This window comes from Deinococcus carri (assembly GCF_039545055.1).
Taxonomy (GTDB): domain Bacteria; phylum Deinococcota; class Deinococci; order Deinococcales; family Deinococcaceae; genus Deinococcus; species Deinococcus carri.
Map to the genome: position 1 here is coordinate 122501 of NZ_BAABRP010000006.1, position 53259 is coordinate 175759.

At 70.2% G+C, this 53259-nt stretch carries 54 protein-coding genes and 4 tRNA genes (2 of these 58 only partly in view); 28 read left to right on the plus strand and 30 right to left on the minus strand.

What is annotated here, in order from left to right; genetic code table 11:
- The 3 genes from ABEA67_RS09960 to mqnC form a co-directional block, all read left to right on the plus strand.
- Nucleotides 1–64, plus strand: partial view of a hypothetical protein gene (locus ABEA67_RS09960; RefSeq protein WP_345464635.1) — the final stretch only. The gene continues 257 nt to the left of window position 1, outside the view; 64 of the gene's 321 nt are visible here — the last part of the coding sequence; its start codon lies beyond the left edge, outside the window; its stop codon occupies nt 62–64.
- A 58-nt stretch (nt 65–122) separates the two neighbouring features.
- Nucleotides 123–3983, plus strand: a complete 3861-nt coding sequence (locus ABEA67_RS09965) for an HD domain-containing phosphohydrolase (protein WP_345464638.1) — start codon at nt 123–125, stop codon at nt 3981–3983.
- A gap of 219 nt (nt 3984–4202) precedes the next feature.
- Entirely contained in the window at nt 4203–5384 is a 1182-nt protein-coding gene (mqnC, locus tag ABEA67_RS09970) for a cyclic dehypoxanthinyl futalosine synthase (protein WP_345464641.1), read from the plus strand.
- Between the two features lie 99 nt (nt 5385–5483).
- On the opposite strand, the gene ABEA67_RS09975 is transcribed toward mqnC, so the two are convergent.
- Nucleotides 5484–5723 (minus strand): hypothetical protein, encoded by a 240-nt coding sequence (locus ABEA67_RS09975; RefSeq protein ID WP_345464644.1) that lies wholly within the window; start codon nt 5721–5723, stop codon nt 5484–5486.
- Between the two features lie 83 nt (nt 5724–5806).
- Between ABEA67_RS09975 and ABEA67_RS09980 the strand changes: the two genes are divergently transcribed.
- Entirely contained in the window at nt 5807–6340 is a 534-nt protein-coding gene (locus ABEA67_RS09980) for a GNAT family N-acetyltransferase (RefSeq protein WP_345464647.1), read from the plus strand.
- Here ABEA67_RS09980 and ABEA67_RS09985 read toward each other — a convergent pair.
- The gene (locus tag ABEA67_RS09985; RefSeq protein ID WP_345464650.1) at nt 6325–7077 is read right to left on the minus strand and encodes an NUDIX hydrolase; all 753 of its coding nucleotides are present in this window, start codon (nt 7075–7077) and stop codon (nt 6325–6327) included. The genes ABEA67_RS09980 and ABEA67_RS09985 overlap by 16 nt on opposite strands.
- 93 nt (nt 7078–7170) lie before the next feature.
- Between ABEA67_RS09985 and ABEA67_RS09990 the strand changes: the two genes are divergently transcribed.
- Complete coding sequence (locus tag ABEA67_RS09990; protein WP_345464652.1) at nt 7171–8427, plus strand: glucose-1-phosphate adenylyltransferase family protein; 1257 nt, start codon at nt 7171–7173, stop codon at nt 8425–8427.
- Nucleotides 8428–8543: 116 nt separating this feature from the next.
- Nucleotides 8544–9569 (plus strand): tRNA dihydrouridine(20/20a) synthase DusA, encoded by a 1026-nt coding sequence (dusA, locus tag ABEA67_RS09995; protein ID WP_345464654.1) that lies wholly within the window; start codon nt 8544–8546, stop codon nt 9567–9569.
- Here the strand turns inward: dusA and ABEA67_RS10000 are convergent.
- Together ABEA67_RS10000 and ABEA67_RS10005 are read right to left on the minus strand one after the other, a co-directional pair.
- Nucleotides 9557–10384, minus strand: coding sequence for a DUF2785 domain-containing protein (locus ABEA67_RS10000; RefSeq protein WP_345464657.1), 828 nt, complete (start codon nt 10382–10384; stop codon nt 9557–9559). The two genes, dusA and ABEA67_RS10000, sit on opposite strands and share 13 nt — an antisense overlap.
- A gap of 35 nt (nt 10385–10419) precedes the next feature.
- The gene (locus ABEA67_RS10005) at nt 10420–11484 is read right to left on the minus strand and encodes a M42 family metallopeptidase (RefSeq protein WP_345464660.1); all 1065 of its coding nucleotides are present in this window, start codon (nt 11482–11484) and stop codon (nt 10420–10422) included.
- Between the two features lie 36 nt (nt 11485–11520).
- On the opposite strand from ABEA67_RS10005, the gene apaG reads away from it, so the two are divergent.
- Nucleotides 11521–11922: a Co2+/Mg2+ efflux protein ApaG gene (gene apaG, locus ABEA67_RS10010; protein ID WP_345464663.1), complete on the plus strand. Its 402-nt coding sequence runs from the start codon at nt 11521–11523 to the stop codon at nt 11920–11922.
- A gap of 72 nt (nt 11923–11994) precedes the next feature.
- On the opposite strand, the gene ABEA67_RS10015 is transcribed toward apaG, so the two are convergent.
- Nucleotides 11995–13722 carry a GAF domain-containing sensor histidine kinase gene (locus tag ABEA67_RS10015; RefSeq protein WP_345464666.1) on the minus strand — a complete coding sequence of 576 codons (1728 nt, stop codon included), beginning with the start codon at nt 13720–13722 and terminating at the stop codon, nt 11995–11997.
- Between the two features lie 86 nt (nt 13723–13808).
- Here ABEA67_RS10015 and ABEA67_RS10020 point away from each other — a divergent pair, with 86 nt between their 5' ends.
- From ABEA67_RS10020 to ABEA67_RS10030, 3 genes are all read left to right on the plus strand, one after another.
- Nucleotides 13809–14090, plus strand: coding sequence for a type II toxin-antitoxin system Phd/YefM family antitoxin (locus tag ABEA67_RS10020; RefSeq protein WP_345464668.1), 282 nt, complete (start codon nt 13809–13811; stop codon nt 14088–14090).
- The gene (locus ABEA67_RS10025) at nt 14080–14349 is read left to right on the plus strand and encodes a Txe/YoeB family addiction module toxin (RefSeq protein WP_345464671.1); all 270 of its coding nucleotides are present in this window, start codon (nt 14080–14082) and stop codon (nt 14347–14349) included. Before ABEA67_RS10020 ends, ABEA67_RS10025 begins: the two co-directional genes overlap by 11 nt.
- Nucleotides 14350–14426: 77 nt before the next feature.
- On the plus strand, nt 14427–14633 hold the full coding sequence (locus ABEA67_RS10030) for a hypothetical protein (protein ID WP_345464673.1): 207 nt from the start codon (nt 14427–14429) through the stop codon (nt 14631–14633).
- Nucleotides 14634–14636: 3 nt separating this feature from the next.
- Here the strand turns inward: ABEA67_RS10030 and ABEA67_RS10035 are convergent, their stop codons facing one another.
- A complete protein-coding gene (locus ABEA67_RS10035; RefSeq protein WP_345464676.1) occupies nt 14637–15386 on the minus strand; it encodes an RNA methyltransferase in 750 nt (249 codons plus the stop codon).
- Between the two features lie 127 nt (nt 15387–15513).
- Here ABEA67_RS10035 and ABEA67_RS10040 point away from each other — a divergent pair, with 127 nt between their 5' ends.
- Nucleotides 15514–16221 (plus strand): alpha/beta fold hydrolase, encoded by a 708-nt coding sequence (locus tag ABEA67_RS10040; protein ID WP_345464679.1) that lies wholly within the window; start codon nt 15514–15516, stop codon nt 16219–16221.
- 3 nt (nt 16222–16224) lie between these two features.
- Here the strand turns inward: ABEA67_RS10040 and ABEA67_RS10045 are convergent, their stop codons facing one another.
- Complete coding sequence (locus tag ABEA67_RS10045; RefSeq protein WP_345464681.1) at nt 16225–17556, minus strand: glycogen synthase; 1332 nt, start codon at nt 17554–17556, stop codon at nt 16225–16227.
- Between the two features lie 85 nt (nt 17557–17641).
- Between ABEA67_RS10045 and ABEA67_RS10050 the strand changes: the two genes are divergently transcribed.
- The 3 genes from ABEA67_RS10050 (at nt 17642) to ABEA67_RS10060 (ending at nt 19752) form a co-directional block, all read left to right on the plus strand.
- Nucleotides 17642–17717: transfer RNA gene (locus tag ABEA67_RS10050), tRNA-Ile, on the plus strand.
- 21 nt (nt 17718–17738) lie between these two features.
- Nucleotides 17739–17813 (plus strand) — tRNA-Val (locus ABEA67_RS10055).
- Nucleotides 17814–18120: 307 nt separating this feature from the next.
- Nucleotides 18121–19752 (plus strand): DEAD/DEAH box helicase, encoded by a 1632-nt coding sequence (locus tag ABEA67_RS10060; protein WP_345464684.1) that lies wholly within the window; start codon nt 18121–18123, stop codon nt 19750–19752.
- 85 nt (nt 19753–19837) lie between these two features.
- On the opposite strand, the gene ABEA67_RS10065 is transcribed toward ABEA67_RS10060, so the two are convergent.
- Complete coding sequence (locus ABEA67_RS10065; protein WP_345464686.1) at nt 19838–20509, minus strand: amino acid ABC transporter permease; 672 nt, start codon at nt 20507–20509, stop codon at nt 19838–19840.
- Nucleotides 20510–20605: 96 nt separating this feature from the next.
- The gene (locus ABEA67_RS10070) at nt 20606–21376 is read right to left on the minus strand and encodes a transporter substrate-binding domain-containing protein (RefSeq protein WP_345464688.1); all 771 of its coding nucleotides are present in this window, start codon (nt 21374–21376) and stop codon (nt 20606–20608) included.
- Nucleotides 21377–21590: 214 nt separating this feature from the next.
- On the opposite strand from ABEA67_RS10070, the gene ABEA67_RS10075 reads away from it, so the two are divergent.
- From ABEA67_RS10075 to ABEA67_RS10085, 3 genes are all read left to right on the plus strand, one after another.
- Complete coding sequence (locus ABEA67_RS10075) at nt 21591–22265, plus strand: TrmB family transcriptional regulator (RefSeq protein WP_345464690.1); 675 nt, start codon at nt 21591–21593, stop codon at nt 22263–22265.
- Nucleotides 22266–22302: 37 nt separating this feature from the next.
- Nucleotides 22303–22378, plus strand: a tRNA-Ala gene (locus ABEA67_RS10080).
- Between the two features lie 32 nt (nt 22379–22410).
- A tRNA-Met gene (locus ABEA67_RS10085) sits at nt 22411–22487 on the plus strand.
- A gap of 57 nt (nt 22488–22544) precedes the next feature.
- Here the strand turns inward: ABEA67_RS10085 and ABEA67_RS10090 are convergent.
- Nucleotides 22545–23081 (minus strand): hypothetical protein, encoded by a 537-nt coding sequence (locus ABEA67_RS10090; protein WP_345464692.1) that lies wholly within the window; start codon nt 23079–23081, stop codon nt 22545–22547.
- Between the two features lie 141 nt (nt 23082–23222).
- Between ABEA67_RS10090 and ABEA67_RS10095 the strand changes: the two genes are divergently transcribed.
- The 3 genes from ABEA67_RS10095 to tmk all read left to right on the plus strand — a co-directional run bounded on the left by ABEA67_RS10095 (nt 23223) and on the right by tmk (nt 25145).
- Nucleotides 23223–23621, plus strand: a complete 399-nt coding sequence (locus ABEA67_RS10095) for a VOC family protein (protein ID WP_345464695.1) — start codon at nt 23223–23225, stop codon at nt 23619–23621.
- Nucleotides 23622–23635: 14 nt separating this feature from the next.
- Nucleotides 23636–24448: a Nif3-like dinuclear metal center hexameric protein gene (locus ABEA67_RS10100; protein ID WP_425557177.1), complete on the plus strand. Its 813-nt coding sequence runs from the start codon at nt 23636–23638 to the stop codon at nt 24446–24448.
- A gap of 76 nt (nt 24449–24524) precedes the next feature.
- Nucleotides 24525–25145 (plus strand): dTMP kinase, encoded by a 621-nt coding sequence (gene tmk, locus ABEA67_RS10105; protein WP_345464700.1) that lies wholly within the window; start codon nt 24525–24527, stop codon nt 25143–25145.
- 9 nt (nt 25146–25154) lie between these two features.
- Here the strand turns inward: tmk and ABEA67_RS10110 are convergent, their stop codons facing one another.
- The 13 genes from ABEA67_RS10110 to ABEA67_RS10170 all read right to left on the minus strand — a co-directional run bounded on the left by ABEA67_RS10110 (nt 25155) and on the right by ABEA67_RS10170 (nt 39670).
- Entirely contained in the window at nt 25155–26000 is an 846-nt protein-coding gene (locus ABEA67_RS10110; RefSeq protein ID WP_345464703.1) for a glutaminyl-peptide cyclotransferase, read from the minus strand.
- A gap of 70 nt (nt 26001–26070) precedes the next feature.
- The gene (locus tag ABEA67_RS10115; RefSeq protein ID WP_345464706.1) at nt 26071–26457 is read right to left on the minus strand and encodes a nuclear transport factor 2 family protein; all 387 of its coding nucleotides are present in this window, start codon (nt 26455–26457) and stop codon (nt 26071–26073) included.
- 58 nt (nt 26458–26515) lie between these two features.
- A complete protein-coding gene (queG, locus tag ABEA67_RS10120; protein ID WP_345464709.1) occupies nt 26516–27619 on the minus strand; it encodes a tRNA epoxyqueuosine(34) reductase QueG in 1104 nt (367 codons plus the stop codon).
- Between the two features lie 563 nt (nt 27620–28182).
- Nucleotides 28183–30954 (minus strand): M16 family metallopeptidase, encoded by a 2772-nt coding sequence (locus tag ABEA67_RS10125; RefSeq protein ID WP_345464712.1) that lies wholly within the window; start codon nt 30952–30954, stop codon nt 28183–28185.
- Nucleotides 30955–31124: 170 nt separating this feature from the next.
- Nucleotides 31125–31802 (minus strand): 6-phosphogluconolactonase, encoded by a 678-nt coding sequence (gene pgl / locus ABEA67_RS10130; RefSeq protein ID WP_345464715.1) that lies wholly within the window; start codon nt 31800–31802, stop codon nt 31125–31127.
- A gap of 130 nt (nt 31803–31932) precedes the next feature.
- A complete protein-coding gene (locus ABEA67_RS10135) occupies nt 31933–32883 on the minus strand; it encodes a glucose-6-phosphate dehydrogenase assembly protein OpcA (protein ID WP_345464718.1) in 951 nt (316 codons plus the stop codon).
- A gap of 118 nt (nt 32884–33001) precedes the next feature.
- Complete coding sequence (gene zwf / locus ABEA67_RS10140) at nt 33002–34606, minus strand: glucose-6-phosphate dehydrogenase (protein ID WP_345464775.1); 1605 nt, start codon at nt 34604–34606, stop codon at nt 33002–33004.
- Nucleotides 34607–34701: 95 nt separating this feature from the next.
- Complete coding sequence (gnd, locus tag ABEA67_RS10145; protein WP_425557178.1) at nt 34702–35802, minus strand: phosphogluconate dehydrogenase (NAD(+)-dependent, decarboxylating); 1101 nt, start codon at nt 35800–35802, stop codon at nt 34702–34704.
- A 133-nt stretch (nt 35803–35935) separates the two neighbouring features.
- On the minus strand, nt 35936–37378 hold the full coding sequence (locus ABEA67_RS10150; RefSeq protein WP_345464720.1) for a YwqG family protein: 1443 nt from the start codon (nt 37376–37378) through the stop codon (nt 35936–35938).
- Between the two features lie 39 nt (nt 37379–37417).
- Nucleotides 37418–37672 (minus strand): hypothetical protein, encoded by a 255-nt coding sequence (locus ABEA67_RS10155; protein ID WP_345464722.1) that lies wholly within the window; start codon nt 37670–37672, stop codon nt 37418–37420.
- A gap of 20 nt (nt 37673–37692) precedes the next feature.
- Nucleotides 37693–38244 (minus strand): SRPBCC family protein, encoded by a 552-nt coding sequence (locus tag ABEA67_RS10160; RefSeq protein ID WP_345464724.1) that lies wholly within the window; start codon nt 38242–38244, stop codon nt 37693–37695.
- Nucleotides 38245–38340: 96 nt separating this feature from the next.
- A complete protein-coding gene (locus ABEA67_RS10165; protein ID WP_345464726.1) occupies nt 38341–39096 on the minus strand; it encodes a PIG-L deacetylase family protein in 756 nt (251 codons plus the stop codon).
- An 88-nt stretch (nt 39097–39184) separates the two neighbouring features.
- Nucleotides 39185–39670 carry a DUF4870 domain-containing protein gene (locus tag ABEA67_RS10170; protein WP_345464728.1) on the minus strand — a complete coding sequence of 162 codons (486 nt, stop codon included), beginning with the start codon at nt 39668–39670 and terminating at the stop codon, nt 39185–39187.
- 177 nt (nt 39671–39847) lie between these two features.
- On the opposite strand from ABEA67_RS10170, the gene rnhA reads away from it, so the two are divergent.
- Nucleotides 39848–40408 (plus strand): ribonuclease HI, encoded by a 561-nt coding sequence (gene rnhA, locus ABEA67_RS10175; RefSeq protein ID WP_345464729.1) that lies wholly within the window; start codon nt 39848–39850, stop codon nt 40406–40408.
- Between the two features lie 110 nt (nt 40409–40518).
- Complete coding sequence (locus tag ABEA67_RS10180) at nt 40519–41148, plus strand: class I SAM-dependent methyltransferase (protein WP_345464731.1); 630 nt, start codon at nt 40519–40521, stop codon at nt 41146–41148.
- A 5-nt stretch (nt 41149–41153) separates the two neighbouring features.
- Here the strand turns inward: ABEA67_RS10180 and ABEA67_RS10185 are convergent, their stop codons facing one another.
- Complete coding sequence (locus tag ABEA67_RS10185; protein ID WP_345464733.1) at nt 41154–41573, minus strand: GNAT family N-acetyltransferase; 420 nt, start codon at nt 41571–41573, stop codon at nt 41154–41156.
- An 82-nt stretch (nt 41574–41655) separates the two neighbouring features.
- Between ABEA67_RS10185 and ABEA67_RS10190 the strand changes: the two genes are divergently transcribed.
- Together ABEA67_RS10190 and ABEA67_RS10195 are read left to right on the plus strand one after the other, a co-directional pair.
- On the plus strand, nt 41656–43047 hold the full coding sequence (locus tag ABEA67_RS10190; RefSeq protein WP_345464735.1) for an MFS transporter: 1392 nt from the start codon (nt 41656–41658) through the stop codon (nt 43045–43047).
- A gap of 108 nt (nt 43048–43155) precedes the next feature.
- Nucleotides 43156–44532, plus strand: a complete 1377-nt coding sequence (locus tag ABEA67_RS10195) for an MFS transporter (RefSeq protein ID WP_345464737.1) — start codon at nt 43156–43158, stop codon at nt 44530–44532.
- A 79-nt stretch (nt 44533–44611) separates the two neighbouring features.
- Here ABEA67_RS10195 and glmU read toward each other — a convergent pair whose 3' ends face one another.
- From glmU to ABEA67_RS10220, 5 genes are all read right to left on the minus strand, one after another.
- A complete protein-coding gene (glmU, locus tag ABEA67_RS10200; protein ID WP_345464740.1) occupies nt 44612–46060 on the minus strand; it encodes a bifunctional UDP-N-acetylglucosamine diphosphorylase/glucosamine-1-phosphate N-acetyltransferase GlmU in 1449 nt (482 codons plus the stop codon).
- Between the two features lie 112 nt (nt 46061–46172).
- Entirely contained in the window at nt 46173–47087 is a 915-nt protein-coding gene (gene lgt, locus ABEA67_RS10205) for a prolipoprotein diacylglyceryl transferase (RefSeq protein WP_345464742.1), read from the minus strand.
- Between the two features lie 93 nt (nt 47088–47180).
- Entirely contained in the window at nt 47181–47951 is a 771-nt protein-coding gene (tatC, locus tag ABEA67_RS10210) for a twin-arginine translocase subunit TatC (RefSeq protein ID WP_345464744.1), read from the minus strand.
- Nucleotides 47952–47964: 13 nt separating this feature from the next.
- Complete coding sequence (locus ABEA67_RS10215; protein ID WP_345464799.1) at nt 47965–48243, minus strand: twin-arginine translocase TatA/TatE family subunit; 279 nt, start codon at nt 48241–48243, stop codon at nt 47965–47967.
- Nucleotides 48244–48549: 306 nt separating this feature from the next.
- On the minus strand, nt 48550–49287 hold the full coding sequence (locus tag ABEA67_RS10220; protein WP_345464746.1) for an SDR family oxidoreductase: 738 nt from the start codon (nt 49285–49287) through the stop codon (nt 48550–48552).
- Nucleotides 49288–49525: 238 nt separating this feature from the next.
- On the opposite strand from ABEA67_RS10220, the gene ABEA67_RS10225 reads away from it, so the two are divergent.
- Together ABEA67_RS10225 and ABEA67_RS10230 are read left to right on the plus strand one after the other, a co-directional pair.
- Nucleotides 49526–50014, plus strand: a complete 489-nt coding sequence (locus ABEA67_RS10225) for a flavin reductase family protein (protein ID WP_345464748.1) — start codon at nt 49526–49528, stop codon at nt 50012–50014.
- Nucleotides 50015–50098: 84 nt separating this feature from the next.
- Nucleotides 50099–50368 (plus strand): hypothetical protein, encoded by a 270-nt coding sequence (locus ABEA67_RS10230; protein ID WP_345464750.1) that lies wholly within the window; start codon nt 50099–50101, stop codon nt 50366–50368.
- Here the strand turns inward: ABEA67_RS10230 and ABEA67_RS10235 are convergent.
- Entirely contained in the window at nt 50331–52142 is a 1812-nt protein-coding gene (locus ABEA67_RS10235) for an ABC transporter ATP-binding protein (RefSeq protein ID WP_345464751.1), read from the minus strand. The genes ABEA67_RS10230 and ABEA67_RS10235 overlap by 38 nt on opposite strands.
- A gap of 60 nt (nt 52143–52202) precedes the next feature.
- On the opposite strand from ABEA67_RS10235, the gene ABEA67_RS10240 reads away from it, so the two are divergent.
- A complete protein-coding gene (locus ABEA67_RS10240; protein WP_345464753.1) occupies nt 52203–53174 on the plus strand; it encodes a CobW family GTP-binding protein in 972 nt (323 codons plus the stop codon).
- Between the two features lie 22 nt (nt 53175–53196).
- Nucleotides 53197–53259, plus strand: the beginning of a protein-coding gene (locus tag ABEA67_RS10245; RefSeq protein WP_345464755.1) for a PaaI family thioesterase. Its footprint extends 405 nt past the window's final position; 63 of the gene's 468 nt are visible here — the first part of the coding sequence; the start codon lies at nt 53197–53199; the stop codon falls past the right edge of the window.

The window sequence follows — 53259 nt, forward strand, 5'->3', positions numbered from 1 at the left end:
GGAGGCCCTGCCGGTCCGGGCCGGCACCGTGCTGCTGCTGGTGCCTGAAGCCGCAGAAATGTGACCCGGAGAGGAGTGGGGAATTGTAAGAGCCGGGCTGGCAGACTCGGGGTGAACTGCTGATGCGAACGCCTGCGCCCGTCTCCCTGCCGACACTGGTCGTCCTGCTCGACCTGGTGGCGGGCAGCCTGCATCTGCTGCCGGGGGCCTGGCCGTGCGCGAACAGCTTCGCTGAGCAGCCGGTGCCGCTGTCCGTCTGGTTGCGGCTGGTCGAGCCGGAGGACCGTCGGGTGCTGGAGCGCGAGCTGACGTGCCTTCAGCGGCTGGAGGGCGAGGCGACCCGGCAGATCGCCTTTCACCTGCGGCCTCCCGCCGGCTGCACCCTCCCCGGGGTGATCCGGGTCAGCGCCGAGTGTCAGGTGGTCAGCCGCGTCCCCACCGGCCACGCCTCCTGGCTCCGGGCCACCCTGCGGCTGGCCGTGCCGGAGCAGGGTGAACCCGGCGGCCCGGCGACGACCGCCGCGCCCGTCCCCCTCGGGCTGCCGCTCTCCGGTGCCCGGCCGGGGGGCGTGAGCGACACGGCCACCTTCACCTGGACCCAGGGCGCACCGGAGCTGCCCGCGTTCCAGGGCTGCCCGGTCCTGCACGACTGGCTGGGGCAGACCCCCACCGCACAGGCCCCCGCCACACAGGTCCCCGTCACACTGGCGACGCTGCTGGCCCGCCTCGACCCGCTGAGCGCGGCGGCGTTGCGCGCCTACCTGGAGGAGCCGGAGCCGGCAGGACCGCTGGAGCGGCTGGGCGAACTGCGCGGTGGGGCCGGGCCGGTGCGGCCGGTGCTGCTCAGCATGCAGCCGCCGCTGCGGGTGGGCGGCGCACGGGTGGCACACGGGATGCTGCGCGACCTGGGCGAACCCGTCCGGCTGCACGAGACGTTGGCCGAGCGCGAGGAGCTGCTGGCCGAGGCGCAGGCGCTGGCGCGGCTGGGGTCCTGGCGCTATGACCTGCGCCGCCGCACGCTGCTCTGGACCGACGGCATCTTTCACCTGCTGGGCCTTCCGGTGGGCACCGCCAGGATAGAAACCTGGCTCCACTCCGTCCACCCGGAGGACCGGGACCGGGTGCGGGCGGCGCTGTCGGGCGACTGGCCGGAGGGCCGCCTGTGCCTGCGCCACCGCATCCGGCACGCGAACGGCGAGGAGCGGGTGGTCGAGACGCGGGGCCGCCGCGAGCTGGGGCCGGACGGTCAGCCCGCGCTGCTGTACGGCACCACCCAGGACGTCACGGGGCAGATCCAGGCCGAGAACCAGGACCGCGAGGCCCGCCGCCTGCAAGCCGCCCTGCTGGACGCCGCCGCGACGGTGACGGCCACCCTCGACCGCGACGAGGTGCTGGCGCGGCTGGTCGGCAGCGTGGGGCGCATCGTGCCCTTTGACGCGGCCAGCGTGATGTTGCTTGGCCCTGACAGCGATACGCTGCATGTCCTGCTGCGCCGCCTGGGACCGGACGCCCCGGCTGCGGCGGGGCAGATGCCGGTGCAGACGGCGCTGAGCGCCTATCCTTCGCTGGCCCCCACGATCCTGCGCGGCACCCCCTGCGTGCTGGAGGACGTGCGCACGTCCCCGGCATGGGTGGACCATCCGGGGTGGGAGTGGATCCGCAGCCTGCTGCTGCACCCCATCCTGCTGGAGGGGCAGCTGCTGGGCCTCCTGGCTCTGACGAGTGCGGTGCCGGGCACCTTCACCGCCGAGCAGGCCGAGACGGTCCGGCTGTTCATGGGGTACGTGCGGGCCGCGCTGCACAACAGCCAGCTCTACGAGCAGGCCCGCCACGAGGCCCACCGCGCCGGCGTGCTGGCCGACCTGGCCGCGCAGCTCAACCGCCCGCTGGACCTGACGGGCCTGGCCGAGGTGGTCGCGCAGGGCACCCGTGCGGCGCTGGGGCGGGGCTGCGTGAGCGTGGCCCGCCGCGACCCCAGGCGGCAGGTGCTGTACCGCGCGGCTGCGGCGGGCCTGGAGGAGCATCCTCACCCGGTCCCGCTGGAAGACGGCATACCGCTGGCACGGTACGAGGCGAACCGCGCGGCCACCCAGCCGCTGCCGGGGCAACCTGACCTCAGCACCCAGGTGCGGGTCTTTACCTGTGACGACCACCCGGAGGAACTGGCTCACCTGGGCTACCGGGAGGCGCTGATGATTCGCATGTCCCACGGCGGGCAGTTCCTGGCGAGCCTGAATGTCGGGCTGCTGGACGATGCGCCCTTCACGCCCGAGGAGCGGTCCCTGCTGGCGAGCATCGCGGAGCAGGCGGCGCTGGCCTTTTTGAATGCCGAGCTGCGGGCCGAGAATACCGACCGGGTGCGGGACCTGACGGTGCTGAACCTCACCGCGCAGCGCTTTGCCCAGCTTCTTGACGAGACGGCCCTGGCCGACGCGCTGGCCGACGCCGCCATCGAGCACTTCGACTCGGCCTGTGCCTGGGTGGTCGCCGGCACGCCGGAGGGCCGCCTGATGCCCCTGTCACCGCGCCCCCAGCCCCTGGCCGAACTCGGCCCCGACTGGCCCGGCCCCCACCCCGCGCTGGCGGCCCTGTCCGGCGGCCCGGTGGTCCTGCAATCGGCAGGCAACCGGGCGTGGTGGGACGCCGCGCGCGCCCGCGGCATCCAGGGGGCCGCCGTGATTCCCGTGCCGCGGCTGGGCCGCGAAGCCCACGAGCACCCCCGGCTGCTGCTGCTGCTCAGCCGGGCACCCGGCCTCTACACCCCGCAGCGGCTGCATGTGCTGTCCACCCTGGTGCACCACTTCGGCACCGCGCTGCAAACCGCCCGCCTCTTCGGGGACACCCGTCAGCGCCTCGCGCGGCTGGAGGCCCTGCACGACCTCGACACGGTGATCAGCAGCGCCCCCGACCTGGGGCAGGTGCTGCGCCGGGTGGCGGAGGTGGCCGCCGCGCAGCCGGGCGTGGACGCCGTGACCATCTGCCTGCACAGTCCGGAGCTGTCCAGGCCGGAGGCCCCCAGGCTGGAGCCGAGGCTGGAGTACGTCGCCGCGCGGGGCCTGGGCGAGCTGTGGCCCGGCCCCACGGCCCTCGGCGGCGAGGGACCCCCGGCGGTGGTGGCGCGGGAAGGACATCCGCTGCGGGTGCCCGACGTGGCCGCCTCCTCGCTGCTGGGGCCGGAGGCGTGGCCGCGCCGGGTGGGCGCGCGGGGCTACCAGGCGCTGCCCCTCAGCGCCAAGGGGCAGATTCTGGGCGTGATCGAGTACACCTGGCACGGCGAGGAACCCGACCCGCAGACCCAGGTGTTCCTGCGGGTCCTGGCCGACCAGGCCGCCATCGCTAGCGAGAGCGCCCGGCTCTATCAGGACCTGCAACGCCAGAGCGCCCACCTGGCACGCGCCTACGACGAGACGCTGGAGGGCTGGTCGCGGGCGCTGGACCTGCGCGACCGGGAAACCGAGGGCCACACCCGCCGCGTCACCGACCTGACGATGCGGCTGGCCCAGGCGTTCGGCATGGACGCCGAGAACCTCGCGCAGGTGCGCCGGGGTGCCCTCCTGCACGACATCGGCAAGATGGGCATTCCCGACGCGATCCTGCACAAGCCCGGCCCCCTCGACCCGGAGGAGTGGCAGGTGATGCGCCGCCACCCCGACCTCGCGCGCGAGCTGCTGTCGCCCATCGGGTTCCTGCGCCCGGCCCTCGACATCCCCGCCGCCCACCACGAGAAGTGGGACGGCAGCGGCTATCCCCACGGCCTCGCCGGTGAGGCCATTCCCCTCTCTGCCCGCCTCTTTGCCGTCGTGGACGTGTGGGACGCCCTCACCAACGACCGCCCCTACCGCCCCGCCTGGACCCCCGAGCGTGCCCTGGCCCATATCCGCGCCGAGAGCGGCACCCACTTCGACCCGGCGGTCGTCCAGGCCTTTACCGCCCTGATCCTGGAGAGCTACCCGGAACTCGCGTTCGTGCTGGAGGAGAGCTGATACGGTTTCCGGCCCCCGCCGTTCTCCTACTCTCCTACGGGAAAGCGCCGAAGGTTCACTCCATTCTGGAAGCCGTATTTTTCCTTCTCCTTCCCGTCGGGTTTCGCCGGGGGAGCAGCACTGCTCAACCGGAAGCCGTATCAACGGCCTGCCCCCACCGCCGCCCTGCTTGCTGCGTCCGGGACAATTCCCGCTTCCCGGCGGTGCTAGCCTGCACCCATGACTGCGCCTATGCACGTGGCGGGTGCCCAGCTTCTTGAAAAGGCCGCGAGTGGCGAGCGCCTGAACGCCTCCGAGATCGAGGCGCTGTACCACCTGCCGTTGCCGGAGGTGGCGGCGGTGGCCCACGACCTGCGGCTCAGGCGCACCGACCCGGACGTGGTGACGTTCCTGATCGACCGCAACATCAACTACACCAACATCTGCAACGTGGGCTGCAACTTCTGCGCCTTTTACCGCACGCGGCGGCAGCCGGACGGCTACACGCTGGATTATGACCAGATCAGTGCCAAGATCACCGAGCTGGAGGCGGTGGGCGGCACCCGCATCCTGCTGCAGGGCGGCGTGAATCCGGAACTGCCGCTGGAGTACTACACCGGGCTATTGCGGCATATCAAGGCGCACCACCCCGGCATCAAGATTGACGCCTTCTCGCCCGAGGAGGTGCTGTTCATGGAAAGGGCCTTCGGCCTGAGCCTGGACGAACTGCTGGACACCCTGATCGCGGCGGGTCTGGACGGCCTCCCCGGCGCGGGCGGCGAAATCCTGGAAGACGAGGTGCGCAAAAAGGCCGCCCCCGCCCGCATCCGCAGCGAGGACTGGTTCCGCATCATCGACGCGGCGCAGCGGAGGGGCCTCTACACCATCAGCACGATGGTGATCGGCTTCGGCGAGAGCTACGCGCAGCGCACCCGCCACCTGCTGCGGCTGCGCGAGCAGCAGGATCGGGCGAACGCCCTCTACGGCGGCAACGGCTTTTCGGGCTTCGCCCTGTGGACCCTCCAGACCGAACACACCCGCCTACATGGCAAGGCTCCCGGCGCGAGCGCCCACGAGTACCTCCAGCAACTCGCCATCGCCCGCATCGCGCTCGACAACCTGCCCAACCTCCAGGCGTCGTGGCCGGGGCAGGGGTTCAAGGTCGCGCAGGCGTCGCTGTACTACGGGGCCAACGACCTCGGCTCCACCATGATGGAGGAGAACGTGGTCAGCGCGGCGGGCGGCCACGGGCGGCACCGGGCCACGGTGCGCGAACTAATTCGTATCGCCGTGGACGCCGGATTTACCCCCGCCATCCGCAACAGCCGCTTTCAGATCATCGAGTGGCCCGACGTGGCCGCCTATCTGGACCGCGCCGAAACGAACCCGGAAGCCGAGCGCGCGGTGGGGGCGGCAGACTGAGACTGGGAAAGCTCAGAAGCACTGAGCTATGGGCTATGAAAAAGAAGGCTGACACCAGAAGCGCAAACCTGTAGAGGCAGGTTCAAAGCTCATGGCCCCTCACGCCGCCCCGCCCCACTGCGTCTGCCGTTCCAGGTCGTCCAGCGCCTGCTCATAGAGCATCTGGGGCAGGCCCGGCACCACCGCCAGAAAGGTCGCGGCGTCTTCCAGGGTGGCGTGGGTGCTGTCGTGCTGCCAGCCCGGCCCCTCCGCCACCAGCCGCACGCGCCCGGCATGGATGAGAAACCGGACGCGGCCCTCTCCGGTTCGGGTGTCGCTGAAGTGACGTGTCACGTTCATGCCTCCAGCGTAGCGGGGTGGGGTGAGCGGTGCATCCACCAAAATGATTACGCCTTGAGGTTGTGGCGGGATAGGCTGCCCGCATGCCCCCCTCTGTGCCGCCCCTGACCGTGCAGCCCGTGACGCCGGATGCCCGCCCGGCCGCCCTGGCGCTGCGCGTGCACCCCGAGCAGGTCCGCTTTTCCGGCGAGATGCCCGGCCTGCTGGAGGACGCGGGGGCCGACCCCCACAGCCTCCCGATGCTGGTGAGGCTGGGCGAGGAGGGGGTGGGCTACTTCCGGCTGGACTTCACGCCGGGCGCGGTGGCGGGGCGCGACTTCGGGCAGCCCAGCGTGGGCCTGCGCGCCTTTTTCATAGACCGGGAGCGGCAGGGGCAGGGTCTGGGGACACGCGCCATGTCTGCGCTGTCGGCCTGGCTGCGCGAACACCGCCCAGGGGTGCGCCTGCTGGCCCTGAGTGTGAACCAGCGCAATTCCGCCGCCCGCCGGGCCTATGAGAAGGCCGGATTCCGGGTGGAGGGGAGTCTCTATCTGGGCGGCAGCGCGGGACCGCAGGACGTGATGGTGCTGAACCTGAGCCGGGCGGAGATGGGGATGGAGCCTCAGGGGCGGGGCTGAGGGGCCGCGGGACGTTCCCCGCGCAGCAAGGCCCAGCCTCCTGCCCGGACCAGCAGCCGCACCAGCCGGACGCCCAGCGTCTGCCGTGGGCTGGCCCCTCCAGCCCGGTGCGCCTGTGGGTGGAGTGGCCGCGGGGGTTCCGGGTCGAAGTGGGGGAGGCCGGAGTCCAGCGCCGCCCGCGCGACCCGCAGCGTGGCCGCGTGGCCGGGATGCAGCTCCGGCAGGGCGTTCCAGGCGTGCCAGCCGACCTCCCGCGCCTCCAGGGTGGGCCGGGCCTCGCCCGCCGCCTCCACCTGAAAGAGGGCCGTGACGATATGCAGCCCGTGCCGACTACCCGAGAGCCGCGAGTCGAGCAGACCCAGCAGCCGGGTGGCCTGGCCCCTCAACCCCACCTCCTCGAACAGTTCGCGTTCGGCGGCCCCGGCCAGCGTTTCCCCGACCTCCGCCAGCCCACCGGGAACGGCCCACAGGGCGCTGTCGGCGCGGCGCATCAGCAGCACGCCCCGCGGCCCGGTCACGACGGCTTCCACGCCCAGCAGCGGCGACACGTGGGCGAGGTTGTGCAGGTAGGCGCGTTTGATTTCCGGGGTGGAGGCCGGTCCGTCCCCCGCGGCCAGTTCGGCGCTCAGATGCAGCACCCGGCGATACCGTTCCAGGTCGTAGGCGTCCCGCACGTGGGCGAGGCCCGCGAGGGCCAGCGCGCGCAGCTCGTCCGCAATCAGAGGCACAGGGGTCACGTCCCGACTGTAGCCTGCCCGCCGCGCCACTCATGAAGCGGCCCCCAGCCTGTGCTCACGCGGCCTGTCCCCCGGGCCGCCACACTCGCAGGCGTGGCACCTCGTATCGCTGGAAAGAAGGTCCTGGCTATCGTGCTGGCGGGCGGCAAGGGCAGCCGCCTCACGCCGCTGACCCTGACGCGCGCCAAGCCTGCCGTGCCGTTTCTGGGGACCTACCGCCTGATCGACTTCACGCTGTCCAACCTCGTGAACAGCGGCCTTCAGGACGTGTGGGTGGTCGAGCAGTACCTGCCCCACGGCCTGAACGATCACCTCTCGGGCGGGCGGCCCTGGGACCTCGACCGCACGCGCGGCGGGTTGGTGGTCATGCCGCCCTTCTCCAGTCCTGAAAACGAGGAGGGCGAGTTCGCGCAGGGCAACGCCCACGCCCTCGCGCAGCACGCGGACCTGATCCGCGAGTTCGGCGCGGACGTGGTGCTGGTCTTGAGCGCCGACCACATCTACCGCTTCGACTATGCCGACCTGATTCGCACCCATGTGCGGCGGGGGGCCAGCGTCACGATGGTCACGACCGAGGTGGAGGAGGCGCAGGCGACCCGCTTCGGCAACGTGCGCGCCGACGAGGAAGGCCGGGTGCGCGAGTTTGCCTACAAGCCGGAGCAGCCCCTGGGCCGCACCGTGACCGCCGAGATCTTCGCCTACGACGCCGGGGTGCTGCTCCCCACCCTGGCCGAGCTGGAAGGGCAGGGCGAGTTGGGCGACTACGGCGAGGAGTTGTTGCCCGCCCTGGTGGCGCGGGGCGACGCCCACGCCTACCTGCTAGACGGGTACTGGCAGGACGTGGGCACGCTGGACGCCTACCTGGGGGCACATCAGGACTTTCTGGACGGCCGGGGCTTTCCGCTGGACAGCGAGGACTGGCCCTTTATCACCAGCAGCATCTCGCGCCCGCCCGCGCGGATCGAGCACACGGCCCGCCTTGACGCGGCCCTGGTCTGCGGCGGCGCGGTGGTCGCGGGCGAGGTCAGCCGCAGCGTGATCGGCCCGAATGCGCGCGTGGAGGCGGGAGCCGTGGTGCGCGGCAGCATCGTGCAGCCGGGCGCGGTCGTGAAGGCGGGGGCAAGGGTCACACGCGCCATCGTGGACAACGGCGCGACCGTGGGAGAGGGGGCCGAGGTCGGCGGCGAGGACGAAGGCCGCACGCCCGCCGTGGTCGGTGCCGACGCCACCGTCGAGGCCGGGGCCAGGGTGGGCGGCGGCCTGCAAGTGCCGCCCCGGCAGACCGTCCGCGCAGGCGAGGAGGCGCGGGTGGTGCAGGAGCCGGCAGGGGACGGCCAGGCCGGAAAGTAGGGGGAGGGCTGCAGGAGGCGGGACGCAGTGCGCGGGAGAGACTCCTCCTCTGCCTCCCGCGCACCGCGTCCTGCCTTCCCTTTTCCCCCGTCCCCTTCCCGTACACTGACGGGCTGATGACGGCCTCTGCCCCCCCGCCCCACACACTCTCGGTCGCGCCCATGATGGACTGGACCGACCGGCACTGCCGCGCGTTTCACCGCACGCTGACCCGGCGCACGCTGCTCTACACCGAGATGGTCACGACCGGGGCCATCCTGCACGGCGACCGTGAGCGGCATCTGGGCTTCGGGTCGGCTGAGCACCCCGTCGCCCTGCAACTGGGCGGCAGCGACCCGGCGGCGCTGGCCGAATGCGCCCGCATCGCCCAGGACTGGGGCTACGACGAGGTGAACCTCAACTGCGGCTGCCCCAGCGACCGCGTGCAGAGTGGCGCGTTCGGGGCCTGTCTGATGGGTACGCCGGACGTGGTCGCCCGCGCGGTGGAGGCGATGCGTGGCGCGACCACCCTGCCCGTGACGGTGAAGCACCGCATCGGCATCGACGACCTCGACAGCTACGACCACCTCACCCGCTTCGTGGGGACGGTGGCGGAGGCGGGGTGCGGCACGTTCATCGTCCACGCGCGCAAGGCGTGGCTCTCGGGCCTCTCGCCCAGGGAGAACCGGGAGATTCCGCCCCTGCGCTACGAGGTGGTGCGGCAACTGAAGGCCGACTTCCCGCACCTGACGGTCGTGCTGAACGGCGGCGTGCCCACCCTGGAGGCCGCGCGGGAGCATCTGGCCTGGGCCGCCGGCGTGATGATCGGCCGGGCGGCCTATGGGGACCCCTTCATCCTGGCGGCCGCCGACCGCGACGTGTTCGGGGAAAAGGCGACCCCGTCTACCCGCCGCGAGGCCGTCGAGGCCTTTCTGCCCTACGTCGCCGCGCAGCTCGAACAGGGCCAGCCGCTGAACCGCATGATGAAACACACCCTGGGCCTTTTCACGGGCCAGCCCGGCGCGCGCCACTGGAAACGCACGCTGAGCGAGCGCGGCCACCTGCCCGGCGCGGGGCTGGACGTGGTGCGGGAGGCGCTGGCGGGTGTGCCGGACAGCGTGCTGGATGCGCGACCGGGGGTGGGGGAGAGTCAGGCAGTCTGACCGAGGTACGGAGTGACATCGCGCAGCGTGTCCTGGATAGCCTTTAGGGTTTCGGCGGGATAGGCCGGCCGCAGGATCGCGCCGTCCAATGTCGCGCCGAGGTGCAGGAGCGTATGCAGGCTGTGGAGCGTGCGGATGCCCAGGGCCACACCCGGCGAGAGCGGGAACGTGAGAGGAGTCCAGAGGCTCCGGTACTCGCTCAGCCACGCCCGTATGCCTTCCGGTGGCACCTCGGTGCGTGAGAGGACGGCGAGCAGGGCGAGCGCGATCCGGTCCTCCTCGGTCTGGTAGAGGGGCATGGGCAGCGAACTCAGGCGCTCAGTGACTGTCCTCAGAATGACGTTCAGCTCGGCCGGAGTTGTGATGGGGTGGAGGGCGAATTCACGCGCCGTATCTGCACCGTGCGCGACCGCGTGAATCCAGCCGAGGTCAGGGTCGTAGGAGCGCACATCCTGCTCAGAGGGGTAGTAAAACTGCCAGTGTTCCATCCACAGATGCCGGACAGCAGGACCGACGACCCGCTGTTGTGCATCTCTCCTCACGACCTCGCCCAGAACCAGGGCGCTAAACGAGCGTACCAGGACCTGATCGTTTCCGAGACCAGACCCGGCCCGGTCCCCCAGCTCCCGCAGCACCCCGTCAAAATGCCCCGCCCGCGTCCATAGCGCCAGCGTGCTGTAAGCCTGGGCGTCCCGCACTGCCGGGTCAGGCGAGGCGAGCATCCCCAGCAGTTCATGGAGTGCGTCCGGTGGGTTCAGCCCTTTCGGCACCACGTAGTCGGATGCGGCGACCGCCGCCCAGTTCACCCCGGTCATGCTTCAGGGTAATGGGCGGCGGCCAGGTTCAACCCTCAGCGCGTGAAGTCCGGCTCTGCCTCCAGTTCCTTCACCCACGCGGCGATGATGTCGATGCAGGCCTTCACGTCGCGGGAGTCCACCATCTCGCTGGGGGAGTGCATGTAGCGGTTGGGAATGCTGACGACGGCGCTGGGTACGCCCGCCCGCACCAGGCTGAGGGCGTCGGCGTCGGTGCCGGTGTAGCGGCCGCTGGCGCTGAGGGTGTAGGGGATGCCGCTGGCCTGCGCGGCGGCCGTCATCTGGCGCAGGATCACCGGGCTGGTCATCGGGCCGACCGAGAGGTTCGCCCCCGAGCCGAAGGGCACCACGCCGTACTTCTTTTCATTGACGCCGGGCTGTTTGGTTTCATGCGTCACGTCCACGGCCACGCCCGCCACCGGGTCGAGCTTGTAGCCACTGATCTGTGCCCCGAAGACGCCGATCTCCTCCTGGCTGGTGCCCACGGCGACGATGCGGTGCTTCAGCTCCGTGCCTTGCAACGCCCGCAGCGCCTCCAGCACGATAAAGGCCCCCACCCGGTTGTCCAGCGCGCGGCTGACGATCTTGTCGCCCACCATGATCGGACCCTGCTCGATCACGCCGTAGGTCCCGACCGGGATGCGGGCCTGCGCGTCCTCCTTGCTCAGGCCCACGTCGATCCAGAGGTCCTCCAGCTTGCTGGCGTTCTTGCGCTCCTCGGCTTCCATCACGTGGATGGCCTTTTTGCCGATGACGCCCACGATGTCGCCGCCGGGGGCCAGCAGGCGGATGCGCTGGCCGACCAGCACCTGTGGGTCCCAGCCGCCGACGCCCAGCACGCTCAGGAACCCCTCTTCCCCGATGTGGCTGACAATCAGGCCGATCTCGTCCAGGTGGCCCATCAGGGCGACTGCGGGCGCGCCTTCCGGCCCCAGTTCGGCGTACACGTTGCCGTAGTGGTCCTCGCTGACACGGGCAAAGGAGGCCGCCTCCTGCTTCCACACGTCGGCGGCACGTCGCTCGCTGCCGCTGGGGGCGGCCTGGCTCAGCAGGTCGAAAAGGAACTCCTGGTTGATGCTCTGATCGGGTTGTTGGCTCACGAGGGCGAGTCTACGCCCCCCAGCTATGCTGCCAGCATGAGCCATTCCGCCTATCCCGCCCCGCCGGACACCCCGGATGTGCGCGTCCGTGTGGACGTGTCCTACCTCCCCACCCACTCTGGCCCCGAACGCCGCCTGTTTGCCTACGTCATCCGCATCGAGAACCACAGCGGCGAGACGTGGCAACTGCTGAGCCGCCACTGGGACATCCTCGACGCCGGGGGCCGCGAGACGGTCGTGGACGGCGAGGGCGTAGTGGGCGAGCAGCCTGTCATCCCACCCGGCGGAGCCTATGTCTACGACTCCTTCGTGACCGTGCAGGACACACCCGGACGGATGAGCGGCCACTACGTGATGCAGGACGCCTGGGGCAAGCAGGCACAGGTGCCAATTCCGCCGTTCGTGCTGGAGGTGCCGGGGGAGAGGATGTTGAATTAGCTCTCAGCGGTCAGCCGCCAGCCGCCAGCTTGAGCTGTGCTGGTCGCTGGAAGCTGGCGGCTGGTCGCTCCCTTACGCCTGCGGCATCTCTGCCTCCACCAGCGTGCCGTGGCCGGGGCTGCTCAGGACGCGGTACTGGCCGCCGCGGCTTTCCACGCGCTCGCGCATCTGCATCAGGCCCAGGCCCCCGGCGCTGCTGACGCGGCCGGAAACCTGCCCCAGGTCGAAGCCCGCGCCGTCGTCCTGCACGCGCAGCGTGACCTGCTGGCCGCCGTGGAGGGTCACCGTGACCTCGCGGGCGCGGGCGTGCTTGGCGACGTTGTTCAGGCTTTCTTGCAGGATGCGGAACACCACTGCCTCGTCGCCCGGCGCGAGGTGAATGTCACCGGACACGTTCAGCACGGTGCGGACGCTGTTCTGCTGGCCGAAGTCCTCCACGTAGCGGCGCACCGTTTCGAGCAGGCCGTAGCGTTCGAGGTCGATGGGCCGCAGCGCAAAGATAGAGCGCCGGACCTCCTTGATCTGCTCGCGCAGCAGCCCCGTCGCGGCCCGGACCTCGGCCTCGGCCTTGTCGGGGTCGCTGTGGAGCTGGCGGGCCACCAGGTCGAGCTTCAGGGCGCAAAAGGCCAGCGACTGCGCCACGCCGTCGTGAATCTCGCGCGCGATGCGGGCGCGCTCGTCGCTGATGGCGAGTTCTTCGGAGTACAGGTAGGCGCGGGCGTTGCGCACGGCCAGGGTGGCTTGTCCGGCCAGCAGGGCCAGCAGCGGCAGGCGGCCGTCGTCGAAGGCGTTCTCGCGGGCGTCGCCCAGCACCAGCACGCCCAGCAGGCCCTCCTCGTCGCGCATGGGGAAGCCCAGGGCGCTGCGGGCCTCGGGAAACATCTCCGCCGCCTCCTGCGGGCTGGCGATCAGCGGCGTGCCCGCCTGCGCCACCCTCCCCACAAAGGCCGGGGCCAGCGTACCGCTGCTGCTGCTCTCGCCTCCCCCGTGCTGGGCGTATTCCAGCCGCAGCGTGCCGTCCTGATCGCTGAGGTACGCGGCGCGCGCCCCCGCCTGCACCCGCTCGGCCATGTTGCGCGTTACGCGGGCCAGCAGGCGGCGCATGTTGCGCTCGGCGCGGATGGACTGGTCCACGCTGTAGAGCGTCATCAGGTCGAGGGTCCGCTGCCGCGCGGCCTCCACCCCGGTCGCCACCTCGGCCGCTAGGGCCTGCGCGAGGGCCTGCGTTTCCGGCGTGGGCGGCGTGTCGAAATGCAGTGCGAGCGCCCCACCCCCCGGAATGGCGACCCGCAGCGGGTAGCGTTCCGCGCCCGCCTCGCCCCCGGTTCCCCCGCTGGAGGACCCGCTCAGGCCGCCCGGCACGGTCAGGGTCGCGTGGGTGGCCCCAGTTGCGCGCACCGCGCCGCGCGCCGCGACTTCCACCACCGCGCCCATGTCGGGGGCGTCGGTCAGGTCGCGCATCAGCTCCTGCACGGCCTGGAGCCGTCCGTGCGAGGCGCTCAGCCGCGCATAGGTCACGCGCAGTTCCTGCTCGGCGCGCTCGCGGGCGCGGGTGCCCTCCGCGATCCATTCCACCGTGAAGAACGTCACCGCCGGGCCGACCAGCCCATAGAACAGCAGGTGCGCCCAGACCTCCGCCGCGGGCGTGCGAAGCTGCGCGATGGCGAATTCCACCACCGCCACCACCAGCACGATCAGGGGCGGCAGCAGATTCCGCACCAGCCGCACCCGGTCCGACAGCGGTACCCCCTGCGGCGCGGGCGGCGGCGGCGAGGGCAGGGCGGCGGGCGAGGAGGTCATGGGGAACAGTGTAGGGACACGGCGCGGGGGAACCGTGGAAAGGGTTTGAAACCCCCTTCTGTACAGGGAATGTGTACAATAAAGCCATGATTGAGCGGAGCTATACCCAGGCCCGTGCGGAACTCGCCTCCCTGATGGACCGCGCCGTGAATGACCGCGAGACGGTGATCATCGAACGCCGGGGGCAGGCCAGCGTCGCCCTGATTGCCGCCGACGAACTCCGGAGCCTTCAGGAAACCGCCCATCTGCTGCGCTCGCCCGCCAATGCCCGCCGCCTCCTGTCTGCCCTCGGGCGCGCGCTGGAGGGCGAGGGGGAGAGCCTCACCCCGGCAGAACTGGCCCGGAGAGCAGGGCTGGATGCCGAATGACCGGGCAGCCGTCTTCCAGCGCGAGTTCATCAAGGACCTGACCTTCTGGGTGCAGACGGACCGCAAGACCGCCCTGCGCCTCCTGCGGCTGGTGGAACTCATCCTGCGTGGTCCCTTCGGTGGGATGGGCAAGCCCGAACCGCTCAAATACCTCGGCCCGAACATCTGGTCTCGCCGCCTGACGGAAGAACATCGCCTGGTCTATCTCGTCCGGGATACGCGGATTGACTTTCTGCAAGGCCGCTACCACTACGGCTGAAGGAGAGGGCGGCGCGAAGTGGAGTGGCCGCCCAAGATACGCGGCAACGGCTGGGGTGCGCTGCCCTAGGATGGGGCATGGAAACCCCCTCCCGGCTCTGGAGCCGCGCGCTGCGGTATGTGGCCCTGATCCTGCTGGGCTTCGGCGGGGTGTTCTGGCTGCTGGACCGGACCCTCTTCAACTGGGCTGACAACCGGTTCGTTCTGCTCGTTCCCGTGGGCCTCGCGCTGTTGCTGGGGCTGGCGTCGTGGTGGCTGGGACGGCGGGCGCGGCGGCAGAACTGACCTTCAGTCTGCTGTCTCCGCCGCGTCCCCGCCCTGCCCCGCCACGGTTCCCTTTTTCGCGGCGTCCTCCACCTTCCAGCGCACCTGCCGCAGAAAACCCCGGAAGAGGCGGCTCTCGGCGCTGCTCATCAGCGCCCGGTCGAGCATCGCGCGCCACAGCCGCAGCGTGTGGCGGGCGCGCACGGCGTCGGTGTAGCCGATCAGCTCCATCGTCTCGTGCAGGTGGCCGTACATCGCCTCCATCTCCTCGCGGGTGGCGGTTTTGCGGTCGTAGGCCGGGGGTTCGTCCTGCGCCTGGAGGAACTCGTAGCACACCAGCAGCACCGCCTGGGCGAGGTTGAGGCTGGCGTACTCGGCGGTGGGCACGCGCACCGTCACCTGGCACTGCTCCAGGTCGGAGTTGATCAGCCCCGTCTCCTCCGGCCCGAAGACCAGCGCGGGAGCCGAGGCCGCACGCACCAGCGGGCGCACCTGCGCCGGGTGGCGGGGCGCGGGCAGGTCGGCGCGCAGGCGGGCGGAGGTGCCCACGCTCACGTCGCGGTCGGCCAGGGCATCGCGCAGGGTGGGATAGATGCGCGCGCCGCGCAGCAGGTCAGCCGCATGGACGGCCATCGCCACCGCCTGCGAGTCCAGGTAGTCGCAGCGCGGCGCGACGATCCGCAGGTCCGAGGCCCCCATGTTCAGCATCGCGCGGGCCGCTGCCCCGATGTTGCCGGGCGTTTTGGGAGAGACGAGGACGACCGCGAGATTCACGCCCCCGATGGTAGCGCGGAAGGGCGGTGAGCCGTGGGCTATGAAAAAGATGGCTGTCGCCAAAGCTAAAGCTTCTCGGGTGCAGGTTCATAGCTCAAAGCTCATAGCCCACAGCCACCCTGTCCCCATGACCGAACCGCGCCCCCGCACCGTGCTGCTCCTCCACGCCTACCCCCTCTCCGCCGCGATGTGGGCTGAGCAGAAGGCCGCGCTGGAGGCGGCGGGCCTGACCGTGCTGGCCCCCAACCTGCCGGGCTTCGGCGGGGAGGAGGGGGCCATGACCTCGCTGGCCGACGCCGCCCGCGACCTGCTGGGGCTGCTGCCGCCCGAACCCGTCTCGCTGGTGGGCCTCAGCATGGGGGGCTACCTCGCGCTGGAACTGCTCGCGCAGGCCCCACAGCGGTTTGCCCGCGTGGTCCTGGCCGACACCTCCGCCCGCGCCGACAGCCCCGAGGAACAGGAAAAACGCTACAGCCAGGCGGGCCGCGTGCTGGAGGAGGGCCAGGGCTTCATCATCGAGGCGGCGCGTGAGGAACACCGTCCGGACACCTTCGCCCGCATACGCCCGATGATCGAGGCCGCCACGCCGCAGGGTATCGCCGGGGCACTGCGCGCGATGGCCGCGCGGGCCGACCACCGGGAAACCCTGGGAACGCTGCGGCTGCCGCTGCTGGCCCTGGTGGGCGAGCAGGACGACCTCACACCCCCCGAGCGCGCGCAGGAAATCGCGGACCTGGGGCATGGCGAGCGGCAGATCATCCCCGGCGCGATGCACCTCGCCAACCTCGACGCGCCGGACGCCTTCAACGCGGCGCTGCTGGCCTTTCTGGGCTGAGCGTCACAGCTTCCCGTACAGGTCGAGGTATTGCCGGGCGGGACCGTCCCAACTGAAATCCAGGGTCATGCCGCGTTCCAGCCTGGCCCGCCACTCGACCGTGTCCCCGAAGGTGGTCCGCGCCTCGCGGCAGGCGGCGGCCAGCGCGCCCGCCGTGGCCTCCGCGAACTGGAACCCCACGTCGTGGGGCACGGTGTCCACCAGGCCGCCCGTCTCGCGCACCACCGGCAGGGTGCCGTAGCGCATGGCGATCATCTGCGAGAGGCCGCACGGCTCGAAGCGGCTGGGCATGGCAAAGGCGTCGGCCCCCGCGTAGACCCGGTGCGCCAGCCCTTCGTTCAGCCCGGACACGAAGGCCACGCGCGGGTGATACGCCCACCCGGTCAGGGCCGCCGTCAGCAGGGGGTCGCCGCCGCCCAGCACGACCACGTTCCAGTGGTCCACGAGTTCCGGCAGCGCCTCGATCAGCAGGTCCATCCCCTTCTGGTCCGCCAGGCGGCTCACCACGCCCAGCAGCGGTGCCCCGTCCAGCCCGAACTCGGCGCGCAGGGCGGCCCCGTTCGCGGCCTTGCCCGCGGCGTCGGCGTAGGGGAGGACATCGGGGTCGGTGCGGGGGTCCCAGCGGTCCTGGTCCAGCCCATTGAGAATCCCGCTCAGGCGGCCTTCCAGCGTCAGGCGCACCAGCAGGCCCTCCAGCCCCTCGCCGTAGCGCGGGGTGGTGATCTCGCGGGCGTAGGTGGGGCTGACCGTCGTGACCTGCCCCGCGAACACCAGCCCGGCCTTCATCAGGTTCAGGTCGCCGTGGAACTCCACCCCCTCGGGGGAAAAGGCCCAGTCGGGAAGGCCGGTCCAGCCGCGCGCCTCGGCCAGATTCCAGCGGCCCTGGTACTGGAGGTTGTGGATAGTAAAGGCCGTGCGCCAGCCCGCCAGATGCGCGTGGGCCACCACCAGCCCCGCCTGCCAGTCGTGGCCGTGCAGCACGTCGGGCCGCAGGTCCAGCGCCTGCAAGACCGGCAGCACCGCCCGCCCGAAGGCGCAGAAGCGCTCCACGTCGTCGGGGTGGTACAGGCCCGGCCGCTCGAACTCGGGCAGGCCCACGAACAGGAAGCGCACGCCACCTTCCCGCACCTCGCCTGCCCAGACCAGGCCCACGCCGGGCACCTCGCCGCGCCAGACCTCCTCGGGGGTGCCCGAGAGGGCTGCGTACCAGGGAGACACCACCGTCACCTCGGCCCCCAGCCGGGCCTGCGTCACGGGCAGCGCGGCCAGCACGTCGCCCAGGCCCCCCGACCGCGAGAAGGGAAACACTTCCGACGCCACATGGAGGACCCGCATGCCCCGCACTCTACCCCGGCTGGCCCGGCTGTGGGGTTTGACAACCCCCGCCCGCGCTGGTACACTTCCCCTCGCTCATCGGCCCGGGCTCTTAGCTCAACGGTCAGAGCAGTCGGCTCATAACCGATTGGTTGCCGGTTCAAATCCGGCAGGGCCCACCACAGCAGTCACGCAGGACCTGGGGGCGGTTAGCTCAGTGGTAGAGCATTCGCTTCACACGCGAAGGGTCGTAGGTTCAAATCCTATACCGCCCACCAACAGAACCTCGGCCTCGCCGGGGTTTTTTCGTTTTCCGGCGCGCCTCCGGGCGGCAGGGCAGCCTGGGTTACGGCCTGCCGGGCCGCCTTCGGCTAGAGTGCGGGGCGTGACAGCCCTCAGGAGCGGGGCGTGCCTGCCCCGGCCGGCCCGGCCTCCGGCTCCTGAACCTGGTTCTTTTCCCGTCGCCCGGCTGTGCTCAGCGGGGCGTGCCACTCCCGGACAGCCCCTCCCTGGCCGCACCCGGGGCCGCTTCCCCGAGCCATCTTTCCAGGACCCGCCCCACCGGGCGCTCCAGACAGGAACTCCATGACCCAGAGCCAAGACAACCCTCAGCCCCGCCCTGCCGAGAAGGCCAGCTCCCAGCCCGAGAACGAGCTGACCTCCAACGCCCAGACCGCCAGCACCCGACGCCGTGGAGGCCGGACCAGCCAGGGCGGAACGCGGGGAGAGCCGACGGCGGCCCCGGCCCCGGAGACGCCCGCGCCTGCCCAGCCGGGCCGCCCGGCGCAGCGGGGGCCTGACTGGGCAGGCGTGCCCGCCTGGGAACATCTGCTGGGGGGGCGCACGCCGACGCCCGTGCAGGTGGGGGCCATCCCGGCCCTGCTCGCCGGGCGCGACGTGATCACCACCGCGCGGACCGGCAGCGGCAAGACGCTGGCCTTTCTGATTCCCGCCGCCGCACGCGGGATCGGGATGGCCGCCGTGCGCGGCATCCGCCCGGAGGTGCTGGTGATCACGCCGACCCGCGAACTCGCGGTGCAGATCCGCGACGTGGCCCGCGAACTCGGCATGACCGCCGGGCGCATCACGGGCGGCATCACGCCTGCCCAGACCCGCAGCGAGGCCAGCGGCAAGGGCGTCATCGCGGGCACGCCGGGCCGCCTCAAGGACCTGATCACGCGCGGCGAACTGGGCCTGGCGGGCCTGAAATACGTCGTTCTGGACGAGGCCGACGAGCTGCTCTCGCTGGGCTTCCTGAAGGACGTGGGCGACATTCTGCGCGCCGCGCAGCTCGCGGCGGGAAGCCGCCCGCTTCAGATCGCCATGGCCTCGGCCACCTTCCCGGCGGCGATTCGCGGCGTGGCCGAGCGGTTCATGCACCACCCCGAGCGCATCGACATCGCCCCGGCCCGCAGCGCCGAGGCCGCTCAGGACAGTGAGGACGTGCTGGGCGGGGCGACTGGAGCCACGCACCTGCTGATCAACACCACCCGCGAGGACCTGCTGGACGTGGCCGCCGAGCAGACGCGGGAGGCGCTGCGCCAGCCCGGCGGCTGCGTGGTGATCTTCTGCCGCACCAAGTCGCTGGTCAAGCGCCGCGCCGAGCGGCTGGAGGCAATGCTGCCCGGCGAGATCGTCAGCCCGCTGCAGGGCAACATGGACCAGAAGAAGCGCGAGCGCACCATGGCCCTGCTGCGCGAGGGCAAGTCGCGGGTGCTGGTCGCCACCGACATCGCCGGGCGCGGCATCGACCTGCCCGAGGTGCGCCTGGTGATCCACATGGACGTGGCCTCCACCGCCGAGGACCACGTCCACCGTTCGGGCCGCACCGCCCGCGCGGGCCGCCCCGGCGTCAACCTGGTGTTGCTGATTCCCGAGCAGCGCGGCCTGTGGCAGACGGTGCGCCGCGCCCTGCCCGCCGTGCTGCACCCGCCCCTCAGCCGCGACGAGGCCCAGATCGACCGCGCGATTCAGGAAAAGCAGGGCCGCGGCTCCGGCAACGGCACGGGCGGCCCCGGCCAGGGTCAGGGCCGCAGCGGCGGGCAGGGCCAGGGGGGGCGTGCCGCGGGGCAGGGCACCCAGGCGCGCAGCACGGAGCGGGGGCGCGGCGGGTCCGAGTCGGGCCGCACGCCGCGTCAGGCCCCACAGGCCGCCGGGGTGGGCGAAGGCCGGGTCGGTCCCCAGCGCGCCCGGAGCCGGGGTGGCCGCCGCCGCTGAGCCTGCGCCCGGAATGCAGCAAGGGTGCCAGTTTTCAGCACCCTTGCTGCATTTGTTCTGATTTGTTCTGTCCGGCACCGGCGGCCTACCCCTGCCGCGCCAGCCGCGCCTCCAGGCGGCGCTGCACCCAGGCCAGCGCGCTGCTGATGACCCAGTAGATCAGGGCGGCGGCCAGGTAGGGGCCGAACGGCTCGAAGGTCCGCGCGATCACGAGCTGGGCGCTGCGCAGCAGCTCGACCACCGTGATCACCGAGACGAGCGACGTGTCCTTGACCAGCCCGATCAGGGTGTTGCCCAGGCTGGGCAGGGCCACCCGCGCGGCCTGGGGCAGCACCACCAGCCGCAGCGTCTGCCGCCGGGTTAGGCCCAGGCTCAGGGCCGCTTCCCACTGGCCGCGCGGCACGCTGAGAATCGCGGCGCGCATCGTCTCGGAAAGGTAGGCGGCGGCATTGAGCGTCAGCGCCAGCACGCCTCCCACCAGCGGGCTGAGGGTGAGGCCGAACGACGGCAGCCCGTAATACACCACGAAAATCTGCACCAGCAGCGGCGTGCCGCGAATAAAGGACACGTACACGCCGCTGATCCAGCGCAGGAACGGGACGCCCGAGAGCCGCGCCAGGGCGACCAGCAGGGCCAGCGGCAGCCCCAGCAGCATGGCCGCCAGCGCGTAGCCCAGCGTGACGGGTGCGGCGGCGAGCAGGGTGGGCAGGGCCGCCCAGGCACTCTGGAAGATCAGTTGAAGCTGCTCGGCGGTCATGGGGGCCATTCTCTCAGGAGGGGCGTGGGTCAACCCGGGCGGGGGAAGCAGGAGACCTTTATCCTCCTGCTTCCCCCGCGCCCGTTCCGGTCAGAATCAGGGCTTGCTGACGTCCTGCCCGAACCACTGGCGGCTGATTTTCGCGTAGGTGCCGTCGGCCTTGATCTGGGCCAGGGCGCGGTTGATGGCGCTGCCCAGCGCCGTGTTCGTCTTCTTGTAGGCCACGCCCACCGGCTCGGGCTGCCCGATCACGCCGGCCCCGCGAATCGGGAGGTTGTTCTTGGTGATCAGGTAGCCCACCAGCAGCCGGTCGTTGTACGCGGCGTCGAGGCGGCCCGCCGCCAGGTCGGCCAGGTACTCGGGCGCGCCGGGGTACGTGACCACGTTGATGCCGCCCGCATTCCGGAGCTGCTTCTCGAAGTTGCTGCCCAGGCCCACGCCCACGCGCTTGCCCTTCAGGTCCGCGAGCGTTTTCGGGCTGAAGGTGCCACTTTTCCGCACGATGATCTGCGGGCGGCTGTAGGCGTAGGGCTGACTCAGGCCGATGGTCTTCTGCCGCTCGGGCGTGATGCCCACCTGGTTGACGATCACGTCGTACTTGTTGGCCTGGAGGCCGCCCAGGATGCCGCTCCACTCGGTCAGCACGAACTCCGGGCGCAGGCCCAGCTTGGCGGCGACCGCCCTGGCGACGTCCACGTCGAAGCCGGTGAGGTTCCCCTGCGCGTCCTTGAAGGTAAAGGGCGGGTAGGTGCCCTCCATGGCGATTTTGAGTACGCCCTTCATCAGGGTCGGTGGGGTGGTCTGCGCGCTGGCCTGCTGGGCGGTCAGGCCGAGGGCCAGGGCGGTCAGGAGAATCTTGGAACGCATAGTGCCTCGTTTCTGCCGCGGGGCGCGGCGGGGAGAAGTCGAACACCCTCTCAGGATTAAAATATAAAGCGCTTTACTCTTTTGAAATGTGAGGCGGTCGGTTCTGCGGCGCTGGGGAGGGGAGGGGTCCGCGCCCCACGACCTCCCCGGTATTGTGCGCGCTCGGCGGGGGCCGGGGCAGCCGGGAGAGGCTTTTCCCGTATGCTGGATAGACATGAGTGCTGTGATTCACCTGCAAGCGCTGGGCCTGACCGAATACGAGGCACGCGCTTACACTGCCCTGCTGGCCCTGGGCCGGGCCGTCCCGGCCCGCGTGGCCCGGCAGGCGGGCATCCCCCGGCCCAAGATCTATGAGACGCTCGAACGGCTGGAGGGCCGGGGCCTGGCCGCCCGTGTCGGGCAAAATCCCCTGGAATATGCCCCGCTGAGCGCCCGCGAGTACCTGGCCCGCGCCCGCCGCTCCTTCGATGACCGCCTGGGTGCCCTGGACCGCGACCTCTCGCGCCTGGCCCCTGACCCGGCCCCCGAGGCCGTTTACCACCTGTACGGCGAGGCGGCCATCCGCAGTCTCTGCGAGGACCTCACCCTGAACGCGCGCCGCAGCGTGTACATGGCGGGCGAGACGGCGCTGGCCGAACGGCTGGAGCGCCTGACCCCGCGCGGCGTGGACCTGTACCGCGCCTCGCTGGTCGACCTGCCCGCGGTCGCCGCCGAGGGCCAGCGCGCCTTTCTGCTCGCCCGCGACGGCGAGGCCGCCGTGATTGCCCACTTTATCGAGGAGGGCGGCAGCGGCGAGGCGCATGGCGTCCACACACACAACCCGGTCGTCATCCACCTGATCGAGGGGTACGTGCAGCTCGCGGCCCAGCGTGCCGCCGGGGGGCGTTGACAAGTCGGGAGGTCGTTGGTAATCTAACCGGGCCTTCGGGGCTGTGGCGCAGTTGGGAGCGCGTCTGAATGGCATTCAGAAGGTCAGGGGTTCGAATCCCCTCAGCTCCACCAAAAGGCCCCGCCATGTGCGGGGCACTTTTCAAGGCGATGTAGCTCAGCTGGTTAGAGCGAACGACTCATAATCGTTAGGTCCCCGGTTCAAGTCCGGGCATCGCCACCAAGAGAAAAAACCCTCGTCCTGGGACGGGGGTTTTTCTTTTTGCTCTTTCCCTGTGCCTCACCCCACCTCGCGCTCTGCCAGTGCCTGGTAGGTCGCGGCGGCGGCGAGGCCCCCGGCCAGATACCAGCCCATGGTCAGAAGCTGGGTCAGCGGGGCCTGTTCGCCCGGCTGACGCCCCAGCCCGAGGGGACGTGGCAGCAGCGCCCCACCCACCCCGGCAGCCAGCCCGAGCGCGCCGCCCCGCTGCCAGGCCTTCCGGGACGACCCGGCCCCCACCAGGCTGTAATACAGGCTGTTGGAGAAGACATCCGCCAGCAGGGTCCAGCGGTAGAGGGCCTCACCGCGCGGCGGCTGCACGTCCGCGGCCCGCAGGGAGCGGCTGAGGGCACGTTCCCCAATCACCTCCATGCGGGGGGCGTGGGGCAACACCCGCCTTGCGCCCTCGTTCAGCAGCGTCACGGTGACGGCCCCCGCCAGGCCAGCCGCCACCACGGGTACCCAGCGGCTGGAGCGGCCCTGGCCTTCCTCACGCGGCTGAAGGTCCTGGTGCTCGTGTGTCTGGTCCTGGTGTGTGCGGGCATGGTTCTCGTTCATCGCGTTCCCCTTTCGGCGTTTCCTTCCTGTGTACCGCATGGCCGGTGCGGCGGGCGGTTTTCTGAAGAACGGCTCTGGACTGGGGTGCTGTTCCCGCCCCAGGCACGCGGCCCCCCGGGCGCGAGGGGCTACGCTCGGCCCATGACGACCCTGATTTCCGGGCTGGACCACGTGCAGGTCGAGGCCCCCGCGGGCTGCGAGACGGACGCGCAGGCCTTTTTCGGGGCCTTCCTGGGCCTGCCGGAACTGCTCAAGCCGGAGGCACTCCGGGCGCGGGGCGGGGCCTGGTTTGCCCTCCCCGACGGGCGGCAACTGCACGTGGGCGTGACGCCTGGCTTCATGCCGCGCGAGAAGGGACACCCGGCCCTGCGCTGCCGTGACCTCGCCGCGTTTCGGGCACACTGTGAGGCGCATGGCGTGCCGTACCGCGCGGACGCCGAGGCGGGCGTGCCCCGCGTGTTCCTGCGCGACCCCTTCGGCAACCGGCTGGAGGTGGTGGAGGGGGCACACGAAAGCGTGCTGCTGACCCCTGCGCCCTGAGCCGCCCGCCTACAATGCACCCCATGACCGATCCCACCCCCACCCCCCCGCATGGCCCTGCCCGCCGAGGAGAGGTCGACCGCGACACGCTGGTGCGCTGGCTGAACAACTACCTGAACATCGACGCCTATCCCGACCTCAGCCTCAACGGCCTTCAGATCGCCGGGACGGACACCATCCGGCGGGTCGCGGCCAGTGTGGACACCAGCCTCAAGACACTTCAGGACGCCGCCGACAGCGGCGCGGACCTGCTGCTGGTGCATCACGGGCTGTTCTGGGGCGAGCCGCTGGCCGTGACCGGGCCGCACCGCGAGCGCCTCCGCACGGCGCTGATGGCCGACCTGAACCTCTATGCCGCCCACATTCCGCTGGATGCCCACCCCGAGGTCGGCAACAACGCGATGATGGCCCGCGCGCTGAGCCTCCAGAACCCGCAGCCCTTCGGGGACTGGCAAGGTCACAAGATCGGCCTGGCGGGCGAGCTGCCCTTCCCGCAGTCCCTCCAGGACTTCGCCGACCGCGTGCAGAAGCTCACCGGCGAAATCTGCCTGGTGCACGGGGGCGGGATTCCCCAGGTTCACCGCCTGGGCATCGTCAGCGGCAGCGGCGCGGGCGCGGTGGCGGAGGCGGCGGCCGCGGGCCTCGACACCCTGCTGACCGGCGAACCCGAACACAAGCACTTCCACGACGCCTTCGAGTACGGCGTGAACGTGGTCTTTGCCGGACACTACGAAACCGAGGTCTTCGGCGTGCGCGCCCTCGCCGCCCGCCTGGAGGACGAGTTCGGGCTGCCGTGGCAATTTTTGCATCATCCGACGGGGCTTTGAGGGCTGTAGGACGTGGGTTGTGGGTTGTAGGAGGCCGCCCACAACCCACAACCCACAACCCACAGCCTCTCGGTGAATGCCAGTGACCCCCCCCTTCATCACCTTCGAAGGCCCTGAGGGCGCGGGCAAAAGCACGCAGCTCACGCGGTTGGCGGTGCGGCTGGGGAAAGTGGGGGTGCCACACGTGGTCACGCGCGAGCCGGGCGGAACGCCGCTGGGCACGCGGGTGCGCGAGGTGTTGCTCGACCCCGCCCTGAGCATCGACCCGCTGCCCGAGTTCCTGCTGTATTCCGCCAGCCGCGCGCAACTGGTCGCCAACGTGATTCGTCCGGCGCTGGCGCGGGGTGAGATGGTAGTCTGCGACCGCTACGCCGATTCCAGCCTGGCCTACCAGGGCTTCGGGCGGGGGCTGGACGGGACCTTTCTCGCCAGCCTCACGCGGGAAGTGACGGGCGGGCTGGTGCCCGACCTCACGGTACTGCTCGACCTCGACCCGGCGGTGGGATTGAGCCGGGCGGCCTCACGTGGCGTTCCCGACCGCCTGGAACGTGCCGACCTGGACTTTCATGCCCGCGTGCGGGGGGGCTTTCTGACGCTCGCCACCCGCGACCCTGGACGCTTTCTGGTCCTGGACGCGACCCGCCCTGTGGACGCCCTGGCCGACGACATCTGGCGGGCGGTGGAGGCGCGGCTCTAGCCTCCGGCCTCAGCGCCCCGTCCGGCCCCGCCCGTTGGTGCCCGTTTCCGGCTTCAGGCCCGGCACCTTCACCTCGTAGACCGTCGGCCAGCGTTTGCCGGTCAGCAGCAGGGTACCGCGCTCGGGCACGTAGGCGATACCGTTGGGCACGTCGTCGAAGGTGAGGGGCTGGGGGCCGCGGGCAGCGCCCTCGCTGGCCTCCTGCATCAGCGGGGTCACGTCGAGCCAGGCGGTCACGTTCCCGCTTTTCGGGTCGATGCGCGCGATGCGGTTCGTGAGCCAGATGTTGGCGTAGATGCTGCCCTGCACGTATTCCAGCTCGTTGAGGTTCTTGACGGGCTGGCCCGCGTCGGTCACGCGGAGGGTGCGGGTCACGGCAAAGGTCCGGGGGTCGCGCCAGAAGAGGGTGCTGGAGCCGTCACTCATGATCAGGCTGCGGCCGTCGTTGGTCAGGCCCCAGCCCTCGCCCTGGTAGCGGTAGCGGCCCACCTCGCGCAGGGTGGCGGCGTCGAAGGCGTAGGCCAGCCCCGACTGCCAGGTCAGGTGGTAGGCGACGCCGCCGAGCACGCTCACGCCCTCCCCGAAAGCGCTGGCAAGGGGCGTGGCGACCCCGGCCAGCACCCGCCCGCTTTTCAACTCCACCCGCCGCACCCCCGACTCGCCCACCAGCCCGGTGCTCTCGGCCAGCAGCCCGTTTCCGAGGTATTGCAGCCCCTCGGTAAAGGCCGCGCGGTCATGGGGATAACGGGCGGTCACGGTGGGCCGCAGGACCGGCGTGGGCTGCGCGAGGGCCGCCGTCAGGGGCAGGGACGCCAGGGCAGTCAGAACAGCAGGCAGAGCAAGGCGGGGATGCATTTCGCCTATGGTAGCGACCTGCCCCCGCCGTGCGGTGTTCAGATGTTGTTCACCCATTCCGGGGGCTGCTTCAGCCCTGCGTCTCCACGGCCGGTTTCACGAAGGCCGCCGAATCGTAGTAGGTGCGGAAGGCGCTGACCTGCTGCCCGTCGTGCTCGATCACGCTCGCGCCCCGGTAGGCAATGTCGGTGCCGTCCCGCAGCTGCCCGGTGGCCTCCCACTCCATCAGGCCGGTGCGGCCGTCGTCACTGTGGTGGGTGAACTGGCTGCGGATGGTCTGGAAGTTGCCCAGGTACGCCTCCCAGAACTGCCGCGCGCCCTCCTGGCCCCGCCAGAGCTGGGTGGTAAGGTTTTGCAGGGTCGAATCGTCGGAGAACAGCGCGACCAGTTCTGCCGAGTCGCCGCTCTGCTCGGTGGTCTGAAGTGCCCGCATGAAGGTCTCGGTCAGGTTTGCCATGCCTCACCACACCATGCAGTTAGAGGAAAAAGCGTGGCTTATCACCCAGGCGGGCCACTTATGAAGCGACGCCTAACGCGGCTGCTGCCGCCGCCCGCACCGCCTCGTGCGGGTCGTTCAGCAACGGGTGAAGGTGCCCCGCCTCATCCCACTGCCCCAGCGCCCAGGCGGCGGCCTCGCGCACCTCCCAGGCGGGGTCCTCGGCTCCGGCCAGCAGCAGCGGCCAGCCCTCCGGGGCGCGCGTGTTTCCCAGCACCGTCAGCGCGTTGCGGGCCATGCCTTTGCGCCGGGGCCGCAGAAAGGCGGTGCCCGCGTATCTCCGCTCGAACTGCCGCTCGCTGAGGCCGAAAAAGGTGCTCAGGTCGGGGTGGGCCAGCTCGGGGTCCGGCCTGAAGAGTCGCGCGAGCGGCCCAGCCTTCCCCGTCCACGGGCAGACCTCGCTGCACACGTCGCAGCCGAAGAGCCAGCTCCCCACCCCGGCCCGCAGTTCGTGCGGCAGCGGCCCCCGGTGTTCTATGGTCAGGTACGAGATGCAGCGCCGGGCGTCGATGGCGCGGTCGGGGCCAATTGCGTTCGTCGGGCAGGCGGCCACGCAGCGGAAGCAGCGCCCGCAGCGGTCGGGATGCGCCTCCACCGCACCCTCAAAAGGCAGGTCGGTCAGCAGCACCGCCAGCGTCACGAAGGCTCCCAGCCGCGTGCTGATGTTCATGCCCGACTTGCCGCGCCAGCCCAGAAAAGCTCCCGCCGCGAAGAGGCGTTCCATCACCGGGCCGTGGTCCACGTATCCGCGTGCCCGCACCCCCAGCCGGGCCGCTTCCTCCTCCAGCCGGGTCAGGATGGGCTGGAGCTGGTCGTGGTAGTCGGGGGTCCAGGCGTAGCGGGCGACCCGCCCGACCCGCACGCCGCCCGCAGGCACGCCGGGGTCCGCGAAGGCGTGCGAGACGCCCAGCACCAGCACGCTCGCCGCACCTTCCAGACGGCTCGCCGGGTCCGAGCGGGCCGGAAGCTGCCGTTCCAGATAGGCCATGCCCGCGTGCCGTCCCGCTCCCAGCCACGTTGCGTACTCCGCCACGGCTGAGGCCGGGACGTGGGCGGGTGCCCAGCCCACCGCGTCCGCGCCCAGGGACACGGCGAGGTCAGAGAGGAGGTCGGCGTGGTTCACGGGGGAGAGTATGGGGTCTGTGGCGCGTGGCTTGTGGGGTGGAGGGAACAGAAGGGGGCAAACCGTCGGCAGTGCCGTGTTGTTGGGTTGCGGTTGTGGGGCGGGTGGTTTTTTTGGGGTCGGGCATCTTGTTGCGAGCTTCCCCCCGCCCCCCCAGCCCCCCTACCCCCCACCGGGGGGCAGGGGGGAGTGGCGCTGCGCTGGGCAAGGGGGTTCCTTGCGGTGGAAGGGGGGCCAGGCTTCGCCCCGGTTTCCCGCTGGTCGCTCTGCCCAGCCCACCAGGCGGCCTCGGGCCTGGCGGCCCGAACGGCTCGTCTTCCAGGCCTGACCGCTGGAAGGGTGGAACCTGGGCAGCGGCTCCAAAGTTTGAAAAGACAGGGGCGCGAGAGCTTTAGCGGGCTGGGCGTTTGGGTGCTTCTTCCGGGCTGTCAGCAACATGGACGCTCGCTCCCCACTCCCACTGCCAACCCTTGGGACAGCAGCTTGCTACGGCGCAGAGAAAAAGAAAGAAGGCGGGGGAACACCTCCCCCACCTCCACAAGCCACGGGCTAGAGGCCCAACCTCACTTCCCGAACGTCCCTGCCCGCACCACCACCAGGTTCGCCGGGTCCACGTACTTCCGCAGGGCGTCCTGGGCCATCTGGGGCGTGACGGCCTTCAGTTTGGCCTCGAAGTCGGCGGTGAAGGCGTAGGTGCGGCCCAGGTAAAGCTGGCGGGCAAGTGAACCGGCCACGTTGGCGTCCTCGCTGCGGGCCACGCGGGCTTCTTGCAGCAGGGCGGATTTGGCGGCCTCGATTTCCTGGGCGGTGAAGCCCTTCTGGCGGGCCAGGTCGAGTTCCTCGCGCATGGCGGCCGCCACCTTGCCCGTCACGTTGGGGTTGAAGATGGCGTAGGAGGTAAAGCTCGCCTTCTGGTCCTGGCTGGAGACGCTGACGCCGCCGCCCGCGCCGTAGCTGAGGCCCTCTTTCTGCCGCAGCCGGTTGAAGAGGCGCGAGTCGGTGCCCGCGCCGAAGACGCGCATGGCGACGGCCAGGGCCGGGTAATCGGGGCTGTCGTCGCGCAGCGGGAAGTTCAGGCGGGCGAAGTACACCGCGTTGGCCTTGTCGGGCACGTTCAGCACGAGGTCCTGCGTCTGCGGCGTGGTCAGCGGCAGGGTCACGCGCTGGTAGGGCACGCCGCTGCTGAAGCCGCCCAGAATCTCGGGCAGCGCCGCGCGGATGGTCTGCGGGTCGAAGTCACCCACCACCGCCACCTGCGCGCGGGCCGCGCCCCACACCTTGCGGTAGTAGTCCTGCACCTGTGCCAGCGTGACGGCGCGGGTGTCCGCGAGGCTCTCGTCGAGGGTGGGCGCGTAGCCCAGGTCGCCGCGTTTGGCCCCCGGCTGCATGAAGACCCGCGCCAGCGCCTGCCCCGCCACCGCCTGCGGCTCGTTGCGGCCCGCCTCCAGGTCGTCGAGGGCGGCCTTTTTAATCTCGTCGAAGTCGGCCTGGGGGAAGACGGGTTCGCGCAGCACCTTGCGGACCAGCGCCAGCGCCTCGGGCAGATGCGTGCGGTCGGTGCTGACGGTGACGGTGGCCCCGGTCGCGCTGCCGTCCACGCTGAGCTGGGTCTTGATGGCCTCCAGGCGGTCGTTGAGCTGCTGGCGGGTCAGGTCTTTGCTTCCGCGCGTCAGCAGCGGCGCGATGAAGTCGGCGGCGTCCTTCCCGCTGCGGGCGGTGTCGGGGTTGCCGAAGTCGAGGTTCAGGACGAACTCCACCCGCTCGCCGCGCGTCTTCTTGGGCAGCAGGGCCACGTCCGCGCCCGCCACCTTCTCGCGTGTCACACGGGCTTCGAGGGCGGCGGGTTCGGGCGCAATCGTCTCGCCCGCCGCGAGGGCCGCGCGACCCTGGTAGCCCTTAAGCAGCTCGGCGGCGCTGGGGGCCGCGCCCACCGTCACCCGGTCGGGTTGCGCGGTCGGGACGAAGAGGCCCAGGGTGCGGTTGGTGGGTTTGAGATACGTCGCTGCCACGAGCTGCACGTCGGCCGGGGTCACCTTGTCCAGCTCGTCGCGCAGCTTGAACAGCAGCCGCCAGTCGCCCGCCGCGATGTACTCGGACAGGGCCAGGCCGACCGATTCCGGCTTGGCGAGCAGTTGCTCGTAGCCGCTGACCACACGGGTGCGGACGCGGGCCACGTCCTCCTCGGTAAAGGCCGTCTTGCTGGCGTTTTCCAGGGTCGCCAGCAGGGTCGCCTGGGCGGGCGCGGCGTTGTCGTCCTTGCCCAGCACCGCCGCGTACAGCATCAGGCCGGGGTCGTCGGCGCTGTTGGTCAGGCTGCCGATGGCGGTGGCCTGTTTGGTCTGCACCAGCGCCTTGTACAGCCGCCCGGCGGGTTCGTCGGCCAGAATCTGGTCCAGCACCAGCAGGGCGGGCATATCGGGGTGCCGCACGCTGGGCATGTGGTAGGCCGCCAGGATGATTTGCTGGTCGCCCACCCGCCGCACAGTCACGCTGCGCTCGCCGTCCTGCGGGGGTTCCACGGTGTAGAGCGGCGGCAGCGTGCGCCAGGGCTTGCGAATGGGGCCGAACTCGGCGGCGATGAGCTTCAGGGCCTGCTCCGACTGGAAGTTCCCGGCCAGCGTCACCACCGCGTTGTCGGGCTGGTAATACCGCTGGTAAAAGGCCTTCAGGCGGTCCACCGGCACGTTCTCCACGTCCGAGCGGTTGCCGATGGCGGTGTTCCCGTAGTTGTGCCAGTCGAAGGCCACCGAGCGCACCTGCTTGTACAGCAGGCCGAAGGGGCTGTTCTCCCCAGACTCGAACTCGTTGCGGACCACCGTCATCTCGGTCTTCAGGTCGTCGCCGCTGATTTTCGAGCGCGTCATGCGGTCGGCTTCGAGGTGAACGGCCCAGGCGAGGTTGTCCCCGGTGTTCGTCAGCGTCTCGAAGTAGTTGGTGCGGTCCTCGCTGGTCGTGCCGTTGAAGTCGGCCCCGCGCTTGCCCAGGCCCTCCAGGATGTTGCCGCTGGTCGGCGTGCCCTTGAACAGCATGTGTTCGAGCAGGTGCGCCATGCCCGTCTCGCCGTAGTTCTCGTTCTTGCTGCCCACCAGATAGGTCACGTTCAGGGTAAAGGTCGTCTTGGACGTGTCCGGGAACAGCAGCACCCGCAGCCCGTTGCGGAGGCGGTACTCGCGGATGCCCTCCACCTCGGTCACAAAGGTGACGCCCGCAGGGAGGGCGGGCTGGGCCGTGGTGCTGGCCGGAGCCGCAGCGGGCGCGGTCTGCGCGGAGGCGGTGGCCCCCGTCAGCAGCGCGAGGGTGAGGAGCAGGGCCTTTTGGGAAGCGCGAACAGTCATAGAACCTCCGGGAGGGGAGAGAACGGAAAGGACGGCGAGGTGCCGCGACCAGATACGTGCCGGACGTGACATGGGTTCCGCCCCCGCGCCTCCTGCCTGCCTGGTCACTTGGGGCAGCGTAAAGGCAAAAGGCCCGGACACATGGCCCGGACCTTTCCCAGCACGCGGTTCTAGACTCGCTTCAGTTTTTCTGCCGCCGCCCCGTCCAGAAACCAGACCGGGTCCTGCACCCGCGCGACTGGGTATTCACCCTCACCCGCCTGCACCTCGCGCAGCACGTCGGCCTTGCCTGCCCCCACCACTAGCAGCCAGCGTTCGCGGGCCGCGTTGATTTCGGGAAAAGTGAAGGTCAGCCGCCCAGTGTCCAGTTTGGGCACCCAGTTGGCGGCGACCCGTCCCGCCGCGTTCAGTGCCTCGGTGCCGGGAAAGAGGCTGGCGGTGTGGCCGTCGTCGCCCATGCCCAGCAGCACCACGTCGAGCTGTTCGGGCAGCAGGGCGGCGTAGTCCCGCGCGGCCTCCTCCAGCGGGCGGCGTTCGCCCTCCATCCGGTGAATCTGGGCTTCCGGGACCGGTACGTGCGTCAGCAGTTCGTCCCGCGCCGCGCCGTAATTGCTGTCGGGGCTGTCCGGCCCCACGCTGCGCTCGTCGCTGAAGTAGATGTGGACCTGCGCCCAGGGCACGTCCGGCAGGTCACGGAGCGCCCGGTACATCAGCTTCGGCGTGCTGCCCCCCGACAGCGCGACGTGAAAGGCCCCGCGCGCCGTAACTGCCTCCCGTGCCGCCTGCGCGAAGGCTTCCGCCGCCGCCCGCGCTGCGGCCTCCGGGGTAGGAAAGACGTGGAGGTTCATGGGGCACGTCCCGCGCAGAAGGCAGATGGCAGACGGCAGATGGCATAGAACGCCGCGTCCTCACCGCGTCCCGCGCCCCGCGCCCCGCGTCCTTCCCACACCCCACAGCTCACACCCCACACCCCGCCCCTCACAGGCTCGCCTTCGCCAGCGCCCAGGCCCGCTCGAACACCTCGCGGCGCTCGGGGCGGGCCATCACGCGGGCGAGGCCCTCCGCGAGGCTCATGGGGGGCACGTTCAGCTCGGTGGTGCGCTCCACGTCGGCCCAGCGCGCCTCGGTGCGGACCAGTTCGGCCTCCCCGGCGCTGAGGGTAAAGCGCACGCCCTCGCCCGCGAGTTCCAGACCGCACAGGTCGCCGTTCTCGCGCTCGCAGGTCGCGGCCTCAAACGTAACGTCCCCCAGGTCGGGCCAGCCCAGCGTGTCGGCCACCCAGCCCGCGAAGAGCCGGGCGGGCAGGGCGTTGGTGCCCGCGTAGCGCACGGTCAGGCGGTCCACCTGCCCCAGTTGCCGGGCCGCGTCGGGGCTGTCGAAGATCTGGGCCAGGGCCTCGCGCCAGCCCGCCGAGCGCGACCAGCCCAGGTCGGCCAGAGCGTAGTACCGCGCCGGGGGAATGTCCAGCGTAAGGCTGTCGGCGATGACCTGATCGGCAATCTCGGCCAGTTCCGAGAGCAATACCCCGCCGGGCTGGGTGTCGGCTCCCCACCACACGTGGTTCACGGTGGCCGGGCGCAGCAGCGGCAGAATCGCACCCTGAAGCTGTTCCGGGGTGGCGGCCAGCCGCAGCCGCTCGATGTACAGCCCGCCCGGCTGCGGCACCAGGCTCACCTGCACCTGCAACTCGGCCTGGTGTCCCGCGTCCATCACCCCGATAATCTGCCGCCCCGCGTAGCGCCCCTCCAGCCCCGCCAGCGCCTCCTCGACCCGCGAGAGATGCCTCTGCACCGTCAGCGCCACAATGTTGCCCGTATACGCCCGCGTCTCCACATCCGTCTGCGCCCACAGCTCGTCCAGCGTGGCCTGCGCCCGCCGCACGCTGGTTTCGATGGGGCCGAGGGGGCGGAGGTCGGTAGCCTGGGTCATAAAGCACCTCGGTTGAGCTGCTGGGCGCGTCCGAGGGGGGAGGCAGGACGCAGGACGCGGTGCGCAGTGAACGGCCCCATCTTTTCCCGCGTCCTGCGCACCGCGTACCGCGCCCCCCTCACAGCCGCCTCCAGCGCCGGTCCGGCCCGATCAGCGCGTCGGCGGCCTCGGGTCCCCAGGTTCCGGCGGGGTAGTTGGGGAAGTCGGGGGCGGCGGCGTCCGGTCCCTCCCAGGCTTCCAGCAGGCCGCTGACGATCTGCCAGGCGCGGTCCACCTCGTCCTCGCGGGGGAAGAGGGTGGCGTCGCCCAGCATCGCGTCGAGCAGCAGGCGGGAATAGGGGCTTTCGAGCTGCGCGCCGAAGGCGTCGTAGCGGAAGTCCATCACCACCTCGCGCAGCACCATCTCCTGCCCCGGCGACTTGGAGGAGAACTTCAGGCTCACGCCCTCGTCGGGTTGGATGCGGAAGGCCAGCACGTTGCGCTCGGTGCCGCCGGGGAACATGCCCAGCGGCGGGCGCTTGAAGACCACGGCGATTTCCGTGACCTTTTTGGGCAGCCGCTTGCCGGTGCGCAGGAAAAAGGGCACGCCCTGCCAGCGCCAGTTGTCCACCTCGAACTTGACGGCGACGTAGGTGGGGGTGGTGCTGCCCGGCTCCACACCGGGTTCCTCGCGGTAGCCGGGCACCTCCTCGCCGTACAGGGTGCCGGGGCCGTACTGGCCGCGCACGGCGACTTCCGGCACGCGCTGGGGCGGGATGGGCCGCACCGAGCGCAGCACCTTGACCTTCTCGTCGCGGATCGCGTCGGCGTCGAAGGCGGCGGGCGGCTCCATCGCGGTCAGCGCGAACAGTTGCATCAGGTGGTTTTGCAACATGTCGCGCACCACCCCGGCCTCCTCGTAGTACCCGGCGCGGCCTTCCAGGCCCAGGTCCTCGGCCGCCGTGATCTGCACGTGATCGACAAAGCTGCGGTTCCACAGCGGCTCGAAGATGGCGTTGCCGAAGCGGATTGCCATCAGGTTCTGCACCGTCTCCTTGCCGAGGTAGTGGTCGATGCGGTACACCTGCGACTCGTCCCAGACGCGGTGAATCGCCGCGTTCAGCTCGCGCGCCGAGGCCAGGTCACGCCCGAAGGGCTTCTCGATGATGATACGCCGCCAGCCCTCTGACTCGTCCGCGAGGCCCAGGCGGCCCAGGCCGTTGCTGATCGGCTCGAAGAGGCTGGGGGGCGTGGAGAGGTAGAAGAGGGCATTCTTGCGCCCGCCGTGCGCCTCCTCGGCCCGGTCGAGTTCCTGGCCGACCAGGCTGTATACCTCGTCGCCGCCGAAGTCCCCGAACTCGTAGTACAGCAGGTCGCGGAACTTCTCCAGCGCGCCGGGGTGCGGCTCGTCGGTTTCCTTACTCGACTTCAGCGCCTCGATCACGAAGTCCCCGAACTGCTCGTCGGTCATCTCCTGACGGCCCACGCCCACGATGTTGAAGGCACTCCCCAGCAGCCCGTCCTGCCACAGCCCGAACACGGCGGGCAGCAGCTTGCGTTTGGCGAGGTCGCCGGTTGCGCCGAAGATCACCAGGGTGGCGGGTTCGGGCGCGCGGCTGCGGCGCATCAGGGCGCGGAAGGGGTTTTCCCCCGCGTCCTCCGCGCCGGGTTGGGGCGTGCGCGAGCGGGTCTTGCGCCGGGCGGGCGGGGCAGGCTGGGCCACGTCCACGTTCTGCGTCTCCATCTTGTGGGTCACGGCCTGCTCGATGCTGTCGGAAGTGGAACGGTCGGGGGTGGGGCTGTCAGGAGTGGGGCCGCTTCCGGTCTGGTCTTCCGCGCTCATGCGTTCTTCCCTGGAACGGGACTGTCACCCGTGACGCGGTTCTGGCCCGTCTCGCCCAGTTCCTCGGCCTGCCTGCGGCTGCCGGTGTCGGCGTGCGCAGCCTCCACGGGGATGTTTTCCGGGGCGGCGGCCTTGGGATGTTCGCCGGGCTGCACCTCGGGCACCACGCCTTCCTGCCGGGTGGATTCCAGGACCTTGACGGCATGACCCCCAAAGGCGCGGCGCATCGCGCTGAGCATCTGCCCGGCGTAGCTGACCTCCTGCTGTGAGCGGAAGCGCATCTGCGTCGCCAGCGTGATGACCGGCGTGGGCACCCCCAGCTCGATGGAGTCGATCACGGTCCAGCGGCCCTCACCCGAGTCGGCCACGTAGTCCGAAAGCTGCGAGAAGTCGGTCTGGTTCTTCAGCGCCTCGGCGGTCAGGTCCAGCAGCCAGGAGCGAATCACCGAGCCGTGCCGCCACAGTTCGGCGATCTGCGCCATGTCGAGGTTGAAGACCTGGTGCGCGTGCATCAGCTCGAAGCCCTCGGCGTAGGCTTCCATCATCCCGTACTCGATGCCGTTGTGGACCATCTTCACGTAATGCCCGGAACCGCTCGGCCCCATGCGGCCCCAGCCCTCATTCGGCGCGGGCGCGAGCACCTCGAAAATCGGGCGCAGGCGCTCGACCGCTTCCTCGGGGCCGCCGATCATCATCGCGTAGCCTTCCTTCAGGCCCCACACGCCGCCCGAAGTGCCCACGTCCACAAAGTGAATGCCCTGCTGGGCCAACGCCGCGGCCCGGCGCATCGTGTCCTTGAAGTTGGAGTTGCCCCCGTCGATGATGATGTCACCGGGGGCGAGCCGCGCCGCCAGGTCGTCGATCACCGACTGGGTAATCTCCCCGGCGGGCACCATCACCCAGACGGCCCGCTGGCCCGGCTCGCCCAGCTTGTCGATCAGCTCGTCCATCGTGCGGGCACCCTCTGCGCCCTGCGACTCGATCAGCGCCACGTTGTCCGGGTTGCGGTCGTAGCCCACGATCTGCTGCCCGCCCTGCGTCAGCCGCAGCACCATGTTGCCGCCCATCTTGCCCAGCCCGATCATGCCCATCTTCATGTCTGACCTCCCGGCACCGGGCTGAACTCGGAAGCGGTTCCAGCCCCAGGTGCCTACTGAGAGGCATCATACGCGCGGGTCTGAGAAGCTCGGCGGCCCGGGCGCTAGGAAAACCTTCAGCCACAGCCCCGTTTCAGCCGCAGTCCCAGTGGTAGGCGACCTTTGAAAAGTCCCGCCGCTTCAGGTCCTGGGGGCGGATAAAGAAGTTGGCCGTGCCCACATCGCCCCACATCAGCCCCAGCCGCTCGTCGGAATCGAGCTGAAAGAGGAGGATCAGGTCGTCCGCGGGCTGGCGCGGGTCGGACTGGGTGAAGTTGGGATAGCCGCCCAGCTTGTGGTCGCCGGGGGAGAGGTTGTAGAGGACAGAGGCCAGGTCATGCCCCGTCACCCCCTCGGCCCAGATGTTCACTCCCAGCACCGCGGAGGCCATGCCGTCTGCCCCGCTCACGGGTTCGTGGTCGGGCAGGAAGGCCAGGGCGCGGGGCCGGAAGGGAAATGCCGTCTCCTCCTCCAGGGCATCCCAGTCGTAGGGAAGCTCTTCCCAGATGAGGGAACTGTCGTCAATCAGGCTTTCAAAGCCGCCCTCGCGCAGCCGCGCCACTTCCTGCGGGTCGTATTCAGGCCGGGGGACGGACGTGTCCAGCGCCGCCTCGTCCTCCACCACTTCCGGCCAGTACAGCACGCGGTAATGCTTCTGCGCGCCGTCCAGCTTCATGGAAGAAGCCATCTCCGCGCCGTAAAAATCGTCGTTCAGGATGAAGAATTGCAGGAGGCCCCGGCTGGGGAAATCGGGCAGCGCTTGGCCGTCCCCGTTCAGCTCCGCGAAGTTCACCTGCGCCAGAAACACCAGCGGGCGGGTGTCCTCGCCGCGGGCGTGGGGCCAGGCCGCTCCCTTCGGACGGTAAGGCACGCCGCCCACCTTGCTTTCCCACAGCCTCGGCTCGCGCCCCGGCTCGGCGGCGAGGCGCACGACTGGGCGTTCGCTCGCCTGGAGCTGCGGACGGTACGGCTCCAGAACGGGCGGGAGCCAGAGCGAGCCGCCCGCGTTGCGGCTGGTCAGGCGGAGGAAGCCTTCCTGCCGGAGTTCCTGACTCTTCTGATGAAAGGGCGTGTCGGCGGGCGGCGCTGAGACCTGCACCCGCCCCGCCATCAACTGCCGGAACCGCTCGCGCATGGCCGGGGTGGGGTTCCAGAGGAGGGAGCCGGACTTCTCATCATGGGTGACCGTCAGGCCGCCCTGCCGCTCCAGTTCGTGCTCGAACGCGGCCAGCTCCTCCCACAACCGGGCCGGAAAGCCCAGGTCCTCCACACCCAGGGTCCGCCCATTCTCCTGGAACACGCCCGCCTTTGCCATCTCGCGCAGGTGGCGCAGGGCGAACGGGTCCCACTGCCCCACCTGTTCCTGCGCCTCCCGCAGCGCCGCCACCTCGTCGAAGGCCGGACCGGGCAGCTCGGCCGCCCCTCGGCCACGCTCCAGACGGGTTACGCCCTCCGCAAAGGTGAGGGTGATGCGCTCGCCCGTGACGGGATGCTGCCACTCGTGGCGCTTGGGTGGTTCGGGTTGCGTTCCGGTCATGCTCTGTTCCTCCCAGAAATAAGCCCTAGCCCGCTGCGCTCAGCACTCGGCCCCCAGAGCGCGCACCTCTTCGCAGGTCAACCCCTGATACCGCTCGGTCAGGCGGTCGGCCAACTGGGGGGCTTGCTGGTACTGCCTGAACTCGTCCTCGCTGATGCGGAGTCGGGCGGGGTACTCCCCGATGCCGCGTTGCACCATGAACAGCAGGTAGGGCTGGCCGGTTTCCGGGTGCCGTCCCAGCGTGAGGCGCAGGTCCCGGAAGATCGTTTTATCCCGCAGGTCCCACAAATCCATGTCGGCTCCTACCGGTCCCGTTACCGCTTGCGCCGCGCCGCTTTGGCCGCGGCCTTCGCCGCCTGCTGTTCTTCCTTCTGTTTGCGCTGCATCTCGCGGCCCATGTCCTCCACGAGCTGCGCCCCCTGGGCGTCCACCTGGCGCTGGAGTTCGACCAGTGTGGTCACGACCAGGTTGTGCAGCATTCGCTCCAGGGGCTGGCGAATCCAGCGGTAGCGCACCCGGCCATTGACCGTCAGCGTGACCTCGGTGCCGCCCGGCATGGCCTTGAAGCTCCAGCCCTGGGTGAGCTTTTCCAGCGGCCCCACGTTGCGCACGCTCTCCCAGCCGCCGCGCAGCGGGGCCTGGAGTTGCCCGTACTTGGCGACAAAGCTCAGCCCCAGCAGCCGCCGGGAGAACTTGAAGCGCACCAGCACGTTGTTGGTGAGTTTCCCCTCGCCGCCCTCGTACTCGGCGCGGACCAGATTGGGGTCCCAGCGCACGCGCCGCTTCGGCTCCAGCGCCAGCCGGTACAGCACGTCCGGGCGCGCCCGCACCACGATGCTCTGCTTGATGTGGATGTCTTCGGACATGTCGGGGGCGAGTGTAGCGCCTCCGGGGCGCAGGACGCGGTGCGCGGTACGCAGGAAAAGCTCTTTTACCGCGCACCGCGTCCTGCCTCCCACGCACTAATCCAGATACGCCCGCGCCCGCAGATGCGAGGCCCGCAGGTTGAACCGCTCGGCGTACTTCACCCCGGCAAGGCGGCCCAGGGCGGCGCGGCCCTCGCGGAACTGCTCGGCGGTCCAGGCCCACTTGTAGAAGTCGCGGTAGTAGCCGGCGACCTCCTCGGCGGCCTCGAAGGTGTCGCTGGTGTCCACGAACATCTCCGGGTAGGGGCTGGCGGGGGCGTAGTACTGGTAGAAGCGCACCGGCTCGCGCCACGCTTCCAGGCGGGCCACGTCCTCGCCGCTTTCGACCGCCTCGTCGCCGCTGAGGTTGGGGGCGGGGGGCATGGCCGCGCCGCCGCCCGACTCGTTGATGATCTTGGGGATGCGGGCCAGGGTGATGGCGTCGAAGGCAATCTTGGCCGTCATGCGGTGGTCGGGGTGGGGGTGGTCGTCGCTCCAGGTGATGACCGCGTTGGGGCGGAAGTGCGCGTAGAGGCGGGCGAGTTGCAGCGCCTCACCTCGCCCGCCCGTCATCCGGCTGTCGCCCATGTCGAAAAAGTGGTACTTCGCGCCGATGCGCCCCGCCACCCACGCGCCGTGTTCGCGCCGCACCCGCCGCACCTCCTCGTGCGGGGTATCCCCGAACTGCGAGGCCAGCTCGCCCAGCGTGGTCCACACCAGCAGCACCTCGTCGCCGCGCGCCGCGTGCTTCGCCAGCGTCCCGATGCAGCCGATCTCGTCGTCAGGGTGTGCAAAGACCGCCATGATTCGCATGGGGAGAGGATAGGGGAGAGAAGGGGGCGGTGCGCGGTACGCAGGAAAAGCTCTGTTCACCGCGCACCGCGTCCCGCTTCCCGCGCCCTTACCGAACGAACCGGATACTCAGTGGATACCGGTACGCCCGCCCCTGGTTCACCCGCAGCACCGCCAGCAGCATCACCACCAGCGGAAAGGCCCACAGCACGATGGTGGCGGGAATGAAGAAGGCGAAAAAGGCCGCCAGCGAGCCGAAAAAGGCGAAGGCTCCCAGGCTGCCCGACCCCGCCGCTGCGCCCACCGCCCCGCCGAGCAGGCCCAGGCTGAAGAGGGCGAAGAACAGCAGCCCCACCAGGAACGAGTACAGCCACACGCTGAGCTGAAAGTTCAGCGCCTCCTTGCCCTGGCGGTCCAGCACCGGGGCGCGGTCGCGGAAGGCGAGCCAGGCGGCCAGCGGCCCCAGCACGTTGCCCAGGGCGGGCAGCACCAGCCCCAGCAGCGGCGAGAGGTGAATCACCAGCGCGGGCGTCCGCTCGGCTTCGGGGATGAAGTCCGGGTCGCGGGCGGGGGCCGTGGCGTGCGGGAGGCTCATGTTGACAGTACGCGCGGGGCTTCCCTACAGTTCCGGGGTTATGATACGGACTCCGATTGAAAGGTTTACTTGTAAACCTAAAAATCCGAGCGGGGCGAGCAGGAGAAAATACGGGTGCCGCGATATGGAGCAACGAGCGGCGCTTTCCCGCTTGTTGCGGAATGGAGCGGAATCCGTATGAGCAGGCCAGGCGGAAAGCCGCACTTCAGAAAGTCCGCCGCGCAAAAGGCGCAGGACGCCGCGCGTGACCTGCTGCCCATCAAGGCGGGCATCCAGCCGGCGGTGCCGGTCGCGGGCGAGCAGGTGGACCTCTACAGCGACGGGGCCTGCGACACCCAGGCCGGGCACGGCGGCTGGGCGACCATCCTCAACTACCGCGGCAAGGAACTGGTCCTCAGCGGCAACGAGCGGGAGACCACCAACAACCGCATGGAGTTGCGCGGGCTGCTGGAGGGCCTGCTGGTCCTCAAGCGTCCCTGTCAGGTGCGGGTCGTGACCGACAGCCAGTATCTGCGCAAGGCCTTCACCGACGGCTGGATTCTGAAATGGCAGCGCAACGGCTGGAAGACGGCGGGCGGCGAGCCGGTCAAGAACCAGGACCTCTGGGAGGAGTTGATTGCCCAGGCGAAGATTCACGCCCTGACCTTCGTGTGGGTGCGCGGCCACAACGGGCACGGCGAGAACGAGCGGGTGGACAAACTCGCCGTGGAGGAACGCAAGAAGCTCAGGAAGGGGTGAGGGTGCAGCGGTAGCCCACGGCGTTTATTGACTCCAGGTCTGACTTGAGACGCGGCTCGGCAAGAATTGTCCCTGGTCGACGACAATCACCAGAAGGCAGAATTAGGGCCATGTCCGGACACAGCCAGAACAGCCGCTGGGAGGCCTACCACCAGAAACTTCAGGGGCGACCGGCGAGGCCCACCCTCCGGCAGGCGCTTGAGCTGTTCGGTCAAGAGGCGCGTCCTGTTGGGGCTGACCTTGCCGTCGATCTGGGCTGTGGCGCAGGCAACGATACGCTGGCGTTGCTGGAGCGTGGCTGGAACGTCGTCGCTGTCGATCAGGACCCCAGAGCCATTCAAGGCCTGCGGGCCAGTCTCCCTCCTGGGCTTCAGGGCCGTCTCCAGGTGCAGCAGGCCACGTTCGAGACCTTGGAAGTGCCTCATGCCCTGATGTTCAATGCCAGTTACAGTCTTCCTTTTTGTGACCCAGCCGCCTTTCCTGGGTTGTGGGCGCAGCTCATGGAACGGCTCCTGCCGGGTGGACGCTTTGCTGGACAGTTCTTCGGGGAACGCGACGGCTGGGCAGGGCGTCCCGGCATGAACTTTCACACCCGGGCCGAGGTCGAGGCCATGTGTCGCACGCTGGAATTGGAACACTTTGTCGAGGAAGACGAGGAAGGCCCGACAGCGCTTGGTGGTCTCAAGCACTGGCATGTGTTCCATGTCATCGGGCGTCGACCCTGGGACAATCCCTCCTGAATAGCTCAGGAAGGGGTGAGAACGCAGCGGTAGCGTACCCAGTCCCAGCGACTGGGGATGGAACTGACCTCGAACCCGGCGCGGCGGTAGAAGCCGACTGCGCTGTCGTCCGTCTCCGCGACGAGGCGCGCGGCGTTCAGGTGAGCGGCCACCGCGTGCAGCAGCGCCCGCGCGTGCCCCCGCCCCTCCTGGCCCGGTGTGGTGCCAAGGTGCAGCACCTCCACATCTCTTCCCGCTGGCTCGCCTTGCTGGCGGATGCCCGCCGCGCTCACGGGCTGGCCGCCCACCACCCAGGCATAGACCTGGCGCTCCGTGCCCAGGCGGTAGCTCTCCAGAGTGCGGCGGAGGCGTTCGGGGTCGGGGAACATGGCGCGGGCGAGCAGGGCTTCCAGTTCGGGGGTGAGGGTGCCGGGCCGGGTCAGCATGGGGGCAGGGTATGGCCCCTCCCGGCGGCCCCCGCCATCCGGCGTATGGTCCCGCCGGCCCGCGCGGCTTACGCTGCCGCTGATGCCTCCCGTGCCCGACTCCGCCCCCGCAGCCCCAGCGAACGGCTGGCGCACGTTCCTCTGGCTGTGGGGGTCGCAGGCGCTGAGTGTGCTGGGGGGCGGGCTGAGCGGGTTCGCGCTGAACATCTACCTCACGCAGACACGCTTTCCGCTGGACACGCAACGGGCCGAGCTGGCACACGCGCTCTCGCTGACGGCGCTGGGCTGGACCTTCGCGGCCCTCGTGGGTGCGCCGCTGGCCGGTGCCCTCGCGGACCGCTGGGACCGCCGCCGCATGATGCTGGCCTGCGACCTGCTGGGGGCGCTGGCGCTGCTGGGCGGCGTGGCCCTGATCACGCTGACCACGCCGCCCGTGTGGGCGCTGGTGCTGTTCACGGCCACGCTGGGGCTGATCGGCACCTTTCACGGCTCGGCGTTCGACACCAGTTACGCGGTGCTGGTGCCCAGGGCGCAACTCCCGCGCGCCAACGGCATGATGCAGACCATCTGGAGCCTGTCGGGCCTGCTGAGTCCGGCGCTGGCGGCCTTTCTGATTGGCCTGCCGGCGCTGGCACGGACAGGCGGCGGCCCCGCGTGGCTGGCAGGCGTCCGGGACGGCGTGCCGCTCGCGTTTGCCATCGACGCGGCGACCTTCGTGCTGGCCGCGCTGGTGGTCTGGCGGCTCTCGATTCCCACACCGCTGCGCCGGGACTGGAGGGGTGGAGCGGCTGGCCCGCGCCCCACCCTGTGGCAGGACATGCGCTTCGGGTGGCGCTTCATCTTCGCGCGGCTGCCGCTGCTGCACCTGCTGCTGACCTTTGCCGCCGTGAACCTGCTCACCAGCGGCGTGGGCGTGCTGCACCCGCTGCTGGTGCGCTTTGCGCTGGGGACGGACGCGGCGGCGCACGGCCTCTCGCAGCAGGCGGCGCTGGCGACCCTCTGGACGGCGTTCAGCGCGGGGGGACTGGCGGGGGGGATGCTGGTCAGCACCTGGGGCGGGCTGAAGCGGCGGCGGGTGCTGGGGGTGCTGGTGCCTGCCCTGCTGGCGAGCGCGGCGCACGCGGCGAGCGGGGTGCTGGGCGCACTGGTGCCCGTTTGCCTCGCCGTGGCCTGTTTCGGCCTGATGATGCCCCTCATGAACGCGCATTCGCAGGCCATCTGGCAGGCACAGGTGCCGCCCGACATGCAGGGCCGGGTGTTCAGCGTGCGCCGCCTGCTCGCCCAGTTCACCGGCCCGGTCAGCACGGCGCTGGCGGGCCTGCTCGCCGCCCGGTATGCCCCCGGAAGCCTCCTGCTGTGGTCGGGGCTGCTGCTGGTACTGGTCGCGGCGGTGGGGCTGCTGAACCCGGTGCTGCGCCGGGTGGACACGCCGTTGACCGATGCCTCGGGGATAACCGCCGCGCCGGGTGATTGACTCCGGAGCGCCGCGAAGAACCCCCCAGGCCCTCTCCGGCCAGCTTCCGCCCGGACGCCGCAGATTTGTGCCCACGCCATCACACCACACGTTCTAGACTGCCGTGTCATGTCCTCAACTGACTCTCATGGCACGCTGGCGGGCGGCTGGCGCACGTTCCTGGTCCTCTGGGGTTCGCAGTCGATCAGCCAGATTGGCAGTTATGTGGCGTGGTTCGCGCTGAACGTGTATGTGGCGCAGACGCTCTATCCGGACCCGGCACAAAAGGCCCCGCTGGCCCTCGCGCTGGGGGCCTTTGCCATCGCCGCCACGCTGACGGCGGTGCTGCTGGCCCCGCTGGCCGGGTCGCTGGTGGACCGCACCCCCCGCCGGCGCGTGATGCTGGCCTGCGACGTGTTGAGCGGCGCTGTCACCCTGGGCATGTGCGCCCTGATGTTCAGCATGGTGGTGCCCTTCTGGCTGCTGTTCGCCTACGTGATCGTCACGCAGTCGCTGAGCATCTTTCACGAGGCGGCGCTGGAAAGCAGCTACGCGATGATCGTGCCGGGGGAGCAGCTGACCCGCGCCAACGGCATGATGCAGACCACCCGGCAGTTCAGCAACCTGCTGGCCCCCACGCTGGCGACCCTGCTGATCGGGGTTCCGGCCCTGCTGGGGCGCGGCTCATTGGGCGGGGGCTGGCTGGCCCACCTGGGCAGCGGCGTGCCCTTTGCGCTGCTGGTGGACGGCGTGAGCTTCCTGATCGCCGCCGCCTTCCTGGCCGGGCTGACCATTCCCAGCCCGCCGCCCGCCGAACACCACGGCAGCGCCGCCGCCAACCTCCGGGCCGACACGCGCCTGGGCTGGACTTACCTGCTGCGCCGCCCGCCCCTGCTGCATCTGCTGCTGCTGGCCGCCGCGCTGAACTTCGCCACCGCCGCCATCCCGGTGTATCAGACCCTGCTGACCACCTTCACGCTGGAACCCGACCGCACCGCGCGGGGCCTGAGCTTCGCCGCCACGCTCGCCATCATCCAGACGGTCACCAGCGCGGGGATGTTCCTGGGCGGCCTGGCGATCAGCGCCTGGGGCGGCCTGAAAAAGCGGCGCGTGCTGGGCATCCTGGTCCCGGCCCTGCTGTCGGGCGCGGGTCTGGTCCTGATGGGGCTTTCGGGCAACGTGTACCTGACCGCCGCCGCCTTCGCCCTCACCGTGTTCGTGATGCCCATTACCAACGCGCACAGTGGCGGCATCTGGCAATCGCAGGTCCCGCGTGAACTCCAGGGCCGGGTGTTCGCGGTGCGCCGCATGATCGGCCGCATCACCGTGCCGCTGGGCATGGCCCTCGTCACCGGCCTGTCCGCCAGCCTGCCCCCCGGCCCGGTCATCGCCGCGATGGGCGTGCTGGTCATTGCCATCTGCGCCTGGCAACTGCTGAACCCCAGGGTGCAGCGGGTGGAGGACCGCGAGTATCTGGAGGGGCTGGCGGCGGCACGGGGAGGATAGGGGGGAGGTGGTACGCGGTGCGCGGTACGCGGGAAAAGAAGTTCCTGCGTACCGCGCACCGCTTCCTGCGTACCTGTCCTTACCCCTGCCGCTCCAGCCACCCCGCCAGCCAGGGCAGTTTCTGCCCCACTTTCTCCCGCAGCCCGCCCCAGTAGCGGCGCGACCAGCCCTCCAGGGTGCGTTGCTTGCCGCGCGCAATCGCCAGGGCACCCTCCGGCACGTCCTCGTGGACGGCGCTGCCCGCCGCGATAAAGGCCGCGTCCCCGACTGTGCGGGGGGCAATCAGCGTGGAGTTGGAGCCGATGAAGACGCCCGCGCCGACCCGGCTCTGGTGCTTCTGCACGCCGTCGAAGTTGGCGACGATGGTGCCCGCCCCGACGTTCGTCTCCGCGCCAATGGACACGTCGCCCAGGTAGGCGAGGTGCCCGGCCTTGACCCCCGCGTCCAGCCGCGCGTTCTTCGTTTCCACGAAGTTGCCGATGTGGACGCCCTGGCCCAGCACCGTGCCGGGGCGCAGGCGCGCGAACGGCCCCACGTCGCTGCCCTGGCCGACGTGCGCGCCCTCCAGCACGCTGTGGGGTTTCACGGTCACGCCCCCCTCCAGCACGCTGTCGGTCAGGACGCTGTAGGCCCCGACGGTCACGCCGTCCGCCACCCGCGTCTCCCCGCGCAGGATCACGCCCGGCTCGATGGTCACGTCGCGGCCCAGCGTCACCGTGTCCTCGATGCGGATGGTGTCGGGGGCCTGCAAGGTGGCCCCGGCCCGCATGTGGGCGGTGTTGATGCGCTCGCGAAGGATGGCCTCGGCCTGGGCGAGCTGGGTGCGGTCGTTCGCGCCCATCACCTCGCCCGCGTCCGTCAGCTTGAAGGCGCGGACCGGTGCGCCCTCCCCCCGGTACAGTTCCAGCAGGTCGGTCAGGTAATACTCGCCCGCCGCGTTGTCGTTGGTGATGCGCCGGGCCAGTTCGGGGGCGCGGCGATCCATCACGTACACACCGGAGTTGAACTCGCGCACCGCCTTTTCCTGGGGGGTCGCGGCCTTTTCCTCCACGATGCGCTCCACGTTGCCCTGCGCGTCCCGCAGGATGCGGCCATAGCCGGTCGCGTCAGGCAGCTCGCCCGTCAGGATGGTCAGGGCGCTGTGCCCCGCGCGGTGGTCGGCAATCAGGGCACGCAGCGTGTCCGTGCGCAGCAGCGGCGTGTCGCCGTACAGCACCAGGATGTCGGCGTCGTCCTGCGGGCCTAGCGCCTCCGCGCCCACCAGAAAGGCGTTCCCGGTGCCCAGTTGCTGCGCCTGCCGCGCGAAGCGCACGCCGGAGCCTGCCAGCGCCGCCTCCACCTGTTCGGCCCCGTGGCCCGTCACCACCACGATGTTGCGCGCGCCCAGCTCCTGCGCGGCCTTGACGGCCCAGGCCACCATCGGGCGGCCCGCCACGGGATGCAGCACCTTCGGCAGCGCCGACTTCATGCGGGTGCCCTGCCCCGCCGCGAGAATCACCACGTCCAGGGGACGTTCCGTTTGAGTCATTCAGATCACCTGTCCGGGGAGCAGTGTAAGGGAAGCAGACAGCGTTCAGCCGTCAGCAAGAAGAAGGGCAGTGGCTTCTCAGGTCCACTGCCCCCCGTCTTGCTGCTGAGAGCTAAGCGCTGACGGCTGACGGCTCCCGCGTGTCCGGCTTCTGCCGGATACGCCACAGCATCCAGAGGCTCACCAGAATCAGCGGAATGCTGATCAGGTGTGTTTCGGTCCACAGACCGATGCCGGGTTTGTCGAGGCCCTGGCTGAGGTAGGACTTGAGGGGCAGGGGGTTGAGGCGGAAGGTTTCCTCGGCCCCCGCGCGCAGGATGGAGTACCACAGCCAGAACTGCCAGAAGGCCCAGCCCGCCTTGCGCGAGCGCAGCCAGAAGAAGGCGGCGACCGACAGGATGATGCCGATGATCACGCCGTACATCTGCGTGAAGTGGACCGGGGCCGTCATCATGATCTGCCCGCCGACCTCGTGGCAGTACCGGGAGAGGTCGAGGTCGGGGTTGGGGTTGGGCACGCACATGCCCTCGTGGAAGGCGCGGGCGGAGGCGGGCCAGTGGTAGCCGATGGGCCAGCCGGTCACGCGGCCCACCGTGTCGGTGCCGTTCATGATGTTGCCGATGCGCCCGCCGATGATGCCGAACGCCACGCCGGGCACGCACAGGTCGGCGTACTGGTAGAAGTTCAGCCGGTAGCGCCGGGTGTAGTAGATCAGCACCAGAATCCCGCCGATCAGGCCGCCGTGGATGCTGATGCCGCCCTGCCGCAGGTTGATGATGTCCAGCAGCACCTGCGGAAAGGGAATGCTCGCGAACTGGTGCCAGGAGGTCAGCACGAACACCAGCCGCGCGCCCACCAGCCCCCAGATGATCATCCACAGGATCATGTCGTTGAAGAGGTTCACGTTCAGGCCGCGCTCGCGGGCCAGCCGGGTGCCCACCCACACACCCGCCACGATGCCCAGCGTGATCAGCACGCCATACCAGGCAATCGTGAAATTGCCGATCTGAAGGAATACCGGATCCATAAGTCCTGCGCAGTCTATGCCCTTTGTGACCCCCGGCACCCGGCAAGAAAAAACCCGGCCCCGGAGAGCCGGGCCGGGCGGGGGAGGAAGGGGTCAGGCCCCGATGGCAGGCACGTCTTCGGCCGGGACCACCCGGAACGCGCGCGAGAGCAGCACGCCCAGCTCATAGAGCGCGTAGAGCGGCACGGCGACCAGCAGCATGCTGCCGGGGTCGGGGGTCGGCGTGATGATGGCGGCGAACAGCATGATGCCTACCAGGGCAAAGCGCCAGGCCTTGCGCAGCATCAGGTGGTTCACCAGGCCGATGCGGGTGAGGATGATCGCCAGGATCGGCAGCTCGAAGGCAAGGCCAAAGGCCACCAGAAAGGTCGTGACGGTGCCGATGTAGCTGCCCAGGCTGAGAATCGGCGTGACCGCCCCGCCCAGGAAGTCCAGCAGGAACTTGACCATGCTGGGCAGCACCAGCGTGTAGCCGAACGCCGCGCCCAGCAGGAACGACAGCCCTGCCCCGATGATGAAGGGCAGCGACCAGCGCCGCTCGTGCGGGTACAGCCCCGGCGCGATAAAGGCCCACAGCTGCCACAGGATGAAAGGCAGGGCCAGCGCCAGGCCCGCCCAGAACGACAGGTTGATGCTGAGCATGAACTGGTCGGTGAGGTTCAGCGTGACCAGTTGCACCTTGTCCTGCTGGTACAGGACCGAATAGCGCAGCGGTCCCTTGATCAGCTCGATCAGTTGCAGGCGGTACTGAAAGGCTGCGGCCATCCCGACCGTCAGGAAGACCAGGCTGATGATGATGCGCTTCCGCAGCTCTTCGAGGTGATCGAGCAGCGGCGCGCTCTTGAGGTCCTGTCCCTGCGTCATGCTCCGGCCAGCCTTACGCGCGGTGGTCGCGCTCGGTGACGGTTTCCACTACGCGCCCGTCGGCCGAGCGGGTCACCTCGGTGGTCACGGTGGTCTGCGGGTCGAGGGGGCGGGCGGGCACGTCCGTCACCACGACCTCCTTCACATCGGGGCCGGCGGGGTCGCGGACCTCCTTCTTGAATTCCTTGATGCCCTGGCCCATGCCCTTGCCGAGTTCGGGCAACTTGCGCGCCCCGAAGATCAGGGCGATCACGACGACGATCAGAATCAGTTCCAGCGGTCCGAGTCCCAACATGCCTTCCTCCTTGAGAGATCCGCGCCAGGGGCGGGAAGGAGCCTCTCGTGTCTGCCTGCTTTCAGCCTAGCGCCCCCGAGTGAGGCGCACCGCCTGCCTCATCACAGGTCCTGCTACCTGTGTGTATGCGGTCCTGCACCGTTCGGATCGGCCCCATTCCATAGCGTTTCTTCATGGACTTCCGGCCTGGGAGGGCGGGCAGGGAAGGCCTGACCGTCAGGCAACCGGAACCAGATGGGGTACCGAGCCGTTCGACGGTTTGACCGTTCGACCCCTCCTGTGTGCCGCTCGCAGGAGGCCCCCTCAGATGCTCCAGCCGCCGTCCACCAGCACCTCCTGCCCGGTGATGTACCCGGCCTCGCAGGTGGCGAGAAAGGCGACGGCCGCACCCACCTCGTTGGGCTGCCCGAAGCGGCGGGCGGGAATGCGCTGCTGGAGCCGCTCGGCCTCGGCGGGGTTGCTGTGCAGTGCCCGGAGCCGCTCGGTGGCCGTGTAGCCGGGCGCAACCGTGTTGCAGGTCACGCCGTCGGAGGCGACCTCCAGCGCCAGGGTGCGCAGGTAGTTGGTCACGCCCGCCCGCAGCGCGTTGCTGACCGGCAGGGTGGGCGCGGGCCGCCCCACGGTCAGGCTGGTGACGGCGATGATGCGGCCCCACCCCCGCTCGCGCATGCCCGGCAGCACGGCCTCTGCCAGCCGCACGGTCGAGAGAAAGGTCACGTCGAAGCCCCGCTGCCAGGCCTCCTCCGTGACCTGGCTGGGCAGGCTGGGGGGCGGCCCGCCCGCGTTGCTGACCAGAATATCTACCGGCCCCGCCGCCCTCGCGGCCTCCACCGCTGCGCGCACGCCCTCCGGTGTGCCCACGTCGGCCACCACGCAGCGCGCCCCCAGGGCGTCGGCGGCCGTCCGTAGCGCCGCTTCCCCCCGCGCGGCGACCGTCACGTGTGCGCCCAGCCGCACCAGGGCGTGCGCCGCCGCCAGCCCGATACCCCGGCTGGCCCCGGTGACCAGCGCGTGTTTGCCGTCCAGTCTGAAGAGGGTCATGGGCCAGGGTAATACGGATTCCGCGGTATGAAGCAACAAGCGGGAAAGCACCACAAGGCGGCTCCATACCGCAGAATCCGTCCTTTCTCCGGCTCGCCTCGCTCGGGTTCGAGGTTTATCTGTCCACCTTTCCAGTGGAGTCCGTAGAACAGGCCGTAGAACAGGCGCAGGGCGCGGCTGACGCTGTTCCCGCCGTCTGCCGCCGCAGGGTTGCCCCCCCACTCGCTACACTCAGCCCATGACCTCTTCTGGCCCTGAAGGCATTCCCCCCTACGAGTTCCGGCAGACGCTCGGGCGCTTTGCCAGCGGCGTGACCATCATCACGGCCACGGACGGCCAGGAGCGGCGGGGTATGACGGCCAGCGCCTTCGTGTCGGTCAGCCTGACGCCCCCGCTGGTGCTGGTGAGCGTGGACCACCGCGCCCATATGCACGCCCTGCTCTCGGAAGCCGAGGTCACGCGCTTCGGCGTGAGCGTGCTGAGCAGCGCCCAGCGTCACCTGAGCGACCACTTCGCCGGACGCCCCGGCCCCGAGGAAGCCGTGCCCTGGTTCGACCACGAGGGCCTGCCCCTGATCGGCGGCAGCGTCGCCCAGCTGGTGTGCCGCAAGGAGCAGGTCATTCCCGCCGGCGACCACACCCTCTACCTGGGCTTCGTGGAGTACGCCCGCTACACGGACGACGACCCGCTGCTGTATTTCCGCGGGCAGTACCACGAGCTGGGGTAGAGGTGAGGTGCGCGGGATGCAGTGTGCAGTGCGCGGGAGAGACGAACGGCGTACCACGTACCGCGCACCGCGTACCCTCCTTCCATGCCCCCCTTCCTTCTCCAGCTTCTGATTGCCCTGGCGCTGGTCGGCCTGACCTTTGCCGTGTCGTACCCGCTGGAGGTGGGGGGTGGGCGGAGCGTGGACATGCTGGACGCCTTCCTGCTGGTGTTCGCGCTGGTCAACCTGCGCTTGAGCTGGGGTGCGGCGAACCTGGCGAACGGGGGCCGCGCGCCTGCCTGGTTCGTGCTGGTGGGGCTGCTGACGGCGGCGCTGATCACCTACGCGATGATGGGGGCACTGACGCCGCGCTGACGGCTGTGGGCCGGGTGCCGTCGAGGTTCTGCGCGGCCCGTTCGAGCGCGGCGTAGGCCCCGCCACGGGCACGCAGGGTGGCGGGCGGGCCGTCCTCGACCACCCGTCCGCCGGCCAGCACAAGCACCCGGTCGGCCCCACGGGCCAGGCTCAGGCGGTGGGTCACGATCAGGGCGGTGCGCCCGCGCATCAGTTCATCCAGCGCGACGACCACCAGGGCCTCGCTCTCGGCGTCCACGGCGCTCGTCGGCTCGTCGAGCAGCAGCACGGCAGGCCGGGCGAGCAGCGTCCGCGCGATGGCGAGGCGCTGGCGCTGGCCCCCCGACAGCCGCACGCCGCGCTCGCCCACCACGGTGCCCAGCCCCTCCGGCAGCGCCCGCACGAAGTCCAGCGCGTGGGCGGCCTTCAGGGCGGCCTCGACCTCCGCCAGGCTCGCATCGGGCCGCGCGTAGCGCACGTTTTCCAGCACCGTGTCGTGAAAGAGGAAGGTGTCCTGCGGCATGGTGACGGCGTGGGAACGCAGGCTCTCCAGCGTCACGTCGCGCACGTCCACCCCGTCGAGCGTGACCCGCCCGGAGAGGGGGTCGTAGCCGCGCGTGACCAGCGACAGCAGGGTGCTTTTGCCCGCGCCCGATTCGCCCAGAATCGCCACCCGCTGCCCTGCCGGGATGGTCAGCGTCACGTCCCGCAGCACGGGCCGGGCGGGGTCGTAGCCGAAGGTCACGTCCTCGAAACGCAGCTCGCCGCGCACGGGTTCGGGGAGGGGGCGCGCGCCGGGACGCTCGGTGACAGCCACGGGCGCGTCCAGTACCTCGAAGACCCGGCGGCCGCTCGCCTCGGCCCGTTGCAGCAGGTCGCCGATATTCACCAGGTCGTCGATGGGGCCGTAGAAATAGCGCCCGTAGCCGCGGTAGGCCAGCAGCCCGCCCAGCGTGAACTGCCCGGCCATGATCAGCCACGCGCCACCCCCCAGCATGATCACGTTCCCCAGGTTCGCCACGAAGCGGGCCAGCGGAAAGGCCCGGTTTCGTAGCGCCACCGCCCGCACCTGCTCGGCGTAGAGCGCCTGCCCCAGCGCCTCGACGCGGCGTGTTTCCGCCCCCTCGCGCGCGAAGCCCTGCACCACCCGGATGCCCCCCAGGCGGTCGGTGATCAGTGCCGAGAGGTCGCCCAGGCGGGTCCGCGCCGCGCGGTAGGCGGGCCGCACCGTCTGCCCGTAGCGGCGCAGCATCAGGGCAACCGCCAGCATGGGCAGCGTGACCAGCACTCCCAGCAGGGGTTGCAGCGCGATGAAGATGCCGATCACCCCCACGATCCGCAGCGCGTTCGCCAGCACCGCGTCCGTGCCGCGCACCAGCACGTCCTGAAGGCCGTCCACGTCGCCCGTCACCCGCGCGATCAGGTCCCCGGTGCGCTGCGTCTCGAAGTACGCCGCCGACTGCCCTTGAAGCTTGCGGTAGACGCTCAGCCGCAGGTCCAGCGTGAGCTGCTGCCCCGCCCGCTCCAGCAGCAGGCCCCGCCACGCCGACAGCAGTTGTTGCACGGCGAACACCCCGACCAGCAGGGCGAGCTGCCCCCCGATAAAGCGCCAGTCGCGCGCCGGCAGGCCACGGTCCACCACCCGGCTCCACACCAGTGGCGGGTACAGCTCGGCCACCACGCTGCCCACCAGCAGTGCCAGCCCCAGCAGGACCGTGCGGCGGTAGGGCATCAGCAGCCCATACAGGCGGCGGAGCACTGGCGGGGCGGCGGGGTCAGCCGGTGGGGCAGTCACCCGCGCAGGCTAGCTCCCCGCTCACGGTCAGACGGCGAGGGGGCACTCTATGCTGCCCCCATGACTGCCCCCGCTTCCCCCACTGACGGCCGCCCGACCGATGAGCGCGTGCCCGTCATCGTCATCGGCGGCTTTCTGGGGGCGGGCAAGACCACGCTGGTCAACCACCTGATCCGTTCGCTACCCCACCGCCTGGGGGTCATCGTCAACGAGTTCGGGCAGACGGGTGTGGACGGTGGCCTGGTCGAGCGTTTGCAGGACGACGTGACCGAACTCGCGGCGGGTTGCCTGTGCTGCACGGGCCGCGACGACCTGCTGCGCGCGCTCGTGACCATTAGTCTGCGGGAGCGGAAGCCCGACGCCGTGCTGGTCGAACTCAGCGGCGTGGCAGACCCCACCCCGGTGCTGACCACGCTGCTGGACCGCTCCGTCCGCGCGGCCTTCCGCGTGACCACCCTTGTCGCGGTGGTGGATGCCCGCCACGTCCTCCAGACCCTGCGTGACCACCCGGAAGCCGCGCGGCAACTCGCCTACGCGAACGTCATCGTGCTGAACAAGACCGACCTGGCCGACCCGGTGCTGCTCGACCACGCCGAGGGGGTGCTGCGCGGCGTGAACCCCCTGGCGCGCGTGGTGCGGGTGGAGCGGGCGCAACTCGACGCCGATGCCCTCCTCGCCCGCGACGACTTCGACCCCCGGGTGCTGGACGGGGCCGAACCCACGGCGCACACCCCCGGCCTGACCTCCTTCACCCTGCGCGCCGCCTCGCCCCTCGACCCCTACCGCTGGCAGCGCTTCATGACCGACTTCATCCTCTCGCGCCCCGCCGAGGTGCTGCGGGTGAAGGGCTTCCTGAGCCTGCACGGCTACCCCCAGCGGGTGCTGTTCCAGGCGGTACGCGACCTCTTCACCGCCGACGCCTGGGACGAGGCGGACGGACAGACCGAACTGGTCTTCATCGGGCGGGGGCTGGAGCGGGCAGAGTACGCGGCGGCGTTCGCGGAGTGCGTGACGGAAACGGAGCCGGCGTAAGCGTCTGCCTTATCCTCCCCCCATGACCCTGCACCCCGACCTGCACCTGCCCACCCCCGACGAACTGGACCGCCTGACCCCGGAG

What these genes read in the sequence shown, in the direction of transcription:
- ABEA67_RS09965 (WP_345464638.1), top strand. Translation starts at nt 123, where the DNA reads ATGCGAACGCCTGCGCCCGTCTCCCTGCCGACACTGGTCGTCCTGCTC.
- mqnC (WP_345464641.1), top strand. Translation starts at nt 4,203, where the DNA reads ATGACTGCGCCTATGCACGTGGCGGGTGCCCAGCTTCTTGAAAAGGCC.
- ABEA67_RS09975 (WP_345464644.1), bottom strand. Translation starts at nt 5,723, where the DNA reads ATGAACGTGACACGTCACTTCAGCGACACCCGAACCGGAGAGGGCCGC.
- ABEA67_RS09980 (WP_345464647.1), top strand. Translation starts at nt 5,807, where the DNA reads ATGCCCCCCTCTGTGCCGCCCCTGACCGTGCAGCCCGTGACGCCGGAT.
- dusA (WP_345464654.1), top strand. Translation starts at nt 8,544, where the DNA reads ATGACGGCCTCTGCCCCCCCGCCCCACACACTCTCGGTCGCGCCCATG.
- ABEA67_RS10000 (WP_345464657.1), bottom strand. Translation starts at nt 10,384, where the DNA reads ATGACCGGGGTGAACTGGGCGGCGGTCGCCGCATCCGACTACGTGGTG.
- apaG (WP_345464663.1), top strand. Translation starts at nt 11,521, where the DNA reads ATGAGCCATTCCGCCTATCCCGCCCCGCCGGACACCCCGGATGTGCGC.
- ABEA67_RS10015 (WP_345464666.1), bottom strand. Translation starts at nt 13,722, where the DNA reads ATGACCTCCTCGCCCGCCGCCCTGCCCTCGCCGCCGCCGCCCGCGCCG.
- ABEA67_RS10020 (WP_345464668.1), top strand. Translation starts at nt 13,809, where the DNA reads ATGATTGAGCGGAGCTATACCCAGGCCCGTGCGGAACTCGCCTCCCTG.
- ABEA67_RS10025 (WP_345464671.1), top strand. Translation starts at nt 14,080, where the DNA reads ATGCCGAATGACCGGGCAGCCGTCTTCCAGCGCGAGTTCATCAAGGAC.
- ABEA67_RS10030 (WP_345464673.1), top strand. Translation starts at nt 14,427, where the DNA reads ATGGAAACCCCCTCCCGGCTCTGGAGCCGCGCGCTGCGGTATGTGGCC.
- ABEA67_RS10040 (WP_345464679.1), top strand. Translation starts at nt 15,514, where the DNA reads ATGACCGAACCGCGCCCCCGCACCGTGCTGCTCCTCCACGCCTACCCC.
- ABEA67_RS10045 (WP_345464681.1), bottom strand. Translation starts at nt 17,556, where the DNA reads ATGCGGGTCCTCCATGTGGCGTCGGAAGTGTTTCCCTTCTCGCGGTCG.
- ABEA67_RS10060 (WP_345464684.1), top strand. Translation starts at nt 18,121, where the DNA reads ATGACCCAGAGCCAAGACAACCCTCAGCCCCGCCCTGCCGAGAAGGCC.
- ABEA67_RS10065 (WP_345464686.1), bottom strand. Translation starts at nt 20,509, where the DNA reads ATGACCGCCGAGCAGCTTCAACTGATCTTCCAGAGTGCCTGGGCGGCC.
- ABEA67_RS10070 (WP_345464688.1), bottom strand. Translation starts at nt 21,376, where the DNA reads ATGCGTTCCAAGATTCTCCTGACCGCCCTGGCCCTCGGCCTGACCGCC.
- ABEA67_RS10075 (WP_345464690.1), top strand. Translation starts at nt 21,591, where the DNA reads ATGAGTGCTGTGATTCACCTGCAAGCGCTGGGCCTGACCGAATACGAG.
- ABEA67_RS10090 (WP_345464692.1), bottom strand. Translation starts at nt 23,081, where the DNA reads ATGAACGAGAACCATGCCCGCACACACCAGGACCAGACACACGAGCAC.
- ABEA67_RS10095 (WP_345464695.1), top strand. Translation starts at nt 23,223, where the DNA reads ATGACGACCCTGATTTCCGGGCTGGACCACGTGCAGGTCGAGGCCCCC.
- ABEA67_RS10100 (WP_425557177.1), top strand. Translation starts at nt 23,636, where the DNA reads ATGCACCCCATGACCGATCCCACCCCCACCCCCCCGCATGGCCCTGCC.
- tmk (WP_345464700.1), top strand. Translation starts at nt 24,525, where the DNA reads ATGCCAGTGACCCCCCCCTTCATCACCTTCGAAGGCCCTGAGGGCGCG.
- ABEA67_RS10110 (WP_345464703.1), bottom strand. Translation starts at nt 26,000, where the DNA reads ATGCATCCCCGCCTTGCTCTGCCTGCTGTTCTGACTGCCCTGGCGTCC.
- ABEA67_RS10115 (WP_345464706.1), bottom strand. Translation starts at nt 26,457, where the DNA reads ATGGCAAACCTGACCGAGACCTTCATGCGGGCACTTCAGACCACCGAG.
- ABEA67_RS10125 (WP_345464712.1), bottom strand. Translation starts at nt 30,954, where the DNA reads ATGACTGTTCGCGCTTCCCAAAAGGCCCTGCTCCTCACCCTCGCGCTG.
- pgl (WP_345464715.1), bottom strand. Translation starts at nt 31,802, where the DNA reads ATGAACCTCCACGTCTTTCCTACCCCGGAGGCCGCAGCGCGGGCGGCG.
- ABEA67_RS10135 (WP_345464718.1), bottom strand. Translation starts at nt 32,883, where the DNA reads ATGACCCAGGCTACCGACCTCCGCCCCCTCGGCCCCATCGAAACCAGC.
- zwf (WP_345464775.1), bottom strand. Translation starts at nt 34,606, where the DNA reads ATGGAGACGCAGAACGTGGACGTGGCCCAGCCTGCCCCGCCCGCCCGG.
- gnd (WP_425557178.1), bottom strand. Translation starts at nt 35,802, where the DNA reads ATGAAGATGGGCATGATCGGGCTGGGCAAGATGGGCGGCAACATGGTG.
- ABEA67_RS10150 (WP_345464720.1), bottom strand. Translation starts at nt 37,378, where the DNA reads ATGACCGGAACGCAACCCGAACCACCCAAGCGCCACGAGTGGCAGCAT.
- ABEA67_RS10155 (WP_345464722.1), bottom strand. Translation starts at nt 37,672, where the DNA reads ATGGATTTGTGGGACCTGCGGGATAAAACGATCTTCCGGGACCTGCGC.
- ABEA67_RS10160 (WP_345464724.1), bottom strand. Translation starts at nt 38,244, where the DNA reads ATGTCCGAAGACATCCACATCAAGCAGAGCATCGTGGTGCGGGCGCGC.
- ABEA67_RS10165 (WP_345464726.1), bottom strand. Translation starts at nt 39,096, where the DNA reads ATGCGAATCATGGCGGTCTTTGCACACCCTGACGACGAGATCGGCTGC.
- ABEA67_RS10170 (WP_345464728.1), bottom strand. Translation starts at nt 39,670, where the DNA reads ATGAGCCTCCCGCACGCCACGGCCCCCGCCCGCGACCCGGACTTCATC.
- rnhA (WP_345464729.1), top strand. Translation starts at nt 39,848, where the DNA reads ATGAGCAGGCCAGGCGGAAAGCCGCACTTCAGAAAGTCCGCCGCGCAA.
- ABEA67_RS10180 (WP_345464731.1), top strand. Translation starts at nt 40,519, where the DNA reads ATGTCCGGACACAGCCAGAACAGCCGCTGGGAGGCCTACCACCAGAAA.
- ABEA67_RS10185 (WP_345464733.1), bottom strand. Translation starts at nt 41,573, where the DNA reads ATGCTGACCCGGCCCGGCACCCTCACCCCCGAACTGGAAGCCCTGCTC.
- ABEA67_RS10190 (WP_345464735.1), top strand. Translation starts at nt 41,656, where the DNA reads ATGCCTCCCGTGCCCGACTCCGCCCCCGCAGCCCCAGCGAACGGCTGG.
- ABEA67_RS10195 (WP_345464737.1), top strand. Translation starts at nt 43,156, where the DNA reads ATGTCCTCAACTGACTCTCATGGCACGCTGGCGGGCGGCTGGCGCACG.
- glmU (WP_345464740.1), bottom strand. Translation starts at nt 46,060, where the DNA reads ATGACTCAAACGGAACGTCCCCTGGACGTGGTGATTCTCGCGGCGGGG.
- lgt (WP_345464742.1), bottom strand. Translation starts at nt 47,087, where the DNA reads ATGGATCCGGTATTCCTTCAGATCGGCAATTTCACGATTGCCTGGTAT.
- tatC (WP_345464744.1), bottom strand. Translation starts at nt 47,951, where the DNA reads ATGACGCAGGGACAGGACCTCAAGAGCGCGCCGCTGCTCGATCACCTC.
- ABEA67_RS10220 (WP_345464746.1), bottom strand. Translation starts at nt 49,287, where the DNA reads ATGACCCTCTTCAGACTGGACGGCAAACACGCGCTGGTCACCGGGGCC.
- ABEA67_RS10225 (WP_345464748.1), top strand. Translation starts at nt 49,526, where the DNA reads ATGACCTCTTCTGGCCCTGAAGGCATTCCCCCCTACGAGTTCCGGCAG.
- ABEA67_RS10230 (WP_345464750.1), top strand. Translation starts at nt 50,099, where the DNA reads ATGCCCCCCTTCCTTCTCCAGCTTCTGATTGCCCTGGCGCTGGTCGGC.
- ABEA67_RS10240 (WP_345464753.1), top strand. Translation starts at nt 52,203, where the DNA reads ATGACTGCCCCCGCTTCCCCCACTGACGGCCGCCCGACCGATGAGCGC.